Source organism: Glaciecola sp. G7-5 (assembly GCF_055808975.1).
On record NZ_CM147892.1, the window covers coordinates 3287275 to 3344945 of the forward strand.

Below are 57671 nucleotides of genomic sequence, written 5' to 3' on the forward strand. Positions count from 1 at the left end.
GATAATCGCGAAAACGAAAACTTGTCAGACACCTTAGTTAAGGTATTGGGTGCATGGTATCAAGGTCAGGATATGGAATCGGTCATCAATACGCTTGGTTTGGGGGATCATTTTAATAGCAATTCTTGGAATGCATTACTCGCCGGCTATGGGACCTTTCCTCCTTTAGCAAAACAACAACCCGGTAAAGGGGACTTATATAAAGAACAAAATATCGGCAGTTTTTTATCAAGATGTGCGATGAACTTTCCCGCCAGTTAACAAATAATTAACATTTCTACTTAATTCTATTCATTCACTTTGTATGTTGAAAACGCTTACATTCCGCGTGAAATATGAATTCTGGCTAGTTAATAGCTATGAATACGTATGCATGTGGATGTTAAAAAGTGTTGAAAAATGTAACATCTAATTAGATGGTTGAAGCTGTATGAAAAATTGTTGTTAATTTAAAGCATCACGAACAAGGCAAGTCTGTTGCTAAACAATTGCAGTTACTCAAGCACATTATTACATTCTAATTATATGAGACACACACATATGAACAAATTTAAACCCAATCTAATTACTAGTGCTTTAATCGCTAGTGGTTTGTTACTCGGGAGCACGACGTTATATGCTCAAGAGGCCGAGCAAGAAACGAACGAAGATGAGGCGGTCGAGATCATTGAAGTACGTGGTTTTTCTACGAGCTTAATCAAGTCACTCAACGCTAAGCGATTTAGCGATACAGTAACCGAGCAATTGTCGGCAGATGATTTGGGTGGCCTTCCCGATGTATCGATTGCTGATGCATTAACGCGCTTGCCTGGTATTTCAGCGGTTCGTACAGGTGGTCAAGCGGCAGAAATCAATATTCGCGGATTATCTGGTGATTTCGTATTTTCCACCTTAAATGGCCGCGAACAAGTTTCTACTAGTGGTAGTCGGTCTATAGAATTTGATCAATACCCCTCAGAGCTTATTTCTGCAGGAGCAGTATACAAATCTCCAAAAGCATCACTTATTGAAGGAGGTGTTGCAGGTTCGGTTGAGTTAAAAACTGTCGACCCGCTTTCTAATGCTGAAACACATACTTTTAATATGAACGTACGCGGTATGTTTAATGACAGGGCTGGTGAGGTGTCTGATGCCGAAGAATTTGGTCACAGAATTAGCTTTGGCTACCAAGGCAAGTTTTTTGATGAAACCTTAGGCTTTGCCGCAGGCTACGCGCGCCTATTTCAACCAAGTGTGTCAACCCAGTTTATAGGCCTATCGGCTAACCGTGAGAAAGACGTCGACAACCTTGCAGGCGATACTGAAAACATCAATCCTAATATTCCTTTAGCCGGCCAGTGTGGTGGCTGTGAAAAGATTGGTGAAGGCTTTGAAATGCAACATAAAGGCGGTGCTGAAACTCGCGACGGCTATATGCTAGCGCTTGAGTGGGCGCCAGTTGATAACTTTAAAATGAAAGCCGACGCCTTTTATTCCAAGTTCGATTCAGAAGCCTTTGCTCGCGGCTTTCGCGTCAAACTTGAAGCGCCTAATGTAGCCGTAAGCAATCCGGTGATTGTAGATAATACAGTAATAGGTGGTAGCTTTAGTCGCTCAACGGGTGGCAATACACGTGTAGAATTAGTCAATGATGATAACCAAGAATACAGTGAAATTCTAAACCTTGGTATTGGCGGTGAATGGCAAATAAGCGACAACTGGTCAATGGCATTTGATATCTCTAACTCATCAGCTGAACGTGATTTCAGAAATGGCTTATTGTGGTCATTAGTTGCAGAAGACGCGAATGCTACCAATCCACAACTAGATGAAAATATTGCAATCACCTATCAATTAAATGGCTTGGATCTTCCCGATCTTGGTTTCACTCAACAAAATGCCTTTGCTGACATTAATAGAGTGATGGTATCGAAGTACGGTATTTATCCATTCCAAAACACTGATGATTTAGACGCTTATAGACTAGATTTTACCTATGAGCTTGAAGATAACGACTACGTACGCTCTATTGAGTTTGGCATGCGTCATTCAGATAGAAAATACACTAACGATCGCTCAGTATATGAGTATGGAAGTGATTCAAACTTCTCACTATCTCAACCGCCTTTGCGTTTAACTGAAGATTTCACTGAAGTGGTAAACTGGGAAGGTAACTTTGGTTACTTCCCAAGCTATTTATCTATCGACTTAGATAAAGCCCTCAACGCTTGGTTCCCTTCAGGTATCCCGCAGCCACAGCAAACGTTTGGTCCTGGTGCGGCGCACGTGTTAAATCATGCTAATGGTGCTCCTTTAGGATCTGATACCTCTTGGTCAGTAGAGCAAAGCGGTGAAGTGTACGAAACCGTGACCTCTGCTTACGTTATGGCTAACTTGAGTTTTGAAATGGCGGATATGCCTGTTACCGGTAACGTCGGTGTACGTATGGTTGACACCAAACAAGCTTCTACTTTTCTACAACCTGTTGATGGCGACTTAGAGTTAGGTGCTGAACTGATAAGAGATGAAGCAGGATTAGTCACAGACCGTTACAGACGAGATATTTTAGAAGATACTTATACGGATTATTTACCATCGCTGAATTTGAACTTCCAAATTACAGATAATTCATATGTGCGCTTTGCAGCAGCCAAAGTAATGGGTAGAGCACCTATTAATCAGTTGTTTGCCAATACAGGTACAAATATCTTTATCCCGCAAGTTGAACGTGATATCGACACCGGTGAAATAGTTATTGGCGGTGAAGCGAAAATATCTGGACAAGCCAACAACAACCCATATTTACGTCCGTTTTATGCGAATCAATATGATATTTCTTATGAAAAATACTTCACAGAAACTGACGGAAACTTGTCTATTGCCTTTTTCTACAAGGACATTCGCTCATTTGTAGATGAAACCGATATTGACCCATATGATTTCAATGCCAATGGTATTAACGCTCCTGAAACCGTGCAAGCCCCTGTTGTTGAAGACGCAGACAGTGATATAACTACGCCATCTACGCCTGTACTTGATGCAAGTGGCAACCCTGTATTTGTTACCTTACCTTTGGTGAACGGTAACTATAGAACTGCAGTAAATAATGCCGAAGGTGGTTATATTCGCGGATTAGAAGTGTCGTATACACAAATATTTAGTTTCTTACCAGATTTTTGGTCAGGACTGGGTACGACATTAAGCTATTCACGCACCGACACTGAAATTGTGCGAGTTGCCGATCCTAACCGTGGTGTTTATTCCTCAGACTTACAAGGCTTATCGCCAACGGTTATCTCTACAACTTTGTTCTGGGATAGCGGTGATGGCTTTGAGACTCGCATTAATGCGCGATATCGCGACCCCTTTGTATCTAAACAAGTGGCGGTCAATTCACAAGTGGTTAATTTTGATGCTGAACTCGTAGTCGATTTCCAAGCGTCATATGACATTAGTGATAATTTGGGAATATTGTTCCAAGCAAATAACATCACCGACGAGCCTACCAAAAGCTACTTCGGGACTGAAGCTAACACTGGCACCATACAGTACTTCGGTACCCAGTACTACTTAGGGGTGACGTATTCATTATGAACACCTTAATTAATAAAAAGCGTGCTTTAAGGCAGGCAAATAAATCAGACAATATGACCAATAAAATAGTGGAGTTATCAACTATGGTTAATGTAAGAAAAGCGATAGGGGCTGCATTAGTTATATTCAGTGCCTTAGTACTTTCAGCTTGTGGTGGTGCTGGTTCTGAGGTTGATTCGGGTAAACTCTTAGTTGCCTGTGACATACCTTTAGTACCCAACGCAACAGGCGAATGTGTAGATCCACCACCGATTCAGTGCGACGCACCTACGGTACCAAACGCAGCAAACGACGCCTGTGTCGTTGGATTTAACTCATCTTTACCAGCGCCAGTATTTTTCCCTGGAGCTGACCAAGCGGTGCTGTATTACAACCGCATTGCGGTAGATGCTGACAACTCACCGGGTGATCCAGCGTACACCGGCTATAAGCTGCATACATGGAGTAACGATGCGTGTGATGCCTATGCAGATCCTGATACCGCTTGGGATTCAGGCCGAGTGCACGATGCCATTGACCCTGTTTACGGTGCTTATTGGATACTTGATCTAAAACCAGGTTATGCAGACACGCCGGGAGCATGTCATAATTTCATTATCCACATTGGGACAGATGATGCGGGTAAAGAAATGGGTGGCGGCGACTTCCAAGGTAGCTTGACCCAAGACGATCCTACCTTTGTACGTATGAATTTTACCTTCTCTGGTAATGATGTGATTTACGAATTCCCGATTGATTCTCTAGGAGAGCAGCCGGTATCAGTTGAAGGTGCTGCTGCACATTGGTTAGACCCTCAAACTATTTTATGGAATGTTGATGATGCGATTGTAGATACGGTTAAATTGCACTACTCACCAACAGCTGATATTGAAATTACGCTTGAAGATGGTGTATTGAACAGCACTACGGTCGAATTAACCGAAGTTGATTTGACTGACGAGCAAATTGCAATTGCACCTCATTTGAGCGGCATTACAGCGTTTGCGGGAGATTGGTCTGTTGATGATGCAAAAGCAGTATTGAAAACCCAAGCTATTTTAGGTGCTTACGATAGTGAAGGTAAATTAGTTGCTGCAACGCGCATGCAAAGTAGTAGTGTATTAGATGAGCTTTACACTAAAGGTGAAGCCGACGCAGACGAAGCAGCGCTTGGTCCGATTTATACTGATGCAGGCATTAGCGCCGCTGTTTGGGCGCCGACCGCGCAAAATGTTGCCTTAAAACTTTATAATACTGATAAAACACTGGCTACAAGCAATGCGATGACGCTCGACCCGGTGACTGGTATTTGGACTTACAACGGTAATATGAGTATGGATCGTCAGCTATATCGCTATGAAGTGACGGTTTATTCGCCAGTCAATGACGCGATAGAAGTATTAGACGTAACTGACCCTTATTCAGTTAGTTTATCGGTTAATGGTCGTTTCTCGCAGTTTGTTAACCTAAACGATGATGATTTGAAGCCTGACGGTTGGGATACGCATGATATTCCTACCATCGAGAACTTTGAAGATATGGTCATTTACGAAGGACATATTCGTAACTTTAGTATTCGCGATGAATCAACAAGTGCTGAAAATCGTGGTAAGTTCATGGCCTTTACGGAAAAAGACTCAGCGCCTATGCAGCATTTAAAAGCGTTGCAAGAGAAAGGCTTAACGCATTTCCATATGTTACCCGCTAACGACATTGCCACTATCAACGAAGATCCAGCTCGTACCATTGAATGGACCGACACTATCGCTGATTTCTGTGCCTTAGCGCCAGCAGCAGAAGTGTGTGGCGATGCTTCGCTTTTAGGAATGACCTTTGAAGAAGCCTATAACAGCTTTGATCCATTGCGTGATGCTCAAGCATTAACCAATCAAATTCGTAATTTCGATTTATATAATTGGGGTTATGATCCGAAGCACTTCAACACACCTGAAGGTAGCTATTCTTCAGACGCTGACTCGGTTGCTCGTATCAAAGAAATGCGCGCAATGAACCAATCACTGCACGAAATCGGCTTACGTGTTGCGCTTGATGTAGTGTACAACCACACGAATGCGTCAGGCCTGTTCCAAAACTCAGTGTTTGATAAAGTCGTCCCTGGTTATTACCACAGATATGCCATTGAAACCGGCGATATTATTCGTGAAACCTGCTGTGACGATACTGAGCCACGTAACCGTATGATGGAAAAGTTCATGGAAGATTCACTTCTTATGTGGGCTGAGCAATATAAGTTTGATTCCTTCCGTTTTGACATCATGAGTCAGGCATCTAAAACCACTATGGTTAATTTGTTTGAGTCGGTAAAAGCGGTAGACGAAGACACTTATTTCTATGGTGAAGGTTGGGGTAAAAACACTGCCGACTATGGGGATTTTGAAATTGCCAGTCAGTTCAATATGGCAGGCACCGAAATAGGTACCTTTAACGACCGTATTCGCGAAGCGGTTCGCCAAGGTGAAATTTTTGCTAGCGAAGCCAGTGACGCTGCGTTAAGTGCCCAAGACCGAGTGAAAATGAGTTTAGCCGGCACATTGTCAGACTATGTATTAAAAACATCTTCTGGTACCGATGCTGAAACGTCTACTTTAGGTGGTTATGCACAAGACCCAGCAGACATTATCAACTATGTGTCAAAGCATGATAATGAAACCTTATGGGATCAGTTCAACTATGTTTTACCGGCCGATATTAGCCTCGAACAACGCGTTCGCGCACAAAATATTGGTATTGGTATTCCGCTTATGTCACAAGGTATTCCATTCTTGCAAATGGGTGGAGACTTCCTTCGTTCGAAATCAATGGACAGAAATACCTATGATTCGGGTGACTGGTTTAACTACGTTGACTTCACCATGCAAACAAACAACTGGCATGTTGGGCTACCTTTAGCGCAAGACAACGAAGGCCGTTGGGACGAAATGCAGTCATTTATCTTCTCGCCAGAGCGCGCAGCTTCGATGAATGAAATTGAGTTTGCCTCTACTGTTTTCAAAGAGTTCTTAAGCATTCGTTCTACAAGTCCTTTGTTTAGACTAACAAATGCACAAGATATTAAAGACAGAATTGGCTTCCATAACTTAGGTGCTCGTCAGCAACAAGGCTTAATTGCCATGAGTATTGACGATGGTATAAATGCAGATGGTGTGGTGTTAGATGATTTAGACATGAACTATGACGCGCTTATGCTAGTTATCAACTCAGGCTACGAAGAAAAGTCAATTGAAGTACTTACTGCTGCTGGATTTGAACTTCACAATACCTTAGCAATGTCTGTTGACCCAGTTGTTCGTGGCGCAAGCTTTAGTGACACCTCTGATGAAGAAACAAGCAAAGGTACTTTTACTGTTCCTCCACTGACCATGGCCGTATTTGTGAAAAATCAAGGTACAGAGCGTGGATACGGTATGTCTGCAATAGCGACCGCCGGTGCACCAGATGTTGTGCCTTATGGCGATACAGTTGTTTACCTGCGTGGAAGTATTACAAGTTGGGATGCGATTAGCCCAATGGAATACAAAGGTAATGGCATTTATGAAATAACCACCGAAATGACAGCCGACACTGATTACTCGTTCAAGGTTGCGTCTGAAGATTGGGCGACCGTAAACTTAGGTAACTCAAGCGATGCAGTGGTGACCGAAGGCGAAGCGAAAACACTTGTTCAAGGTGACGATAACCTAAGTATTCGAGTAGCGACTAGTGCTAGCTATGTATTCTCACTTGATGCTAGTGACACCAGCAACCCAATGCTTACCGTTGTAAATGAAGAACCTTATGTAGGTAATCCTATCTTCATTCGTGGCGGCATGAATGGCTGGGGAACCGGTGATGAGTTGGTCTACCAAGGCGGTCGTATTTATACCAAGGCGATTGACTTAGATGCACAAGCTTACGAATTTAAGGTAGCTAACGACGGCTGGTCAATGCCTAATTTAGGTGGCGCGAGTGCCGACGATATAGACACAGTAGTGACGCTTGGAGAAAATCAGAACCTTGTTGAAGGCGGTGAAAACTTGAAGCTGAGCATCACCGAAGCAGGGTCGTATGTGTTTATCTTTGACACTGTTGACTTGTCGGCACCTGTTATCCGCGTTTTTGCCCAAGAGTTCTTTGGAGCAAATACGGTGTACATTCGCGGGACAATGAATGGCTGGGGCGAAGCTGACGCCCTAACTTATGACGGCAACGGCGGCTATTCGGTGAATATCACCTTAGATGGCAGTGATGTTGTATTTAAAGTTGCGACGGGCGATTGGTCTACTGTTAACTTAGGTGCCAATGGCGCTGAAAATGCCGCAGTAAACATTGGCGAAAGCAAGGTATTGTTTAAGGGAGAAAACCCCGACAACATGACAATTGCCGCACCTACAGCTGGTGACTATGAGTTCAAGGTCCTTGGGCCTGATGCAAATGCACCTACCTTAACGATTACACCTTTAGACTAATGTAGTCAGCAGAAGTATTTAGTTAATGCAAAAGCCGCTTCAAACGAAGCGGCTTTTTTAAAAAGCAAAAAGGGGGTCAGGGTCACTTAATCCTCCAAAAAGGGGGTCAGTGTCAGTTTCACTCAATCCTCTAAATCTTACTCCCGCACCAGCATCGTTAGCCCTCCCCAGTCAGATTTATCACACCCCGTCAGATTTATCACACTCCGTCATATTTGCCACCCCATGTCATATTTGCCACCCCCGTCATATTTGCGTAGGCAAATATCTCCTAAACCATCCCCTAAGTATAATGGGAGCACCTCAGACACGGCCCTTTTTTCAAACTTTAATACTGTAGACGAAAGAAAATGTTAGCCTTAATACAGCTATGGGAGATTCAGTTTGGCATACCCACCCAAACGGTTCAGATATAGGTAAATCTGATTGGTTCTTTTTGATAATGCAAAGGTCAATACAAGGATGGGTATTTTCATCTGGCAAAAAACTAGCTGCTTATGAATACTCTGGAGCATCCAATAACAAAGAATGGTATCGACAAAATTATAATTTTCGAGTGTCGGAACATTCGACTTTAAAATTTACTCGTCACGGCAACAATTATTGGACGAGCGAGACTGTTACTTTTAACAAAGGTCAATAAGGATATTTAAATGTTTCTCAACATATTTAAAAAAATAGCTCTGTTGAGTTTGTTTATGTTGTCACTATCTGTAAATAGTTCAACAACGCCATATGGAAATGATAAAAGTTCAGTTTTCAGATACCTAAACGAAGCTGAATTCATCGGCGTCGTTGTGAAAACTGGAGGGCCTTTAAATTGGAGCGAATTTGATCAAAAACTGACTGCATGGATTGACACAGAAATAAGTTACCAAGATAGAAGACGCCTTTGGTTAAAAAGCCGTAAAACACAACTTGATTCTTTTATAATACTAAAAAGTTTTACGGACAATTACAGTGTAGGTGATTTGATATATAGTCAATATCAAGGTAGCTTATCCTTTGACAAAGACATTGGAGAAACTACTGGGATTGTCTTATTTCGAGGTTTACTTAAAGATTCAAAGAAGGGTGTTTTACACGAAGAGTGCGGCTTTTTTTTCGAAGACCGTCTGTTAGCCGCGCTAAAAAATCAACCAATTAAAGATGGAGAACTTAAGCGCTATTTCTATGAGAATAAATTGCTACCTTGTATGAATGAATGAAGAATCGAAAAGCGAAAAGGGGGTCAGTGTCACTTCGAAAAGCGGTTCCCTCAGACACGTCACCCCTTTTTTGTTCGCAAATGATTTTACCAAGTAATATTTCCCAGAACTAGTGAGTGGTTATAGAGCAATGTTAAAATGAAAGGGGTAAATATAAAATATAGCGGTCGAGATTATGTGGTTTTAGCTTGGCTTATTAGCTCTATGTTTTTACTTCCATTGTTATAAGCAAAACCCAATTAAATCATAGTAGGATATAAACCTGTGGATATTCTTGATAAAACTTTTGAGTTACTTCGTGAAAACAAGAAGGCCGAAGCGTATTTTTTGTTAAAAAAAGCTGAAAAGCAAGGAGAAGTATGGGCTTTTTTGGAATTAGCATACTTGTTTGGGCAGGAGACATCGGAAGATTTTAAACAAGACTTTGAACAAGCTTATTTTTATTATTGTAAAGCAGCAGAAGAAACACAAGATGTGTATGCTTACAAAGTACTTGCGCATTATAACTATAAAGGTATTGGTATTAAAAAGAACCTGAGTAAAGCTATTGAATTTTGGAAGATAGCTAGCGCAAAAGGATGTATGGTTGCCGAACTCATGTTAGCTCGCTCTTACAGATATGGAAATGGAGCGGACAAAGATCTATTCAAAGCTAGAAATCACTACAACTTGGCTATAGCTAAAGGAAGTTATTTAGCTTTGAGAGAGCGCGGGAGTTTTGATATCAGAAATGGACGGATTATTAAAGGTACTGTCGATATCCTGAAAGGAATATATTTTATTGCTATTTTGACTTATAAAGACGTTTATAAAAATGGATGCGTTACTGATGAAAGGGTCTCAACATATTAGTCAAAACATGTGTCTAATACCATGTTCATAATAAAAGGATATGCCGAAATGAGTGATAATACGTTAGCCATAATTATTTTCCTTACATTATTAATTGTATTGAATACGTATGTGTCATTTTATATCGCGAAAATGGACGATTTAACTATGTTTCAGAAAACTGCACAGATAGTCTTAATTTGGTTGTTACCGATTTTTGGTGCATTGGGGTTATTTGCATTGAACAAAAATAACAATGCTGATACGTATTCAAGTAAACGCTCAAGTGCTGGTCATCATTTTAATGGGGGAGATGGTGGTGAATGAATAAGTGACCCTGACCCCTTTTTTGCTTTTTTTGCGCCCGCAAGCAATGCCCTGCGATAGTAGTGCCGTGCCAATGCGTTTTCGCCAATTGCTTCTAGTTGTTCTGCGGCTTGAATTGCATACAAACCGTTGTGGGGGAGGGCGTCAGCTAATATTTGTAGGCATTTCATTACCATTTTCGAGTTGTTTTGCTTGCGGTATTGGGCCAAGTTTTGTTCAATCATTTGCAACCAGTCTATGCGCTTATTAAAGTGCTGAAGTCCGAGTTCTTGAGCCTTATCACTGGGCAGGGGAAGTGTTAGGGGAATGTTTGTGCTTACAAAAGGGTATTCCGATTTTAGTTTCATGGCGTTCGCAAAACCAATATATTCTTCACTGGGCAAAACTAAGCGTTCAGGCCACGCTTTAGTAATCGGGATATTTTGCCAAGGACTAAAATACTGGCCTTTGGCAATGCCATTATAGAATGCTTCACTAATGACATAGTAGCCGCGCAAATTAGGATGCAGATGCTCTAACATGAGTTCGTTACCAATTATTTTATTGGGACTTTGCGCTTGCAAATAGGCATGCGCATCAACATAGCCTGCATCATATTGTTGCGCTAATGCCTTGATGATGTCATTCACTGCTTGAGGGGCTCTAAATTTTAATAAATCATGGGCAACTGCAAGCTCGTAATGTTTCGCGGCAAGGTCACCTGCACCGCGCTGTTCAAAGAGCTTTCCTAATTCAAAATGCAATAAGGCGGACTGACTGGTTGCTAACGTAGATGAAATTGACCCTAGCTCTTCAATTTTAAGACTTGCGGCTTTTGTACTTATTGTTTTTACCAGCGGTGCATATTTGGCTTCAACTTCAGCACTCTTAAGTGGTGCTTGGTCTTTATGATTACTCCCTATGCTTGAAATCAGCACCTTAATGCCTGCAGATTGATACTTCGCTAGTAAATCGCTCATATTCGTTTCAAATTGATATAAACCCGCATTGTAAACATCGCTATCAAAAGGAATACTCTGATTTTCGGCGACCTTGGCCATCATTGTCGTGCGCGCTGGCTTTTGTTGCTTATCTGAAGACGACCCTTGTAGTTGTGACAATGTCCATTGAAACAGCTGAAATAAGCGCATGTCTTTTAGCCATAACATGCTGCGAGTCAACCAAAAACTTGATGACGTACTGTAGTTTGAGCTGGCGCCCATAATTCCCAAAAACTCATTATGCCCTGCATAAATCAGCACCAAGTCGGGGTCTTGTGCAATGATGTCATCGGCTAAATCGAGCAAGGTGTGGCTATTGACCGCGGCCATGGCTGTATTGATTACCTCAACCTGATGGGCTGGCAGACTTTGACGCAAACGTTGCTCTAAAGTACCCGACAAAGAAGCCCCTAAACCATAAGGAAATCCAGCCGCCGTGCTACCACCTTGGATAAAAATACGAAGACCGTCGGTAGGTTTTTCGGCTAAAAAGAAATCAGTCTCCATGCTTACAGCAGGAGGATTTTTAGCAAAGGGAAAATAACGCTGCATCACATCAGGACGAGCGAGTAAATAATTTTGGTGCGCTGGGTTTTCTATAAATAGTGGCGTACTTTTACCAAAACCTGCTACCCGTAAAACAAGCTCTATTGCGACAAAAAAGAATAAGGGGATGGCAAGGGCAATAAGGTAAAAGGCAACTTTGTTGTGAGATTCTGCGCTTTTCTTATTTTTCATTTGATCAATACCCATTACCGCTTCCTAAAGTAAAAACTATTTGATTTGCTGCTTTATTTGCGCAGCTCTTGTATTGTTCGGTTCCATGGCTAGGATGGCATCTAGCCTTGCAATTGCCTCTTCCTTTTTACCTAATTTAAAATAGATTTCAGCCAAAGACAGTTGATAATTAGTATCAGCCGGAGCAAGGGCGACGGCATTGAGGCCATAGTACTGCGCTAAAGGAAGAAGATTTGCTTTTAGGTATAGTAAACTCGCCGCTCTTGCCACTTTAGGCTCTAAGGGGATGGCATCAAACAATAAGCCTGCAATATTCGCGGCTTTCGCTAATTGCTGGGTCTTTTGATAATACTCGAAAAGAGTTTGCTGAGTATTAATCCACGAATTACCGTCGATTCTATCAATAGCGATACGTGTTATCTCGTCGTTAGCGCTTGGTTTATTCACGCTTTGTTTATTATCTACAAAGGGGTAGTCAGAGGTAAGTTGTGCAATTTTGTAGTCAGCGTAAATTTCATCAACTTTTGTTAATGGGCTTAGCTGCCATGCCTGTTCGCGCGTAATTAAATATTCGCTTTTGGGTAAGGATGACTCTAGTAAGCCTTCGTAAAACGCTTCACTTAGCAGAAAATAACCACGATGATTGGGATGTAAATGTTCTAACATCAGGTTTTTACCAATCAATGGTGTGCCATTTTTATGCAGATAGGCATGTGCATCAATAAATTTTGCTTTATGTTTTGCTGCCGCGTTTTTAATAATCGTTGAAAACGCACTAGGTGCACGAAAACGCAACAAGTCATAATCTATCGCTTTTTGGTAGTAGCCATGTGCGCTAGTTACATCGCCTGATTGTTCGAACTTTTTTGCCATGGCATAAACATAGTCAGCATGGGCATGTTTGTTTGCAAGGGCAATATCGCTTGATGTAATTGCGCTTTTTTTGGCGTTGCTAATAAGCTTTTGACTTAAGACATCTAAATGCTCATTTTTAGTGGAAGAAAATGGAGCTTGGTCGCTTTCATTCGCCACTAAATTTGAAATTAAAACCGGAATTGAGGCTTTCTCAAAAATGCTTAATAGGCCATTGATGTTTTGCTCAAACTGCTCAATGCCAGCCTGATAAATTTCATCTTGATATTTAATCGCTTTATTTTTTGCTACTTGTGCCATTACTGTGCGTTGATTGTTTGTTGTGTGCCTTGTATCAGCGCTAAATATTTTGTAATAACTTACCTGAAGTAATTGAAATAAACGCAATTCTTTTATTGCTAAATAAACGATGTTCGCAAAATGACTGCCTTTACCCGCATAGACTGAGCCAACACCCATCACCCCTAAAAACTCATTATGGCCTGCATAAATAAGCACCGCATCAGGTTTAATGTCAGCGACTTCTCGGCTAATATCTAACAAGGCGTAAGTATTAATACTCGACATTGCCACCGAAATAATTTCGATGTTTTTTGAAGGGTGGCTTGCCTTTAAACGTTGTTTTAGCATGCCTGCAGGTGATGCAAATCTGCCATAAGGAAAGCCCGCCATAGTTGAGCCGCCCATGGTCACTATACGAAAAGTGTCAACAGCTTTAGCTTTTTTAAATAAATATGTGTCAGGTGCCACACTGGGCGTTTGCGCATTGGGCGCAAAGTAGCGTTTTATTAGCTTAGGATTAGGTTGCAGGTAGCCTTCGAATTGTTCTGATTTTATAAATAGCGGGTAGCTTTTGCCATAATTACCAGCGCGAAGCCCAAGTTCTAGCAACAGAAAAAGCACTATGGGGATACTAATTGCAATGATGTAAAAGATGGACTGTTTTAGTTTCATAGCGCTTTTTAATTATGTTGTAGTGGCTTTTATGACAAAACAAGGCTGTTACTACGACTTAGATTAGCATAGCTAGCAGTCGTGTGGCGACTTTGCATACCTATTCATTCGTAAAAAACACTAGAATTGGTTAACGTGCTGTTTACATGTAAAAAGTCATGTATTATTAGTGCTTTGTTATCGTCAAGTGTTTGGCCTTCGAATACGCTCGATGTTGGTATTACAGTACCAGTGGCCCTCAACGTAGTTATATTGGAATACATGGGAACTTCTTTACATCAGGCTTCTGCGCATCAGGTATCTTCACTTGAAAATAGTGACAACGCCGATGTTTATATATTAGGTATCTCAGCCTATTATCATGACAGCGCAGCCGCTATTTTAAAAAACGGCGAAATTATCGCTGCCAGCCAGCAAGAAAGGTATAGCCGCAAAAAGCACGACGCCAGTTTTCCTGAGCAGGCTATTAGCTTTTGTTTAGGCAAAGCAGGCATCGACATAGAGCAACTTAGTGCCGTCGTATTTTATGATAAACCCCTACTAAAATTTGAACGTTTGCTAGAGACTTATTTAGGCAATGCTCCTCGTGGCTATCGTTCGTTCGTAAAAGCGATGCCGGTCTGGTTGAAAGAAAAACTGTATTTAAAGAAAGTCTTAAAAGATGAATTAAAACAGCTTATCTATAATAACTATGCTTTACGTCAAAATGTTTCTAAAAGTCGCGCTAAAGACCTATTAAAAAAACAACTGACCTTGCCGCCATTGTTATTTTGCGAACACCACCAATCTCATGCCGCTGCCGCCTATTATCCTAGTCCTTTTACTGAGGCCGCTGTGGTGTGTTTAGATGGAGTAGGAGAGTGGGCCACCTCGTCTATCTGGCAGGCGAAAGACGGTGAAATCACGCTCTTAAAAGAAATTCAATTTCCACATTCTCTGGGTCTGCTTTATTCCTCTTTTACCCAGTATTGCGGCTTTAAAGTAAATTCAGGTGAATATAAATTAATGGGGCTAGCACCTTATGGTGAGCCTAAATACGTGGACCTTATTTACAAACATTTAATTCATTTACGTGATGACGGCAGCTTTACCCTTGATATGACTTACTTTGATTTTGCCAAGGGTAGTACCATGACAAACAAAGCTTTTCATCAGTTGTTTGGTGGCCCGGCTCATGAATATGATGCGCCAATGACACAAAAACAAATGGATTTAGCCAAATCCATACAAGTCGTAACCGAAGACATTGTATTGAAAATAGTAGATGTCGCGCATGAGTTAACTCAAAGTGAAAATTTGTGCTTGGCAGGTGGTGTGGCTTTAAATTGTGTGGCTAATGGTCGTATATTGCGCACAAGTAAATTCGCGCAGCTTTGGATCCAGCCGGCTGCGGGTGACGCAGGAAGTGCTTTGGGCGCAGCTTACCAAGCATGGCATCAATATTTTGAAAAGCCGAAAATCGCGCCATCAGGTCTCGGATTATCAGATTACATGCGTGGTAGCTATTTAGGAGACCGTTTTGAACAAGCGCAAGTAGAGGATGCCTGCAAGGCGCAATCGTTAACTTACCGCACGGTAAATGAAGCAAATTTGTATAACGATATCGCTGAGCTTTTGACTCAAGATAAAGTCGTAGGGTGGTTTCAAGATGCGATGGAGTTTGGCCCTAGAGCATTGGGTAATCGTTCTATTTTAGGCAACCCATGCAGTCAAACGATGCAAACGCAAATGAATTTGAAAATCAAACAACGAGAATCGTTCAGGCCCTTTGCACCAGCAGTGCTTGAAGAGGAGCTTTATGACTGGTTTGATATACGCACACCAAGCCCCTACATGCTTATTACAGCGCCGGTGCAAGAAAAGCACCGTTGCGAAGTCCCGCCTGAAAAAGGCTTGGCGCAATTGTCACAAATTCGAAGTAGACTCCCGGCTATCACCCATGTGGATTTTTCTGCGCGGGTGCAAAGTGTAAATAAGCAAGTTAACCCTAAATTTCATGCCTTAATAAGTGCCTTTAAAGCAAAAACGGAGGTAGGTGTGTTAATTAATACCTCGTTCAACGTTCGCGGCGAGCCGCCCGTGCGCACACCTGCTGATGCTATTCGTAGTTTTTTGGCAACAGAAATGGATGTATTAGTTATGCAAAATTGCGTCTTACTAAAAGAAGAGCAACCTAAGGCCGCTATCGACTTGGCTAAACAAACCCAATTTGAAAAAGACTAATGATATTACTGACTGAGATTATCTATCATGCATAAACTTAAACAATGGTTTAGTGACTTTATTATGCTTCCGCTCGTTGATATGCACGACGAAGATGCATTGAAAAGTTTTGCAATCAGCATGAGCATTGCATTTCCTGTGATTTTTATGGCTCTACTACCTTGGCTTTTTAATGCAACAATCCCTAAGTGGCCTGCTGCTTTGAGCCTTGTGTTGATGTTTTTCTATTTTCTAGCACCGCGTTTTTTATACTACCCGTATATTGTATGGATGTTGATAGCATCGGTTCTTGGTTTCATCAATACGCGCATTATTTTGGCCTTGGCCTACTATTGCTTAATTGTGCCCATCGGCCTTTTTATGCAGTGGCGCAAAGGCTTACAATACAAACATCATGTTGATGGCAAATCAGCTTGGGTCCTGCGTGATAAACAGGCAACAAAAGAGAACTTAAAGGAACCATTTTAATGATTGAATTCATACAAGACCTGTTTGCTTTTTTAAAAGTACGCAAAAAAATTTGGTTATTGCCCATTATTGTCATACTTGCCCTATTAGGCGCAGTCGTTGTTGCCACGCAGCAATCTTCATTAGCGACCTTCATTTATACTATATTTTAAGCTTTATTAGTTGGCCTATGCACTTTGCAGCATAAAGCTAAACAAGATAGCGCTACAGAATTACCACTATGAGTCTAAATAGAATAAACAAAGACAAACCTGACTTACCTATTAACACAATTGTGCCTCAACTGCTGAGCACAATAGGCGAAAACGACTGCATACTTTCTGCTCCCCCAGGCGCTGGCAAGTCAACCTATTTGCCACTTGCGTTGCTAGAATTAGCATGTTTTGCTAATAAACAAATATTGTTGTTACAACCAAGGCAAGTAGCGGTGCGTTCGATTGCGAACTTTTTGGCTTTGAGTTTAGGAGAAAAAGTAGGCCAAACTGTTGGCTATCAAATGCGCGGTGAATCGGCGATAAGTGCAAACACGCGCTTGTGCGTTATCACAGAAGGCTTGTTGATAAGCAAATTGCAAAATGATCCAATGCTTAGTGATGTGGGTCTTATCATTTTTGATGAGTTTCATGAGCGTAGTCTGCCTTCGGATATTTCACTAGGCTTGAGTTTAGAAGTACAAGGCGGCTTACGCGATGATTTGCGCATACTCGTGATGTCGGCAACCCTAAACATGCAGGCACTTAGCCAACTAATGCCCCAAGCAACACAACTGAAATGCGAAGGGCGCAGCTTTCCCATCAAATACCACTATAAGCCTGTGCCAAGTGTAGCGGTAAAGGGGGGCTTTTCTAATCCACAACTTCAGCTTATCAATACGATTGTTGATACGCTGAGCACCGCATATGAACTTGACGAGGGAAACATTCTGGTTTTTTTGCCGGGGGCCGCGATAATCAATAAAGTAAAAAGCGCAGCCGAAAGACTGCCTTTAGCAAATACCATTATTGCGCCGTTGTATGGTGCGCTTTCTCCAGCACGGCAAAAACAAGCAGTTGACGCACCGCCACCAGGACAGCGCAAAATAGTACTTGCAACTAACATAGCAGAGACTAGTTTAACCATTGATGGCGTGAATATTGTTATTGATAGCGGACGCGAAAAGGTACAACGTTTTGTGGTGCCCAGAAAACTCAATCAATTGAGTGAACAAATGATCTCAAAGGCCTCTAGTATTCAGCGAGCAGGGCGTGCTGGCCGCCAACAAGCCGGAATATGCTATAGATTATGGTCACAAGAACAACAGCAGTTTTTACAAGAAAATGCGCCCGCACAAATAACACAAGTCGATATTAGTCAAATGTTATTGACCCTATATGAGTGGGGGAGCGATTTTGAACAATTGCCCTTAATCGACAAGCCTAGTGCCGCGCAAATAGAGTATAGCGTTGAGTATTTGCGTCAATTAGACTTTATAAATGATGACAAGCAAATAACCGCACAAGGGAAGCAAGCAAGTCAATTTAATACTCATCCAAGTTTGGCAAAATTACTGTTACTAGCAAAGCAGCAGTCGAATGAAGAAGTCAAAGTGCTAAGTAGCCTAGTCGTCGCACTTATGGAAGGGAAGTCGTTGAGTTCACAAGCTAACAGCATCGATATTGTTGTTCAATGCCGTTATGCATTAGCACTACTTAGCGCAACAAAACAAACGCAAATTAGCACTCAGTTGGCAAAAGACCTCAATCGAATAACAAAACAATTAGGCCTTAAGAATAATTCTTCAGTGATATTGAACACGCTCATAAATCGAGAAGATTTAGCGGTCCTTGTTGGGGATATTTTATTGCCGGCTTTTCCCGACAAAGTTGCGTTAAAAAGAAATAACGGAGGCTATGTTTTAAGCAATGGCACCGGGGCTGAATTTTTGCAAAATGATGAAACTTTGATGCCGCAGTGGATCATTTGCACGCAAAATCAACTTAGCCGCAAAACAAATGCAGTGATACGCCAATACTGCGAGCTTTTGCCTGCGACAGTCGATGCGTATTTACAAAAAATGGCGCAAAGTTCTACTAAGCAGAGCTGGGATGAAGGTTTATCAAAAGTCGTTTGCAAACAGCTTAAGCATTTAGGAGCAATTGAGATCTCTAGTCAAGCATGTTCGTTTGAACCTGATGAAAATACAAGTGAACTCATTAAAGCGCAAATAAAGAAAAGAGGTTTATATCCTTTACTCGGTAAAGCCAATACATTGCTAGCTAGAATGGCCTTAGCAAAACAAATTGATGCTGAGTTTTTACAAGACTTTCCTGATGTTTCAGAAAATTCACTTCTTGCAAGCGCTGACACTTGGCTAGTGCCGTATTTACACAAGGTAACGACTTGGCAGCAATTGACTAAACTCAATTGGGGCGACATTGTCGCATCCACACTAAACTATCAACAGCAGCGCTACCTCAATGACTATTTTCCGACGCATTTTACTGCGCCAACAGGAAATAAACATAAACTAGACTATAGCCAGAGCGGCAAAGTCACCTTAGCAATTAGAGTGCAAGAACTCTATGGCTTAAACGAGCAAGTCACCGTGGGCAAAAACAAGCTTCCGCTTACGCTGTCACTGTTATCACCCGGCCACAAAGAAATTCAGAAAACCGCTGACCTCCCTAAGTTTTGGACCGGTAGCTATTTTGCGGTGCAAAAAGAAATGAAAGGACGCTATCCAAAACATTATTGGCCTGATGATCCTGCTTCAGCAAATGCGACGACTAAAACCAAAAAACGAATGGGAGAGAACTGAACTAGATATGTTCAAGCGGAAGTGCAGTAGAATACTTTATGCTTTCCATCGCAAAGCTTGAGGTAACATCTTGCAGGTCTATTCCGGCGATAAAACGTTTATAGAAGTGATCAAAACGGTGCATATCTGCAACCTGTACCTTTAATAAATAGTCATATTCGCCACTCATTCGATAAAACTCAGTGATCTCTGGAATAGAATCAGCATGTTTGGCAAACTTATCAAGCCATGCCTTATCATGCTTTGCTGCTTTGACTTGCACAAATACAGTCATAAATAGGCCCAGTTTTTCAGGACACAAAAGCGTAACTCGTTTTAGGATTACGCCTTTCTCTTCTAAAATTTGTATACGACGCCAGCAGGGCGACACACTTAAACCGACTTGGCTGGCAATATCCGCAACTGAGGAACTTGCGTCTTGTTGTAGGCAGCTAAGAATAGCTTTATCAGTACGATCTAATTTCATAAAAACACATAATGTTAGAAAATATTTCTAATACTTTACATTAACGTAGATTTTTTGGAAGAAAATACTGCGTTCACAATGTCATTATAAGCTCCTAACTCATCTACTTTCAGGAAACATAGGACGATGTTGTCAACAGCAAAATGCAAGACCAATAAATCAATGCTAGCGTCAAGTTCTTGCGCTAGTAACATATACGAGCTAGAGCCAAGTGACACGCAAATTGCTGGTGCCCCCACCATTTATCAGAACATTCTTGAAACCATTGGTAACACCCCCTTAGTTCAGTTGAATCGTCTAGCTAAACACTATTGTCTACAGGGAAATATACTCGCAAAGGTCGAATATTTTAATCCTGCTGGCTCCATCAAAGACAGGCCAGCAATGGCCATGATAGAATCCTTAATGGCATCAGACGTATTTAACCAGCACACTGAAATTATCGATGCCACTTCAGGTAATAATGGCGTTTCTTGCGCGTGGATTTGTGCGTACTATGATATACCCTTGACGATAGTCATCCCTGAACATATGAGTATTGAGCGTCGAAAAATGATCCATCATTTTGGTGCGAAAATCGTCACTACGCCAAAAGAGCTTGGCACTAAGGGGGCAATTGACAAAGCCAAAAAGCTTGTTACTCAACCATCCAAATGCCGTGATGCTTGATCAATTTAGTAATCACGCTAATCCGATCCAACATGCAAAAACGACCGCGCAAGAATTGCTATATGACACCCAAGGTAAAATAGATATATTAGTTGCGGGAGTAGGCACAGGTGGCACTATAACTGGCGTTGGGCGAGCTTTGAAACAATATAAATCAAGTATAGAGATAGTTGCTGTAGAACCAAGTACATGCCCAATGTTGTCTAAGGGAGTGAAAGGTCCCCATGCAATACAGGGTTTAAGCTCCGGCCATATCCCTGACATACTCGATCTTAAAATTATCGATAGAATTATTACAGTGAGTGACGAAGATGCGCTAAAACATGCTCGGCTGTTGGCGCTTAAAGAAAGCTTAGCGGTTGGTATTTCAAGTGGTGCAGCAATATGCGCAGCCATTCAACTTGCCGCTATGCCCGAAAATAGAAATAAGAATATTGTCGTTATATTGGCTGACACTGCAGAACGTTATTATAGTACTGTGCTATTCGAATATGCATCTGATTTCTAGAGACTATAAGCGGAATAAATACGCTTTTATATTTATACAATCAAAGAAAGTCTTTAATGCATACGTTTGCAACTGTTTTAACATCTCGTTAACGGTTATTCTATCCCTTAAGTTTATATAAAAACGACGATAAGGGTTAAGTTTTGAATCAACAACGTTTTCTTCGGCCAGCAAAAATTAGCTTGTGCATTTGCTTGTTCAGCGCTAGCTTACTGAGTTTATCTGCATGTGAACAAGCAACACATACCAAAGAAGAACAAGCAATCGACGCAAAACAAAAGGCGCAACACATGAGCACATCAAGCACTGCGCTGCATCATAAACAAGGGGAAGGAAAGCCGGTTATTTATCAGGTTTTTACGCGTTTGTTTGGAAATACAAACAGCACCAACAAACCTTGGGGTACTATTGAAGAAAATGGCGTTGGTAAATTTGCCGATTTTAACGACAAAGCCTTAGAGGGAATAAAAGAACTAGGTAGCTCTTATATTTGGTATACCGGTGTCGTGCACCATGCTGTGATTAATGATTATTCAAAATACGGTATTTCCTTGGATGATCCCGATGTTGTAAAAGGCCGCGCAGGCTCGCCTTATGCGGTTAAAGACTATTATGATGTTAATCCTGATCTCGCTATTGAGCCTCAAAACCGCCTCGCAGAATTTGAGGCTTTAATAGAACGCACGCACCAACACGACATGAAAGTACTAATAGACATCGTACCAAATCATGTTGCACGTAAATACGAATCTAAAAACTTACCTGAAGGGCAAAGCAACTTTGGTGCAAACGATGATACTGGCCAAGAATATGCTAAACATAATAATTTTTATTATATTCAAGGGCAGTCATTTGAAGTCCCCGACGGTGAAAATGGCTATCAACCCTTAGGCGGCGAAAATCACCCATTAGCCGATGGCAAATTTGACGAAAACCCAGCAAAGTGGACTGGCAATGGCTCGCGCGCTGCCAAACCAAATGCTAATGATTGGTATGAAACGGTTAAAGTAAACTACGGTGTTAAACCCGATGGTAGTTACGATTTCCCGCGCCTACCAGAACAGTACAATGATTTAGGTCACCAAGCCCATTATAAATTTTGGCAGCAGCATGCTGACCTACCTGACTCTTGGTATAAGTTTGAAGCCATCGCCCATTATTGGTTAGACAAAGGCGTAGATGGTTTTCGCTACGATATGGCTGAAATGGTTCCGGTGGAGTTTTGGTCATTTCTAAATTCATCGATTAAACACAAATACCCAGAAGCATTGTTGTTAGCAGAAGTCTATCAGCCTCATTTGTATAGAGATTATATTCACTTGGGCAAAATGGACTATCTGTACGATAAAGTCGAATTTTATGATGCGCTAAAACTTGTGATGCAAAACAAAGGTCCGGCATCCCCCTTAGCCAACATTCAAACTAATTTGGCCGATATTGAAGAGCATATGCTGCACTTTTTAGAAAACCATGACGAACAACGTATTGCTAGTCCTGACTTTGCTGGGGATGCAGAAAAAGGTAAACCTGCGCTGGTTGTCTCTGCCTTAATAAGTCGGTCGCCAACTATGTTGTATTTTGGTCAAGATGTAGGTGAAGATGGCAGCGAAGAAACTGGTTTTGGCGACCCAACTCGCACCACAATATTTGATTATGCAGGCGTGCCTGCCCATCAGCGATGGATGAATAACAAAGCCTTTGACGGCGGTAAGTTGAGTGAATCTGAAAAAAATCTGCGTCAATACTATATTGATGTGATGAATATTTCTGCCCATAGGCCAGAAATGCTGGGCGCTTATCAAAGCATTCATGCTGATAATTTAGGCCAACAAGGCGCATATTCTGAACAGCAATTTAGTTTTGTTCGTTATACAAATAACAGCGCTTTATTAGTTGCCAGTAATTTTAGCGACAAGCGTGTTGAGCTAGACCTTAAGATCCCCCAAGAGCTAGTTCAACAATGGCAATTAAAAGATGGCAGCTATGCGCTCACAGATTTACTAACAAAGGCTGAGAATTCGTTATTGTTAGTGCAAGGCGAAGGCAACTATTCTATTAGCTTAGCGCCAAACGAATCATCCATACTCGCACTTTCGTTTGGGCGAGGTGAATAATTGTGAAGACATTTATGCCATTTATACCGCAACGATGCTTTACACGTCTCATTAATATCATGTTTTTAGTACTGGTCTTTTCGCTACTTTTTGGCGCGAACGCCAAGGCCGAGCGCAGTTTTATTGATGCATCATTTAAAGACAATCGTGTTGAAATTCGCTTAAGCGATAGTCATTTGACTATCACCCCGCTAAACGAGGGCAGTGTGGAGGTATTTTACCAACCAACTGATCTGAAACAATTACCTTCTTTTGCATTACCCAAAGATCATGCTATCTATAAAGATGCAGAGTTAAGCAAGACTCAATCGGGCTATGCATTACGACTTGCTGACCTTATTGTTCATATAAACACTGCGCCTTTTGCACTGTCATACCATAATGACGCCGGGCTATTAACTGCTGAAGAAAGCGGCTTATTTGCTCACGAAACGATACGCGGATTTAGATTCAAACTAGCAAGTGACGAAGCGCTGCTAGGCGGCGGACAACGAGTATTGGGTATGGATAGACGCGGGCATAGAATGCCACTGTACAATCGCGCGCATTACGGTTACACCACCGAATCAAATCAAATGTATTTTTCGTTGCCAGCAGTAATGTCAAATAAACCTTATATTATTGCCTTTGATAATAGTGCAAATGGTTTTTTAGATATAGGTCATACACAGCAAGATGTTTTGCAGTTTGAAGCCGACGCAGGTCGCACATCCTACATTGTGAGTGCAGGTAAAAACCACTACGAATTAATTGAAAACTTTGTTAGTGCAACAGGTAAACAACCCCTACCACCGCGCTGGGCTTTAGGTAACTACGCTTCTCGTTTTGGTTATAAAAGCCAAGAGCAAGTTCTCAATACAATCGACATGTTCGAAAAACAAGACTTCCCTGTTGACGCTGTCGTGCTCGATTTATATTGGTTTGGTGCTGACATAAAAGGGCATATGGGGAATTTAGAATGGGACCTTGTAAATTGGCCTGAACCTGAAAAAATGATCAAGACCTTAAGTGACAAAGGCGTCAATACTATTATGATTACTGAGCCTTTCATTTTGTCATCTTCAAAGCAGTGGGATTCGGCAGTAAAGCATCAGGCCTTAGCTAAAAATCTAGCAGGTGAGCCCCGACGTTTTGACTTCTATTTTGGTAACACAGGACTTGTCGATGTATTTAACGAAAAAGCCCAAGACTGGTTTTGGCAATACTATCAAAAACTAAACGACCAAGGCGTGAGTGGTTGGTGGGGCGATTTAGGTGAACCCGAGGTACATCCCGCTGATACCATGCATCAATTTGGCAAGCAGCAAGTCACCGCCAATGAAATTCATAATGCTTATGGTCATAAATGGGCCGAAATGGTGTATAACAAACAGCGTGAAGCCTCCCCCCAAAGGCGACCTTTTATTATGATGAGAGCAGGCTTTTTGGGCTCACAACGCTACGGCATGATCCCCTGGACAGGTGATGTTGACCGTTCTTGGGGCGGCCTTAAACCGCAAGTAGAATTAGCGCTTCAAATGGGTATGTTTGGTCTTGGCTATATTCATTCAGATTTAGGTGGATTTGCTGGAGGGGAGGAATTTGACTCAGAGCTTTACATCAGATGGCTACAATACGGCGCATTTCAACCGGTATATAGACCCCACGCTCAAGATCATATTGCTCCCGAACCGGTTTTTCATGATCAACAAACCCAAGATATAACGCGAGAGTACATAAAGTTACGTTATCGATTATTGCCATACAATTATAGTTTAAGTATTAATAATTCGCTTAACGGCATTCCCATGATGCGCCCCTTGTTTTTAGACTATCCAAGTCAAGCCATTGAACGTACTGATGCTTATTTATGGGGAGATGCCTTTTTGATTGCGCCAGTTGTTGAAGCCGGACAAAGTGAAAAAACGCTCCTGTTGCCAGAGGGTGTGTGGTTTGACTATTGGCAACATACGCGCATTGACGGCGGTAAATTGCATACGCTTAAAGCGCCTCTTGAGACCTTGCCTGTACTTGTCAAAGCGGGGGCCTTTATCCCGAGTGTTGGCGATATGCAAAATACTAAAGCTTATTCTAGCAAGATTTTGCGAGTAGATTATTATGCCGATAAAAGCGTTAGTTCTGCTAAGTACACGCTTTATGAAGATGATGGCAAAGACCCTGAAAGTATCCGCAATAATCATATACAAACACTTAGCTTTACGAGTGAACATAAGCTTGTTTCAGATGGTGAAGAGCTCAATATCCTTGCTTTGGTAAATGGTGACTATGACCGAGCCCCTAAGGCTCGACAAATTAAAATGTATATTCACGGGATATCGAAAAAACCGCAACAGGTTTTTGTGGATTCAAAGCGGATTGCTTTAGTTAACGATTTAAGCGCATTTGAAAAAGGCGAGGGGGCTTATTATGACCAAGCTAATATGCGATTGATGGTAAATGGCACTTTGGTCAAAAAGTTGAGTATTAGCCTAAAATAAACAAGGCAAGGGCAAGCTAACAGATAGCCCCTTGCTTATTGCTTAACAAGTAAATCTGTGTGCTTTTCAAATTGCGTTGCTGTTTGCTTTATAAAGGCTTGTAGGCGGGCAAAGTCATTCTGGCTAATCCCGCCTTGAGGCGCTTTGCCACCTAACTTTCCAAGATCCACATGAGGATAATGTCCATAACCCGCTAATAGGCAATACCATGATATTGCCGGATAGAAGCTCTGCATGCCGCGTTCTTGCAAAATAGGCGTAATGTCTTTTTTCTGTTCCCACGCATCAAGTACGGCCTGTAAGTTCGCTGAAATATCGCTGATTTGCCGGCAATCTTGCCAGTACTGGCTAGAGGTTTTTCTATTCACTTTATAGTGACACACAATATAGTCACGAATACCTTCGTAACGTTGGCTTACCGCGTTATTGAAAGCGTGTTGGTCCTGGTCTTGATAATCGCCTTTTTTAAAGCAAGTTAAAAATAGTCCAATGGAATCCATGACTAAGTGAAGTGCAGTAGCTTCTAAAGGTTCTATAAAGCCTTGCGCGAGTCCAATCGCCATCACGTTATTTTTCCAAGCTTGTTTGACCTGGCCCACCTTCATCTTAATGTGGCGGGCTTTTACCCCTTCTGCTGGTGGTGTTTTGTTTTTGCATAAATGTTCACGCAGTTCATGCTCAGCAGCTTCAAAACTGGTGTATTGACTGCTAAATACGTAGCCATTACCGCTACGATGAGTTAGCGGGATATGCCAGGCCCACCCATATTTAAGCGCGGTGGCTTTGGTCTGCGCCAATAAGGGACTAGCTTCCTCACTTGGAATAGCCACCGCACTATCGTTAAACAGGTTGCCGGCAAAAGAAGTAAAGCCAACTTGTTGGTGTTGCTGCAACAAATAACTAGCAAAGCCAGAGGCGTCAATAAAAAAATCAGCTTCTATAACGCGCTTGTCTTCTAGTTGCATTTTTGTGACATTGCCATATTCATCGTCAACAGCGCTTATAAACTTTCCTTGAATATGTTCAATCCCAAGCTGCCGGCCTTTTTCTGCCAAAAATTGACCTAACTTGTTAGCGTCAAAATGATAAGCATAGTTAATAGGAATGTGTGCTTTGCCTTTGAGCGTTTTAGGTCCAAGACCTTGGCTACTAAGAAGATAGGCCAGAAAAAAATGATCAGGGTTCACTTCGACCTTGGCTCCAAAATGTTTAGCCATACAGTTTGCTAAAAATGGACCTGCAGTTTGACGATCAATAATTGAAGGAAAAGGGTGAAAATAACGGTTGTTATCAAGGTGCTCCGTCCAATCTACAAAACTAATGCCATTTTTATAGGTTGCATTACATTGTGGCATCCATTCACTTTCGGCAATATTAAGATTCTCAAAAAATCGCTTAAGATGAGGAGTTGAGCCCTCACCCACGCCAATGGTTCCAATAGTTGGACTTTCAACCAAGGTGATCGAAAAACCATCATTTTTAAGGGCATGTTGTAGTGCCGCCGCGGTCATCCAGCCCGCAGTGCCACCACCTAATATTGCAATCTTTTTCATAAACTACTTATAAGCCAATCATTTTGTTTAAGGCAATATACTTATTATTCGTCATTGTCTTGAGCACCACATGAGCGCCTAACGATGAGTTCTGGTTGCATCAAAATATCATCAACACTCTCATTTTTGATGAGTTTTAATAAGTTGCTCACTAATAATTTCCCCGCCAATACCGTATTTTGCTGAACCGTGGTAATAGTGGGTGTTGAATATCCACTTACTTGGATATTGTCATAGCCAACAACAGCAATGTCTTCGGGCACCCTTAACTCTTTTTCTCGAATTGCTCGAATAGCGCCAATAGCCATAAGATCTGATGCACAAACAATTGCATCGGGCTGTTTATCCTTGCTTAATGTATCAAGTATTTTGATAGCGGCTAAATAGCCGTCGGTCTCTGTCGAAATTGCATCAACTTGCATCAACATGGCGTCTTTCAAACCAACGTACTCAATGGCGCTGACGCAACCCAGATACCTTGCCTGTAGTTCAGGTGCACTGTCACCTGCTTCGCCAATAAAGGCAAAACTTCGATGGCCCAGAGTAAGTAAATGTTGAGTGATCATATAGCCACCCTGATAATTATCTGAACCAATAGAAATGCCCGGATGATTTTTGTCAGGCGCCCCCAGCGCAAGAAATGAGTCTCTTGGTCCTCGAGCTGTGAAAGTTTATATTCGTAATCAGTGTAGTTACCGTAACCTAATAATATGAGCCCATCGGCTTTGTTACTATCTTCGTATACGGCATGCCAGTCATCATTAAGGTTTTGAAAGGATACAAGCAAGTCATAGCCCGCGGCGGCGGTCGCTTTTGTGATACTGCCTAACATACTTATAAAAAACGGGTTTATTGAGCTGTCGTCAGAGGTTGGGTCATCAAACAATAATAGGGCGAGTGTTTTACTCTGTTGCTTGCGTAAGTTACTCGCGTTTTTGTCTACTTTGTAGTTTATTTCCTTGGCGATTTTTTTTATACGTTCACGGGTTTCAGGATTTACTAAAGGACTATCGCTCAATGCTCGAGACACTGTAGACTGGGAAACACCGGCCATATGGGCGATATCAAATGATGTTGCTTTACTTTTCATTGGCGTCTATATGTGGGTATTTATGCATGTTTTATACACTAGTGCGACTCGGTTGTTCAAGTCTTATGTTTTTCAGTAACATTTGCGAATAAGCTATTATGCTCATAGCAAGGGAGTGATATACTCAACGTTTATGCATAACATTACGAAAATAAGGAATGCCGATTTATGGCCGAGACAGACAGTCGTCCGACCAACTTTATTCGCCAAATAATTGAAAAAGATTTAGCCTCGGGTAAACATTCTCAAGTGGCAACACGTTTCCCACCTGAACCAAATGGCTACCTTCATATTGGCCACGCAAAATCTATTTGCTTAAATTTTGGCATTGCCGAAGATTATCAAGGCACCTGCAATTTACGTTTCGACGATACCAATCCTGAAAAAGAGAATATTGATTATGTAAACTCAATAAAAAATGACGTTTCATGGTTGGGTTTTTCGTGGAATAAAGACATTCGTTTTTCTTCAGACTACTTTGAACAACTGCACGGCTTTGCCGTAGAGCTAATCGAAAAGGGTTTAGCCTATGTTGACTTTAGTGACCACGAAGCAGTCAGAGAGATGCGCGGGACCTTAAAGCAACCAGGGACAAATAGCCCATACAGAGACACCAGCGTAGCAGAAAATCTACAACACTTCGAAAAAATGCGCTTAGGTGAATATCAAGAAGGGCAGTGCAGCTTGCGGGCAAAAATCGATATGGCATCGCCTTTTATGTGCATGCGCGATCCCATTATCTACCGTGTTAAATTTGCCCACCATCACCAAACCGGTGATAGTTGGTGCATTTATCCGATGTATGATTTTACACATTGCATTTCAGATGCTATTGAAGGCATCACGCATTCCTTATGTACTTTAGAGTTTCAAGATAATCGTCGTCTTTACGACTGGGTTATTGACAATATCACAATTGATTGCACACCCCATCAATATGAGTTTAGTCGCTTAAATCTAGAATATACCGTTTTAAGTAAACGTCGTTTAATTCAGTTGGTGAGCGAGAACTATGTTTCTGGTTGGGACGATCCGAGAATGCCAACCATTGCCGGTCTGCGACGTCGCGGTTATACCCCCGCGGCATTGCGTGAATTTTGTAAACGCATTGGTGTGACTAAAATGGACAACATGGTCGAAATGAGCATGTTAGAAGCCTGTATTCGTGAAGAATTAAATGAAAGTGCGCCTCGGCGCATGGCTGTGCTTGATCCAATAAAAGTGATTATCGAGAATTATCCTGAAGATAAGCTAGAAATGTTGACAGCGCCCAACCATCCGAATCATCCCGAGATGGGCATACGAGAGGTACCCTTCACGCGTGAGTTGTATATTGAAGCCGAAGATTTTAGAGAATCGGCCAATAAAAAATTCAAGCGTTTAGTGATTGGTAAAGAAGTGCGTTTGAGAAACGCCTACTTCCTAAAGGCTGAGCGTTTCGACGCAGACGAAAACGGGAAGGTAACTTGCGTTTATTGTTCTTATGACGATAGCACATTGGGCAAAGATCCAGAAGATGGACGCAAAGCCAAAGGTGTTATTCATTGGGTTAGTGTTAGCAAAGGCGTCGCCGCAGAAGTGCGTTTATATGACCGTTTGTTTAACGTGGCCAATCCTGGAGGAAGTGAAGAGTTTACCCAAAGTATTAATCCCAATTCGTTGGTAAAGAAACAAGGCTTTGTTGAACCGTCGCTTACTGAGGGTGAGCATGGTCAAGGGTTTCAGTTTGAACGAACTGGTTATTTTAGTGTTGATAGTGACAGTAGTCGTGATAATTTAATATTTAATCGCACTGTAGAGCTGCGTGATACGTGGGCCAAAATAGAGCATAAATAGCCACTAGATGAATTTAAGGCATAGATAAAAATGGTCACCTTGAAGGTGACCATTTTTGTTAGTGTGCTTTTTTGGGTTGGCAGTCTAAGGACTTACCAGTAATACCGCGGCTAATGTCAGACATTAAATAAACATAGCTGGGCATAATGTCTGCAGGTGTTTTCAGAGATTTTGGGTCTTCTGCTGGGTAGGCTTTGGAACGCATGTCTGTACGTGTTGCACCAGGATTAATACAATTAAAACGCACAAGGCTGTTTTTGTGTTCATCGGCAAGGACCTGCATCATTCCTTCTGTAGCAAATTTAGAGATTGCGTAAGTCCCCCAAAATGCTCGGCCTTCTCGCCCTACAGAAGAGCTTGTAAAGACAACTGAAGCCAATTTCGTACGCTTAAGAAGTGGCAACATGGCTTGAACTATTAGAAAATGACTTTTTACATTTGTTTGCATTACATCATCATATTCACTTTCTTTAATTTGACCAAAGGGACATAAACTACCCAATATACTTGCATTCAATAAGATGCCATCGAGCTTCTTATATTGGTCCTCGATTGTACTGGCTAGACCCTGATAGTCAGATGCCCGGGCCCCTTTTAAATCTAAGGGCACGATGGCTGGTTGTTGTATATTTATATCGCTTGTCTGCAAAGCCATTATCTCGTCATAAACAGCTTCGAGTTTTGCTACTGTTCTGCCCAACAAAATAACTTGTGCACCCGCTTTTGCGTAGGTCAGCGCCGCTTGTCTGCCAATTCCGGCACCTGCACCGGTAACTAAAATTGTTTTGTTTGCTAAACTTTTTTCGTGAATTTGAAATGCCAAATGTGGATATTGTTCAACCATGCTCACTTCTTCATTTATTAAACCGCTCGAATAGTACATCAGAATTTCGGTGAGCTAAAGTATTACAGCGTTTTACGGCGTTTGCGTCACAAATTTGCAAAACTTTATCACATTAGATTTACAAACACTTTGCAAAGTGGACACAAAGTCAATAATATAGACATAATATTAACTGGTCGTACAAGTTGTTTGGTACAAAAGCCTTCTTTCAACGTATGAAGTATCACTTTTACGACACAAATATCTACAAGCGATGTAGGGAGTTAGAATGAAAAAACTGTTAGTTAGTACAAGTATTTTAGCGGCACTAGGTTTATCTGGCTGTGGTGGCGAAACGATTGAAGATCTCCAAAGCGAAACGCAACAGCAAACAGCCGTTTCAAGAATTGTATTCGACCCAGCTAATGGCAATTTGAATATACCCAACGATTTACTTATGCTACCTGGAGACGACGGCTTTTTTGATTATACATTAAACATTCCGGTTGACGATCCAAGTGACTTTTCTGACCCACAAAACGCACTTAACGTGTTAGACGGTTGGTCAACGAACCATCCTTTTCAATTAAATGTTGAAGTCGCCACTGGCGTAAGTCTAGACGCTTCTACTTTATCTGCTGGTATTAGCATTTATGAAGCCACTCTCGGATTAGATTTGGCTGATGCAGATTGTAGAGCTGTTGCGATACCCAGTGCCGGCTGCAAGATGGGCGATAGGCTCACCTTTGGCGTTGATTATGTATTATCTTTAGCTGACGATGATTCAATTAACGTTGTACCGCTTAAACCATTAAAAGCGGCTCAAGGTTATATGCTGGTAATGACTGATAAACTGAAGGATTCTTCTGGGAAGAGTGTTCAAGGTTCTACAACTTGGGATTTAGTAAAACAGGATATTGCTACAAACCCATTGTCTTCTGCGTCGCAATTGCAACTACAGGGTCTGGTCAATACCTATATTGATAGCTTGGCAACTGTTGGTTTTACGCGTGAAGAAATAAGCTACGTTCAAGTCTTTACAACTCAATCAACCGACACGGTTTTATCTACAATTAAACAATTACAAATCGGTGAGTTTGCACAACGAATGGCGCTAGCGCCAGCTACTGCGCCCGCGGCGCTGCCAGCAATTAGTATTACAGCAATGGCTGACAGTGGCAATGCAATGGAGAAGCTTGGGGTTATCTCTAGTGCCGCTATCACTGAGGCAATTGCAGATGCGGTTGAAGATAGCGATGCACTCCAAGCAATTGAAAGCGCGATTAATGCTACGAACTTTGATTCGTTGACAACATGTAACGGGCTATTAGTTGCTGCTAGCGGTTCGTTTATGGCGTCAACAGGGCAAACCTTTGGCTCGCCTGCAGTAGATGGCGGCATTGATGCCTTAGCGCAAGGCGTAGGCCAAGGAGCATTACAGCAAGCAGGCCCACTATGTGCCGCAACCTTGTTTGAAGGCAATGTTTCTTTACCTTATTATTCGCCCGTACCTAGGCAAGACAACCCACTTGCTCCGGTTAACGAGTTTTGGGAATCAGCCTGTACTTCGGGCATTATTTTAGCCAACGCAGGCGATGCATTACAAGTAGCCACGCCAGGTCCAAATGCCGAAATGTGTCAGTTAGGTGGTTTGAATGATGTTCGTATCAATGATCAAAAAATAGACCCCGCGCGCAACTTAACTAAGTTTTCACCGATTCCACAAATGAAGGGTAGAGTAGATGGCGCCGAAACCTTAGATGTGCAAATGACGATTCCAAATCCGACAGTAGCAGGCGCATTAGGATTTCAAATTAGTATGCCTGATGGTGGCTGGCCAGTGGTTATGCTAGTCCATGGCATTACCTCTAAAAAAGAAGATATGTTGTCTATCTCAGGCAGCTTGGCCTTAGCTGGATTTGCCACGGTAGCCATTGACCAACCGATTCACGGTAGTCGCGGATTCGACCTTACTGGCAATGGGATCGACGATTTAAACGCTTCTTCGGTCAGTGCCACGCATTTCTTAAATCTTGGTAGTTTGCCAACAGCTCGTGATAATACCCGACAAGCGGTCGCTGATTTACTTGGGGTTCGTTTAGGCTTAAATGCGGTAATTGATATGACCGAAACGGGCATGGTAAATGTGAATAGTGGTGATGTTTCGGTTATGGGGGTGTCTTTAGGCGCCATTACTGGTGGAATGTTCGCGTCAGTAGCAAACACGCCATTTACAGGTGACCTCGCTCCGCTTTCACCAATGTACAGCGTACAAGCTGCTTCATTAGAATCTCCTGGTGGTGGCTTAGCAACATTTTTACTTGAATCGGCTAGCTTTGGTCCATTGGTGAAAGGCTCCTTATTGTCGCAAGCCTCACCTGAGTTTCAAGCAGCAATCATGGCCACGTATGGCACAACCGACATTACAGAAGCACAGTTAGTTGCACTAACCCAAGGCTTTTTAGCTGAGTTGAGCGCTGAACAAACAGCACAAATAAATGCTATTTTTGCTCAGTTTGCTTTTGCTGCGCAAACAGTGACCGATTCGTCAGATCCTGTAAACTATTTCACTACCCTTGGCCAAAACACGCCGGTTCATATGATGACGGTAGTAGGAGACGGTACTGATGCAAACAAGTCTGACCAGGTTATTCCGATTACCACTAGTTTGCCGCTGTCGGGTCAATTACCATTAGCGCAATTGATGCAACTTGAAGAAATCGTTGCAACTAAAATGCTAGAAAGTGGCATTAGCGGGATCGTTAAGTTTAATCAAGGTGTTCATGGTAGTAGTTTAAACCCTGTGCCAAACTCAGACGTAACGGTTGAAATGCAAACCCAAGTGGCAGGCTATTTGAAGTCGAAAGCGACGGTATTGCCAATTACTAACACAGATGTTATTCAATAATACTAAGCTACACGAAGAAACCCGTCTTTGAGGCGGGTTTTTTTGTGACTTTTTATTGATAAATGGAAGCGAGAAGGGCTTAAGGATTGGTCTAGCATGTATTGACGTAAAATTCCGGAACCTTAAACCCTTATAATTACCAGTCCCCAAAAATGCCTTCTTCATATATACTGTCGACCGCGTGCAGGAAATGAGAGAAAATGAAATCATTTTCTAGGTCTTTAATAAAGTCACCCCATATTTGTGGGTAGTAACATAAAATTATGGAGTATTTGTTTGAATTTTTTATTTGAATACGGTTTGTTTTTTGCCAAGGCAATCACAATTGTCGTCGCAATAATCGCTGTCTTGGTAGTGATTGTTTCATTAGCGGCCAAGCAGAAACCAGGAGGGAGCGGTAATCTAGAATTGGAATCTTTATCTGAAAGCTTTGACGAGCTCGAAACAATGGGTAAAGAAGCCTTGCTCAACAAAGATGAGTTAAAGCAATTTCACAAAGATGAAAAGAAGAAAAAAAGAAAAAAGATAAAGCTAGCGATAAAGACAAGGCTGATAAAACAAAACAAAATAACCTATTCGTGGTTGATTTTAATGGCTCTTCGATGGCCAAAGAAGTCGACACACTAAGAAAGGAAATCACTGCCATACTATGCATCGCTAAAGAAGGTGATGAAGTCTTAGTGAAAGTTGAAAGCGGCGGTGGAGTTGTGCATGGATACGGGCTTGCTGCATCGCAATTGAAACGTATTCGCGATAAAGGCATTAAACTGACCATTAGCATCGACAAAATTGCGGCAAGTGGAGGCTATATGATGGCCTGCGTTGCTGATAGAGTCATTGCAGCTCCATTTGCCATTGTAGGATCAATTGGTGTCATTGCGCAGTTACCCAACTTTAATAAGTTGCTGAAAAAGAATGATATTGATTTTGAACTACATACCGCAGGTCAGTTTAAAAGAACGCTTACCTTATTTGGGGAGAACTCAGATGAAGGACGTGAGAAGTTTCAAGCTGAACTTGAAGACGTGCATCAAATGTTTAAAACTTTCGTTGCCGAAAACAGACCAGATATCAATATTGATACTGTTGCAACCGGCGAATATTGGTATGGAACAAAAGCAAAAGAGTTAAACCTAGTCGACGATATTCAAACTTCTGATGACTTTTTAATGCAGGCGAATGAAGCGTTCAAAATGTTCACACTTAAATACGCAGCAAAGAAAACCTTTGCGCAGAAATTAGGGCTCGCTGTATCCCAAGGAATTGAGAATGGGTTATCTGCGGTCTTGACGAATGTGCGTAGTTGGCGCGTATAAGTAAAAACTTAAGATAAAGAAAAGCCGCTTGTAAAAGAAGCGGCTTTTTCGTTTACTGCATAACACTACAAAAGCGAAGGAGCTAAGCTATCGTGGGGCTTTGGCACCAGGATTTGCAGCTTGTATTTGTTGGGTATAAAAATCTTTCACTGAAAAACCTTTGTTGCTAGGTTTTTTGGCAGCTTTCTTAGCCGCTTTCTTTTCAGGTGCTTTAGTTGCTGTGGCTTTTTTGGCTGGCGCGGGTTTCGCTGGTGCAGACTCTGGTTTACTGTTAGCTAATTCAGCGGTCATTTCTTCCAATTGTGCTAAACGAACGTTTTTACCGCCATCAACGCTATACCAGCCGCCTTTTGATTCAATAGTCGGCGCTTTGCCATGTGCTTTGGTAAACGCTTGGGTAAAATTATCTATTACGGTATCTTTGTCTAGTTTGCTCATTGGTAAATATGCACCTTTACTTGTTTAAATAATGTTAATATTTAACAAGTTATACCTAAAATATATGAATTTGTCTAATTTCTTACTTAAAGGAGTGAAAATTGTTACTGAATGACCTCATCAATATCCTAGATACAGAACTAGGAAGTGCGAATATAAGTGATTATTGCCCCAATGGATTGCAGGTCGAAGGGCGCCAACAAGTAAATAAAATAGTGACCGGTGTGACTGCAAATTTGGCTTTGATAAAAAAAGCGATAGCAGTAAACGCAGATGCCATTTTAGTTCATCACGGTTATTTTTGGAAAGGTGAAAATCAAGCTATTGTGGGAATGAAAAAAAATCGTATTGCACATCTGCTGGCGAACGATATTAGTTTGCTTGCCTATCATTTGCCTCTCGATGTTCACCCTCATTTCGGCAACAACGCGCAACTAGGCTCCGTACTTAAAGTGAAAAATATTGAAGCGCTTGAAACAACTAAGCCTTATGGGATTATAATGGCCGGCCATTTAGAAAGCCCCATGACCCACAATGAGCTTAGTTTGTTACTAGAATCAAAGTTGCATCGGGCAAGCCTTAGTATAGGCAATAAGCAAGACATATCAACGATTGCATGGTGTACAGGAGGTGGTCAAAACTTTATCGATGATGTCGCAGGCAGACAACTCAATGGTAAAGCAATTGATGCATTTATTTCGGGCGAAATATCGGAACAAACAACACACAGTGCAATTGAGCAAAATATTGACTACTTTGCGGCGGGACATCATGCAACCGAGCGTTATGGCGTAAAAGCGTTGGGCGAATGGTTACAGCAAAATCAGTCAATAGATGTCGAATTTGTCGATATAGACAACCCAGCGTAAAAATATATGACTACACTATTAAAATGAATACTCCTCGTAGCAGTTTCGACGGTATTGTCGATAAATTTGACCAAAACATTTATGGCACCAGTAAAGGGCGCTTGCGGCATGAATTATTACTGCATTTTTTGTCATCAGCTATTGAATCTGCGCCAATGGATGTACTTGATTTAGGTGGAGGCAGCGGCGTCATGGCGCTTGAGTTTGCGAAAAGAGGTCATAGGGTAACCATTTTTGATATATCCAATGACATATTAACGACTGCAAGACAGCGTTTACATGAATACCCAAACACCCAGTTTGTGTTAGGCGACGTAAATGACATACAGGCGAGTATCAAAACTAAGTTTGACTTTGTCATTTGTCACGCGGTACTAGAATGGTTAAATGAACCCTTCGACGCATTAGATAAAATACCGCTATTGCTCGCACGGTCAGGGCGAGCTTCGTTGTCATTTTTCAATCATGATGCAAAAGTGTTTTCGAACTTGCTGTATGCAAATTTTGATTATGTAGAGAAAGGTTTGCCAGCAAAAAATACCGTCAGGTTGAATCCTCACAATGCGCAAAAGCCAACAGAGGTATTGGCGTATTTAGCGCAAAAAGAAGAAGTGGATATCTTACAAAGTAGGGGAATTAGGTGTTTTCACGATTACATTATGGATAAATCAAAGATTGAAACACAGTATCAGCAACTCTTAGAAATGGAAATTAAGTATAGCGATGCCGAGCCATACAAATGGCTCGGTAAATATTTTCATATTATGCTTCAAGCGCGTTGATTATGTCATTTTCAATTGCTTCGGGTTTCGTTGCTGTTGCATAACGTTTTTGCACACTACCGTCTTTAGCAACTAAAAATTTAGTGAAATTCCACTTAATTCTTTTACTTCCTAATATGCCAGGTGCACTCTTTTTTAAACTTACAAATATAGGATGTGTATTGTCGCCATTGACGTCGACTTTTGTCGATAAATCAAAGCTTACGCCAAAATTTAACTCGCAAAACTGTTCTATATCGGCGTCGCTACCAGGCTCTTGTCCACCAAATTGGTCACAAGGGAACGCTATAATTTCAAAACCTTTGTCTTTATGTTTCTGATAGAGCTCCTCTAAACCTTTGTATTGAGGCGTAAATCCGCATTTGCTAGCAGTATTGACAATGAGCACTACCTTTCCTGCATAGTCCCCTAAAGAAACGGTTTCGCCTTTGTTGTTGGTATAAGATAGGTTGTGTATTGAGTTAGTCATAGGCGCCAGATAAGCTATTTATATGTGCCACTAGAATAGCATTATAGAAAAACGCATGCATTAGCTGTTTGTCATAACGAACAAGTTTTGTAATTTACTGAAATCCAAATTGTGTCTTAATATGATCAAGTTTTATTTGGTTTTTCGGTGACAAAGAGACACTCGTGAGTTCTTTATATAAGGCATCAGCATGCAAGCCTTTAAATTCTTGTTTATGGGTTTGGGCCATGCATTGTAATAAGTTCAAGGAAAATGCTGGGATTCCGGGAAACAACTTATAAGACTTGAAAAAATAATTAATTGCTTCAAGAAACTCACCTTTCTTATAAAGCTTATTACCTTTGTCATTGCTTTGCAGTGCACGGTCTTTTTGTAGGTGATGGTTTTCTTCTATCGTGCTAATCATCTCTGCGCATATGTGCTTTTCTACGTGATTACTCTTGTGCATCAAGTAATCGTCGCATTCTTGCAATATTACGTTAGCTTTGTCGCTTTGACCAATGCCAAACCATACTTTGACAGCATCTATCATGGTACCCACTTGCAAATTAGTTTGAAGCGCAAATTCTCCAGATTTTTCCATCATTTTCTTGGCTCGGTCTTTATCGCCTTCAACGGTATATGCTAAGGCAAGCATATAATCCTTCTGCAATTGGGACTGACGGTCGTTTACCGTGCGCGCAGCTTTTCCGATAAGCTTACGGGCAGTCGACAAGTTTTCCTCCTTCTCTAGTCCTTTTGGCTCTGTATTATGTTTGTTGTGAGCGCTGTCTTCCTCTACCAGTGTTTCTGCCATTTGGATATGAAATCTCGCAAGTTCAAGTGCATATTCACTCATTCTGTCTTTTACACTTAGATTATTCTGGATCTTTTTTTCGAGTAGTACCTTTGCTTCGTCATTCTTTTTCTGCATCGTAAGTGCAAGCACTTTTAATCGTGTTGCTTGAATAGTTAATTCACTTTCTTTTATGTTATCAAGAATAATTTCTGCATCGTTGTATTGGGCTTTACCGATAGATACACTAGCTAACCACTCATAGGCTTTATCTTTAGTTAGGCTACGAGAGATTAGGTCGTTTAGCATCTTTTGGCACTGTTCCCATTGGCCAGTAAAAAATTCGCTTTTGATAAGCCCCCAATGTGCCCACAGTACATTCGACGATTTTTCCAGTATGCTAGAGTAGAGTGCAATGGCTTTAGGATACTGTTTTTCGATAAGCAGTAAACGCCCCTTGAGTTTTAGCAGATCGTTTGCAAAGCGTTTATTTGTATTTTGTTCAATCAATCTTGAAATGAGCTTAAGTGCTTCAGCGTTATTGTCTTGATTCATGTGTTGAAGAACCGGAAGTACCACTTTACGCAATTTGAGATAGTGCACTAAATTTACGCTGAAGCTTTTAATTGTGTAAGGCTTTATGAGAATAAAGTCAGGATGTAAGTCTAGGATCTGTCCTATCGTTTGAGGCGTGCCGTCAGAAGTGATAAAAACCAAACCGGTTGACGGTTTAAATAAATTACGATCGAGTAGGGTCGTGATCCATTCAACACCATTTTTACTTTGCCCTAGATGGTAATCCATCAATACAAGATCAAAATTATTGACGCGTAGTCCATTCTTTAATTCATTGCCATTGCTATAACTTGCGACATCAAAATGGTCTATGCCCATTAAATGACTGCGTAAATTAGTACGTGCGGTTGCGTTATCTTCTACAATGGCAACGCGCAAGGGTTTTACGAGTTGACCAGTATAGTGAGGGGCTGCAAGCATATTAATGAGAACCTTTAGCTAAAATAACGTCGGCGCTCGACTAAAAAAGCGCATGCGAAGAATATGAATCTATAAGGGTGTATCGGAAAATTACGATGATTTGTTAGGCAAAAATGCAATTATTGTTTTTCGCCATACTTTACAATAAACGTTAAAAACACTAACAGAAGATTTACAAGTCACCCCATCTTCATTTATAGTTTACGTTAACGTAAAGGTGAATGGTTGTCGATCAGGTCACTTAACCCAATAATTAACGTTTACTAACCAAGAGTGTTTACATGAATACAGTCGCCCAATTAATAAATGGCCATTTTGTAACATCGAAATCTTCTCAAGTTATCATGGTACAAAACCCAGCCACTAACGAAGATATTTCTAAAATCCCAGTCTCAACCCATAGTGATATGGACGCCGCCATTCAAAGCGCACAAATGGCGTTCACGACATGGAAGAAAGTACCTGTCTCAGAACGCGCAAGAGTGATGCTACGCTATCAGCATTTATTAAAAGAGCATCATGATGAAATTGCGACTATTTTATCAAAAGAAACCGGGAAAACTTTTGAAGATGCTAAAGGCGATGTGTGGCGGGGAATAGAAGTAGTAGAACAAGCCGCCAATGTGGCGTCGATGATGATGGGTGAAACGGTTGAAAATGTCGCCAAAAATATCGACACATATAGCATTATCCAACCTCTAGGAGTGTGTCTAGGTATCACGCCATTTAATTTCCCTGCGATGATTCCATTGTGGATGTTCCCGATGGCGATCGCTTGTGGCAATACATTTGTGTTGAAGCCTTCTGAGCAAGACCCTAATACGCCGATGAAATTAGCAGAGTTATTTATTGAAGCCGGCGCGCCAGCGGGTGTATTAAATATAGTGCATGGTGGCAAAGATGAGGTGAATTATTTGCTTGAACAAGAAGCAATAAAAGCGGTTTCTTTTGTTGGTAGTGTACCGGTTGGGCAACATATATACAGAACTGCAACGCAAAATATGAAAAGAGCACAGTGCTTTGCTGGTGCAAAAAACCATTCTGTCATTATGCCCGACGCCAACAAAGAGCAAGTCATTAATAATCTAGTTGGTGCCAGCGTAGGCGCAGCAGGACAAAGATGTATGGCCATTTCAGTAGCTGTATTTGTTGGCGAGAGTAAACAATGGATTGACGAGCTTGCAGAAAAAATTGGCGAAGTAAAGCCTGGTTTATGGAATGACGAGAAGGCGGGTTTTGGACCGCTAATTTCACCTCAAGCAAAAGCACGAGTTTTGTCACTCATCGACACTGGAAAACAAGAAGGGGCCACCTGTCTAGTTGATGGTTCTTCATTTAGCTTGGCCGGCTATGAGCAAGGTAATTGGGTTGGTCCTACTGTATTTAGCGATGTGACCACCGATATGCAAATTTACCAGCAAGAAATTTTTGGGCCTGTGTTATGTTGTATAAGCGTAGATACCTTGGCTGATGCTATAAAGCTAGTGAATGAAAATCCTTTCGGAAACGGTACATCGATATTCACCGCCAGTGGCGCTGCAGCAAGAAACTATCAAAGCAATGTTGAGGTAGGACAAGTGGGAATTAACGTGCCTATTCCGGTGCCGCTGCCGTTTTTCTCGTTTACAGGGTGGAAAAACTCTTTCTATGGTGATCTTCATGCCTATGGAAAACAGGCTGTCCGTTTTTATACTGAGACGAAAACAGTAACCGCTAGATGGTTTGATGATGAGAGTGTTCTTGGGCCAAACATGTCGATTAATTTACGTTAATTAATCTGATAATCAACAAAGTAAGGGTAAGCAATGAATTTTGAATTGACTGATGATCAAATTGCGTTTAGCCAGACCGCTAAGCAGTTTTCAGACCAAGAGTTAGCACCATATGCGGCAAAGTGGGATCGCGAACATTATTTTCCTGTGGAGGTGATTAGAAAAGCGGGAGAACTTGGTTTTTGTGGATTATACACACCACAAGACTCAGGTGGTTTGGGCTTATCTAGGTTAGATTCGTCGATTATATTTGAGCAACTTTCAATGGGATGCACTACGACCACCGCCATGCTCACTATACATAATATGGCTACATGGATGATTGCGAAATGGGGAAGCGTTGAGCTTAAAGCACAATGGATGGACGCGCTTGTGTCAGGCGAAAAATTAGCTAGTTATTGTTTAACAGAGCCCGGCAATGGGTCTGATGCAGCTAATATGAAAAGCAGTGCAAAACAGCAAGGGGATAATTTTGTATTAAATGGGGCTAAAGTCTTTATTTCAGGCGCAGGTGCTACTCAAGCACTTGTGGTTATGGCACGTACTGGCGGTGATGGTGCTGGTGGTGTTTCTGCTTTTTTTGTACCTGCAGACAGCAAAGGAATTGAATACGGAAAAGCTGAAGAGAAAATGGGCTGGAACGCACAGCCCACGCGCATGGTGAGTTTTGATAATGTCATTATTCCGAAGCATTTTCTATTAGGTGAGCTTGGTCAGGGCTTTAAGTTTGCTATGCAAGGACTTGATGGCGGGCGGATTAATATTGCTACATGTTCGATTGGTACCGCGCAACAAGCATTGAATACCGCCGCTGCCTATATGCAAGAGCGCGAGCAGTTTGGTAAGCCACTAAGTGCATTTCAAGCACTGCAGTTTAAACTTGCCGACATGGCGACAGAACTCGTAGCAGCAAGGCAGCTAGTGCGTTTGGCGGCAAGTAAACTGGATAATAATAATACTGACAAAAGCACCTATTGCGCGATGGCAAAACGCTTTGCTACTGATGTCGGCTTTGAGGTCTGTAACCAAGCGCTACAAATACATGGGGGTTATGGTTATATTAAAGAATATCCACTAGAGAGGCATGTACGAGATGTCCGAGTGCATCAAATTCTAGAAGGTACGAATGAAATCATGAGAGTGATTATCGCGCGTCGATTGCTTAGCGATTTACGTGAAGTCCTATAGGAGTGAAACGCGGGTGACAGATAAAATACGCACAACGATTCATGCTACGCAAGGTGAGTTCTCTATAGGCTGTATTAGCTTGCATAAGCCAAAAGCGCTAAATGCGCTTGACTTGGATATGGTGCAGGCGATTCAAAAACAATTGAAAAAATGGCGCAACGACCAAAACATTGGTGCCGTTTTTATTGACAGCGAGGGCGATAAAGCATTTTGTGCAGGAGGCGATATTGTGTCGATGTATCAAGCGATGCTTGAGCAAAAACAACAAGATCCTAATGCTTTACCGCCATTTATGGCACAATTTTTTGAACAAGAATACAGACTTGACTTTAGCATTCACAGTTTCCCTAAGCCCGTTATATGCTGGGGAAATGGCATTATTATGGGCGGAGGTTTGGGTATTTTTGCTGGCGCAAGCCATCGTATAGTTACTGAGTCTGCGCGGGTGGCTATGCCTGAAATTACGATAGGCTTGTTTCCTGATGTCGGCGCAAGTTACTTCCTGAATAAGATGCCTGCAGGTGTGGGTAAATTTTTGGGTCTAACGGGCGCGAGTATTAATGCTATAGACTGTGTTCGCATTGGACTGGCAAATGCCCATATTGCGCATGCCAAGAAAGCTTCTTTTCTTGATGCATTGCAATTGTTAACAAACATTAGTGAACAATCAATTAATGCGCTTATTCTTGATTTCCATAAAGCTGAATTGACATGTGAACCTTTCGTTAGTCTTGAAGGGAAGTTGAGTTCGATTATGGAAGCACTCGCTCCTTTGCAAACTATTGATGATGTATCACAGATAAATCAATTTCTAATTGCATTGCAGGCGCAATTCCCTGATGAAAAAATCGTCAGTAAAGCTATAGCAAGTTACAGCGAAGGGAGTCCAATAACAGCGCTGTTATTAATCGAGCAATTAAAGCGAGGGCATAACTTAAGTTTAGCTGAGTGTCTACAAATGGAGCTTAGCATGGCGTTTCAATGCAGTGTAGGGCGGGAGTTTCAAGAAGGCGTCAGAGCGCTTTTGATTGAAAAAGATAAGCTAGCAAAATGGACCTATAGAACGCACGAAGAAGTTCCGCCAGCGCTTATAAATGCGCATTTTACTTTCTTTGATGAACACGAAAGACCAAACCCACTACAATCATTAACCACCGAGTAAGGAGAAGACCGTGTCTAAAATCGCCTTTTATGGATTAGGAAACATGGGACTTGCGATGGCGAGTAATCTACTGAAAACTGAATATGATATACATGTTTACGATCTTGTTGCGAGTCAAATGGACAAAGCTGCTGAGCAAGGTGCAACAGCCGCTAAATCAGCAACTGACGCAGTTCGTAACGCAGATGTTGTGATTAGTATGTTGCCTGCCGGTAAGCACGTAAAGCAGTTGTATTCAGATATCATTAATGACGCCAAGCCAAATACGCTTTTTATTGACTGCAGTACTATAGATGCTAGCGATGCGAGAAGCCTACATAGGATGTTGGAAGAACAAGGTCATCGCTTTGTTGACGCGCCTGTTTCTGGTGGTGTTGCTGGCGCAAAGGCAGCGACACTTACCTTTATAATTGGTGGTCATGATAATGTGGTAAACCAAGCAATCGAGGTATTGCAGCATATGGGCAGCAATTGTTTTCACGCAGGTGAAGCAGGGGCAGGGCAAGTCGCAAAAATATGCAATAATATGTTACTGGCTATTTTAATGGCGGGCACTAGCGAAGCATTAAAATTGGCTATAGACAACGGGCTTGACCCTAAGGTAATGTCACAAATTATGCGCCAAAGCTCTGGCAATAATTGGACCTTAGAAAAGTATAATCCTGTGCCCAATGTAATGGAAAATGTCCCTTCTTCAAATGCCTACCAAGGTGGCTTTATGGTTGATTTGATGAACAAGGATTTGCATTTGGCGATGAGTGCCGCAGCAGCTAATCAGTCAGTGGTACCAATGGGTGCTATGGCAAAGTCGTTGTATCAATTGCATGCTCTTAAAGGAAATGGCGCTAAGGATTTTTCGTCCATTTATGAAGCGTACCTACAACAAGAATAGGTGTTTTTTAGCCCTATAAAATACTAGGATAATTTATTAATAAGGCCCTGTTTTTAGACCGCGATGGCATAATCAATGAGAATTATGGCTATGTTCACTCAATAGACAAGTTTAGCTTTGTTGAGGGGATATTCGATTTGGTAAAGCGTGCCAAGCAATTGCAGTACAAAGTGATTGTCGTAACGAATCAATCAGGCATCGGGCGCGGTTATTATACTGAAGAATGCTTTTTCAAATTAAATGAGTGGATGCTTAACTACTTTAGGCAGAAAAAAGCCGATATTGATAAGGTCTACTTTTGCCCTCATCACCCCAGCGAAGCGATTGGGTCATATAAGAAAGCATGCAATTGTCGTAAACCTTCTCCAGGCATGGCTTTGCGTGCGCAAAAAGAATTTGCGCTCGATCTCAAACAGTCAATCATGGTAGGTGACAAACCCTCAGATATGGCCTTTGCAGTCAATGCAAAAATCGCATATGCATTTTTGCTTGGCCAAAGTGTCTCTAAATTGCCGACTATTCAGTCACAAACGCATATTGAAAAAATCGATTCTTTAGATCAAGTTACTTTTCTTGAGTAATTTGTTTACTCTGCATTAAATCTTAAACAATTAAGTTTTTTATTCTACATTCAGATCTACTACATATATTATATTGAATATTTCTTAAGTGATTGAAATATATTGTTAATATTTTATTTCAGCAGCTAATTAAAAAACAATGGATAATTTGATTGTCTCGCGTTGATAACTTTTTCTTAATTAGATGTTGAACGATTAAGAAAAGTATTACATACTCTGTCGCATGTTGTTTACAAATAATTCACAAAATATCGCTGATGCAGTATCAACGGTATTTTCGGTTTCCCACTTCACAAGTTGATATACTATGAACACTACTTTAAAAAAGCCTACCTTGTCATTTTGGCAAATTTGGAACATGTGCTTTGGATTTTTGGGCATCCAGTATGGCTTTGGTCTACAGCAAGCAAATTTAAGTCCTATATTTACTTATCATGGCGCATCTTATGATGAACTGCCCATGCTTTGGCTAGCCGGTCCGGTAACCGGGCTACTTATACAACCCTTGATTGGTGCGCTAAGCGACCGTACATGGACTCGTTTTGGACGTCGCAAGCCCTTTTTCATGTGGGGTGCGTTAATAGGTAGTGCAGCCGTTATGTTCATGCCTTATGTTCCTGAACTATGGATGGTAGTAGGTTTGTTCTGGATTTTAGATGCGGCTATGAATACCGCGATGGAACCCTACCGTGCGATGGTTGGGGATATGGTAAATCGTCCTCAGCGTCCGTTTGCTTTTGCCTTACAAACATTCATGATTTCTACTGGACAAATATTAGCCAGCTTAATGCCCGTTATTATGTTAGCCGTGGGTGTATCGGCGGTAACTGATGGTACGCAAATCCCTGATATTGTTAAATTTTCTTTTGTCATTGGAGTTGTGGTTATTATTATCACGGCAATTTGGTCTTTTACAAAAACGCAAGAATACCCGCCTGAAAATATCGAAGCTTTCCAAGCTGAAAATAAAGGAAAGGTATTATCAAGCGTACTCCCTGATTTACTTTCTGCATTCAAAGAGATGCCTAAATCATTACGGCAATTGTGGTGGGTAAAATTAGTAACGTGGTTTGGGTTGCCGCTAATGTGGCAGTATTTATCATTATCTATTGCTTATCATGTGTATAACGCGCCTACACCTGATTCACCTGGATTTGCAGAAGGTACTGCCCAAGGCGGTACTGCTTTTGCGGTCATGCATATATCCACCCTTGTGATGTCGTTTTTTATTGCTAAAACAGTACACAGGTTTGGCGATAATCGCGTGTATGCCTTTTGTTTATTAGTGGGTGGCTTAGGCTTTTTGTCTATGCAACTGACCACAGATCTATATATGACGCTAGCATGTATGGCTTTAGTGGGTGTTGGTTGGGCTGGGGTCATTACTGTGCCATTTATTATGTGTGCGAATGTTGCACCAGCTTTAAGAATTGGGGTTTACATGGGGCTTTTAAATGCCATGATTTGCCTCCCTCAAATTATGGAAATGTTAAGTATTGGGTTAATTTATGACTCAGTATTGGGCGGTGATCCTCGCAATGCACTTGCTTTTTGTGGCCTATTATTCTTATTAGGTAGCGCCCTAGCACTTAGAATAAATACTAGTGCAGATAGCCTTGCCGGCGAAGCACGAGAAAATAAATCTGAGCAGGGAAAATAAAGAAATTATGAAATTAGCCAATATTGAAAGAAAGTGGTGGAAAGAAGCGGTTGTTTATCAAATTTATCCGCGCAGTTTTCAAGACTCAAACGGCGATGGTGTTGGGGATTTGCGTGGCATCATTAATCGGCTTGATTACATCAAGAGTTTGGGCATAGACGTTGTTTGGTTAAATCCATGCTATCGCTCTCCAAATGACGACAACGGCTATGACATTTCGGATTATCGTGAAATTATGGCCGAGTTTGGCACTATGGCTGATTTTGACGAATTGCTCGAAGGGATGCATCAACGTGGCATTAAGCTTGTTATGGATTTAGTGGTAAATCATTCAAGTGATGAGCACCAGTGGTTTAAGCAGTCGCGTTCTTCAAGAGACAATCCATACCGTGACTACTATCATTGGTGGCCTGCCGAAAAAGGCACACCTCCTGCTCGCTGGAGTTACTTTGATGTAAATGGTGATGCATGGAAGTATGATGAACAAACAGATGCTTATTATTTACATTACTTTTCCCAGAAACAGCCTGATTTAAATTGGGAAAACCCTAAAGTCAGAGAAGAAATTTATGACATGATGCACTTTTGGTTTGCAAAGGGTATTGATGGATTTCGAATGGATGTTATTACCTTTATTTCAAAGCACGAAAACTATCCAGAGTTTGAAGCCGTATATCAAGGTCAGAAAATGATTGATAAGTATGCACAAGGGCCTCGCTTACATGAATACTTGCACGAGATGAATCGTGAAGTGTTGAGTAAATACGACATTATGACCGTAGCCGAAGGTCCTGGTACGCACACCGATAACGTCTTAGATTTAGTTGATGAGTCACGCCAAGAACTGAATATGAATTATCACTTTGACCACGTTTCGATAGGTGTTTCAGACCGTGGTATTCTCAACGAAGACTTCCAGAATGTGGTGAAACTAAAAGAAGTGATGTCAGCATGGGATGCGGCATTGAGTACGAAAGGATGGAACACGGTATATTTTGGTAATCATGATTTTCCGCGCATGGTTTCTCGTTTCGCCAGTGATTTACCCGAATATAGAGCAAGCGCATCTAAAATGCTCAGTACTTATTTACTATCAATGCGTGGTACACCTTATTACTACATGGGTGATGAAATTGGCATGTCAAACATCAAGTTTGATAGGATTGACGACTATAATGACCTGATGACAATCAATTGGTATCATTTAACAGAACAAGAAGGTGGTGACACTGAAGCCCTGTTGGCTTCCCATAAAATAACAGGTAGAGATAATGCGCGTACACCAATGCAATGGGACGATACCACGAACGCTGGCTTTAGTTCTAATGCGCCATGGTTAAAAGTTAACCCTAATTATACAAAGGTAAATGTTGCCGAGCAGCAAAATAGGCCAGATTCGGAGCTTAATTATTTTCGTAAGTTGGTAGCGCTTCGCAAAGAGAATTTGACCCTAGTTTATGGTAGCTATGAGTTGCTTTATCCAGAGCATACCCAATTGTACGCTTATACCAGAAGCTTAGATGATAATAAATTATTAGTCTTACTTAACTTTTCTGACCAAGCACTAGAACAAAGCTTGTCAGATAATATTTGTTTAGGGGACGTACTAATAAATAATCTATCTACTTTTAGCTGTGAGGATAATAAAATTAGATTAGAGCCTTATCAAGCGATAATCTTTGATATCTCGGCGCAGTAAGTAACCTGAAGAGAATAGTGAAAATGGTAAAAACGTTTCTAGCACAGGCGGGTGTAATATGTCGGTAAGCCGAAAGCGAAATCTTACTTTAAAGGATGTAGCTTTTGCTCTAAATACATCTACAGCGACAATATCTAATGCCTTTAATCGTCCGGACCAGTTGTCAGTCAATAAACGAACGAAGATACTCGCTGCTTGTAAGGAACTGGGCTATGCTGGCCCCAACAAGGCTGCGCAAATTTTACGTAAGGGCAAGTCTAATATTATAGCTTTAGTGCTCGCCGATAATATTGAGTATATGGTGACAGATCCTGTTGCGAGCTCTTTTATTCAAGGTGTTACACGAGTCCTTAAGAAAAATGGCAAGCATTTATTGTTATATGCTGGTGATTCACAAAATATTCGTGACGTGATTGACTTTGTTGATTGTTTCATCTGTTACGGCTCGCCACGCAATGCCTCGTTAATTAGTCAAGTTAGTATACAAAGCAAGCCAGTTGTTACCGTTGATTTTAATCTAAAAGGCTCGCCGTCGGTGAATATTGACAACGATACCGCAGCCTATGAAATAGCAAAATCAGCCATAAAAAAGACAGACAGAGTCGCCATTATTGGCTTACGACTAATAGATGCGAATCACACTTGTCGCATATACGATGCTCCATTATTGGATATAGAACACTGCGTGACCCACAGACGTCTTGAAGGTTACTTTAAAGCGATTGAAGAGCTAGGTGTCGACTTAATAAGTGGCGCCATTTGGCATACGCCCGAGAATAAACATATGTATGCTAAACAAGCCGCACTAGAGGTACTTAATTCCCATCCCAAACCCACGGTAGTACTTTGTATGAGCGATTTAATTGCTATTGAAGTGTTGCAGTGTGCTAAGGATTTGAATATTAAAGTGCCTGAGGAATTACGCATTACCGGTTTCGACGGTATAGGCGAAGTAAAACGAGTAAGTCCTCATATCTCGACAGTGAGTCAATCAAGTGTAGAAAAAGGAGTTGTTGCGGCCACCATGTTAATCAATGGTGACACTAATAGTGTTGTACTCCCTTATGAGCTTCAAGCTGGAGGCACTATATAGGTGCCTCGATTAGTTACTTAAGATACTGCGTCTTGTGGCTAGTGACTTGTTGCAGCCGTTAGTTTTAGCAAATAGTCATCGTGCGGCATAAATTGGGCTAAAGGCTGATTCTTTGCATCGCGTATTTGTTCAAAGATGCGCAATAACTCTTCCTTTTTCAAGACCTTGGCGGCAGGGTGGTAGTCTTTAGGATAACTGCCTTGTCCCATCATGACTTGTAGCCACGAAGCGTCTCTGAAAATATCGTTATTATCATTGAACACCGCCGCAGTATCAGCAAAGGTTGCCATTTTGCTTGCCAATCGCTGCGGAATCTTCATATTACGCATATCGTTCCAGAAATCAGAATCATCACGTTCGGTTAAATGGTAATGCAATACAATAAAGTCTCTGATGGTTTCAAACTCTTGCTTAGACTCAGCGTTGTAAGCGTCAACGGTAGAGTCGTAAATGCCTTCATTTGGGAACATTTTGAGTAAACGAACTAAGCCCGACTGAATAAGGTGAATACTTGTTGATTCTAAGGGCTCTAAAAAGCCGCTAGATAGCCCTAAAGAAACCACGTTTTTATGCCATTGTTGCTCGGTTCTGCCGGTGCAAAAGCGTATTTTTCTAGGTTCATCTAATGCGGGTGAATCTAGATTAGACATCAAGGTTTCTTCAGCTTTACTCTCAGTCATATATTGGTCGCTGTAGACGATTCCATTGCCGTTTCTGGTCGTCAGTGGAATACGCCATTGCCAACCAACAGAGTGCGCAATACTGCGAGTGTAGGGAAGTGTTTTTTCAAAACGTTTGGTCGGCACTGCAAGGGCTGTATTGGCCGTTAAATAATGTGACCAGTCTTCATAGGCAACGCCCATTATTTGTTTGATCAGTAGCCCTCTAAATCCGGTGCAATCTATAAATAAATCGGCAAAAAGCTCGCTACCGTTATGTAACTTAAGCTTAGTGATAAAGCCGCTGGTGTCATCTATTGCTACTTTATCGATAATCCCTTCATGGCGAGTAACGCCCATTTTTTCAGCGAGCTTTCTTAAGTATTGGCCATATAAGGCGGAGTCGAAATGATAAGCATATTGCATTTCAAATATTGGGTTGGGGTTTTTTATTTTACCGACTTTGCCCGCTTTACAAGCAAGGTAATTTAAGTCGTAATCCCATAGAGAATAGGGTAGGCCTAATTCTTTGGCGCGTAGCCAATAATGTTGAAAATTACAAAAGCCCATATTGGTACCTGGGGCACCAAAAGTATGTAAATAGCTCTCTCCTTTTACACGCCAGTTTTCAAATTGAATTGCAAGCTTAATTGTGCCATTTGTTTCACGTAAAAAATCCTTTTCATCAATGCCCAAATATTTATTAAATACCTGTATGGGCGGGATAGTAGCTTCTCCAACACCAACAATACCAATATCTTCAGATTCGACGAGGGCAACATCAACTTCATTTCCTAATACTTTCTTTAACAGCGCCGCAGCCATCCAGCCCGCAGTACCGCCGCCAGCAATAAGCACTTTTCTAACTGCACTAGGGTGCTTACTATTAGCGTTTTCTTTTGTTTTCATTGTTGTATATCCCTGAAGTAATTGAGCTATTTAGGCAATATTCATATGTCAAATAATATCACTTTTGAAGACCCGAGTGTATCTTCGAAGTCTTAGCGTACTCATTAAAAAAGCCCCTTCAGTAAGTGCCGAAGGGGCTTGGTGTTAGCCTTACTTTACAACAACTCGATTTTAATAAAACGAGTAGTTAAAGTTAAGAATATAAGACGGTCCAAATTGACGACGCGTCGTTACGATCCCGTCAGCATTAATTGTTTCTTCGTCTTCGTCAGTTAGGTTAGTACCTTGTAGAGAAACACGTAGACCTTTTAAGTAATCATTGCTTGAATCAGCAAAATCATAGCTTATTTGAGCATCTACTAAGGTTACGCCATCTCTAGTTGCCCCAGCGATTTTGTTAGACCCACCGCGCTCATAGGTAGCAAACTCAGAACGGTCAGTAGCCGCGACTCTAAATTCAAAACCATTCATTTCGTAATATGCAGTCAGTGAGATAACCTCATCAGATTGGCCTGGAATCGCAGAGCCATCGTCAAGTGACGCGTTAATGCGTGTTGCAGATGCGGCAATACCAAACCCTTCAAGTGCATCAACATACATACCTAGCGGTAAATTAGCCGTTACTTCAAGACCACTTACTTTACCTTTGTTGCCATCTTCAAAGGAGTTGAAGATACCAAAGTCTGGTGGCGTAATTAGGTCACCAATTGCATAAGCATCACCCGTTGAACCATTGTAGGTACCGGCTTCATCAGCGATACGGTCATGGAAACCAGGGATGAAGTAGTTTGCACCACCGGCAGTCTCATCATTTGTGAAATCAATGAAACGAGCATTGTCACGAGTCCAGTTGGTTAGGTCTTTGTAGAACGCAGCGACAGAGATATAACCTTCACCATCAAAATAATGTTCGAAAGATAAATCGTAGTTATTCGATTCAAGCGGTTGTAGATGTGGGTTACCGGCTACTTTACTCCAAGGACTGTTGCCGCCATTAGGGTCAAGAATAAAATCGTTTGTCGCGGCGATCAAATCGATGTTTTGATCGAATTTAACAAAACCAGACACTTGCATTTGGTCAACACGCGCGCGGCTTATTGTTTTATGTGCTGCTGCGCGAACAAATGTGTTCTCTGCAACTTCAAGGCTTAGGTTTACGCTAGGAAGTATATGATTATAGTCTGCACCGTCAGTTAAAATACAATCTTGGTCGATTTGGCCGTTGTTATCATCATCACATACCGCGAAGTTTGCACCAACGATGCCGTTATAACCCGTTGAAGATTGGTCAGTTTGTACGTACTGAACACCAATATTACCGGTAAGTAACATGTCATTAATTTCGCTTTCAAAGTCACCTTTTACGTAAAGTGTAAGTACTTCTTCTTCAACAACATAAGTATCACCTAAACGGTCTGGTTCTAATAGACCTGCATCGTTCAAAGTATAGGTACCATCGTTATACGGTGCGAAGCCGTCATAAGCAACAACTTGACCCATGCCAGCCCAAGTTAAATCAGCTAAACCGTATACATAAGCAGAAGGAATGCTTGTAGAGAAAGGGTATGCACTAGATGTTGCAAAAAAGCCTTTATTGTCTTTGTCTTTATAACGGTCAGAATAATTTACACCAAAGGTAATATCGGTAAATAACTCACCGTCTAGAATACCGCGTGCTTCAAAACGTACGGTGGTTAGTTCTTCTGAGAAATCAGCGTAGTTTAAGAAACCATCTTGCGCGTTGTTATAATCAAAAGGAGTACCATTTGTTGTTAGTACGCCAGTGGTGAATTGATCCGCTAAGTTAGCTAAGCCGCCACCCCAGGTTTGTGGGCCAGTAAGTTGTAGCGCATTAGGATCTGCAAAAGCATCAAGGCCTGAACTATCGGTAAAGAAAACGCCTTCTCGACTCATTTGGAAGGTACGAGAACCTAACTGATCAGAAGTTAACGTACCTGAACGTGCTAAACCAGCATAAGATTCGCCACGAAGATCGCGTTTTGTGGATTCACTGCGAGCAGCATCAAGTTCTACCGTCCAGTTATCATTTACTGCGTATTCGATATTAAGACCAAATACCTGTAAATCACCGTCTTTCTGTAGAGGGTCAGTACGTAGAACTGGGTTGGCGCCTACTTGTGTTCCTGAGTTATTTACGCCGTCACCTGTAACATTAACTGCGTTAAAAGGTTCGATAAATCCGCGTAAAACACCTGAATCAGAATAGTCGATATTTAGCGCGTCAACAACGATATCTAAATCGTCTGTTGGACGAAATTGTAGGATTGCTGAGACTGTTTCGCGTTCAAGCTTTGTACTTATCGCTTGGGTGTCCAAACCAGAAGGGGTAACCAAGCCTGTATCAGGGTCAGTGTTGTAGCCCCAAACACCATATTTACGCTGATTATTAGGAGACTCTGTTGACGCAAGAGCAACCGCTAAACCAATGGTGTCATCAGCAAATTTCTCAACAAAAGAAAGAGAAAAACGCTTACCTTTATTATCAAACTCGGGGTTGTCAGCATCAGAACCACTTGATTCAAAACTACCATTGAAAGTTAAGGTTTCTTTCGCACTGAGTGGACGCACGGTCTGCAAATCTACAGTACCACCAATACCTTGAATGAGTAAGGTTGCATCAGAGGTTTTATAAATTGTTGCGCCGGTCATAATTTCCGACGGATACAAATCATATTCGACGCCACGGTTGTCACCGATACCAATTAATTCACGACCATTTAATGAGGTGCCGGTAAAATCTTCTTTAAAACCACGAACAGAAATCCCCGACGTTCTTCCGCCTACACGTTCGCCAGCTAGACCCGGTAAACGAGACAAAGATTCAGCTATTGAAGAGTCAGGCAGCTTACCAATATCTTCTGCCGAAATGGCTTCTACAATATTGCTGTTGTCTTGTTTGATGGCTTGAGCGCGTATCAGTGAACCGCGAATACCGCTTACCGCAATGACTTCTACATCTGCTTCTGCTTCGTTATTGTTAGGTGTTTGTGCAAAAACAGCTGTCGTGGTGAGTGCAGATGCTACCGCCAATGACAGCAAAGCAGGTTTAAAGAGTTGATTTTTTTTCATTTGTATAGCCTTTCTGTGTGCGTGGTTATAAAAAGTATGTTGCATTGTTGTTAATAATATTGAATCTAAAATTATTTGCAAGCATTTTCTTAAATGATTAAGAAATATTTAGTAAAACGTAGTTAACAGTATATTACATATAAGATTACGCACCTTAATTGATTTAGAGTGTATCGGCTGGCTTTGTTATTATGAAGAGGCTAAACGTAAATACGCTTAACTTTCGAGGTTCACGTTTTTTTAACAACAAAAGTGCAAGCAAGTAGGCAAGAGCAACAAGCTCGCACAAACAAAAGCCCGCACAAACAAAAGCCCGAGCTAAGTCACGGCTGATGCTAGGCTTTTGTAGATATGGAATTGGCCGCTCGTTAAGAGTAAAACAAAGCGGCCGGTTTATAGCGAATTTACTGACGAGAAGTTTATAGTAAGGAAGCTGTTTATTTGTCGCTAAAATCCTTCAAGTGCTTAATCGAACGGCTGAGTAAGTTAGTGTCTAAATCCACTAAAACTTTCGTTTGTGTCTCTATATTAGTCACTTCATAACTACCGTCTTTAGCTACTTTTGTCATAAGCGGGTACTTGACTACAATGACACTGTTGTCTTGCGTCGTCACCATCCATTGGCGGCTAGGGTTTTGTAATGCCTGGCCGGTTGAAAAGCGAATAGAGGGTGCTAAGCAACCAAACTCGCTTAATACTGTAGGAATAATGTCTTCATTACTAGAGACTTGTGTGGCGTCTACAAAGTTACTCCACAGCCTGAATGGAGCCATTTCATTTTCATTTTTACTCCGACCAATAACAAGCATATTAGTCGTGGGCACTAGGTTTTCGAGTTCAAGCGCATTGAGTTGTTCAGAACTAAGCACTGCTAGAAAGAAGCCACTATCGCTCGTTTTAAGTGTTTCCGTAAAATCAGCAAAATCTGCGGGACTATTTTGCGTTTCTGTATAATAGGCTGTGGTGGTGTCAAAGGCATGCAACAGTTCGCTTACAACCGGCGGAGAAGTTGTCATCGACATTAAATTGCTTGGAATACCGTACAGTAACTGACGTTCAAATTGTGCAGGATCATTTTCCAAGTTTAAATGAAAGGGGTTGGCTTCTAAGCCCGTTAATAAACCGGTATCGATTGCTTCTAAACTCGCTAAAACCAATAGCTTCTTAGTTTTGTCTACACTGCAATAGACTTGCTTTGGCGGGTAATTAAATCGACTTGCTTCACTGTTGTATTGCAATTCTTCTTGCTGTAAACGTTCTTGTAGGTCAATAAAACCATAGCGCGCCATTAAGGTTTTGGCCGTTGCAGGGTAGGAAAGGGGAAACATATTGTCTTGTTTTAGCACAGGTGTATACAAGCGGGCATCAGCCCAAACATGAATTGCATGACTGCTTACAAAACATAACACAAAGCCAACAATAACAAAGGGCGCAAACTTTATGCGCTGAAAACGGTTAATCCGCTTAAAAATAGCATTTGCGATAACAAGTTGAAACATCAGCCAAATAATAAACAGCAAAATTAAATAAAACCACTGCAACCATCCAAAAGCACTCATATGTCCTTGGGCTTCATTGCGCAGCAATTCGGCAGAACTAAAACTGATATGAAACCCAGTCTTGTTGTATAAAAGCGCATCAAAAGCTAACAAGGCCAAGCCCAACGCCGCAATAATTGACGCTGTTGCTTTTAATACATTTAGGTTGGTGACTTTGTAGCAAAGCGGTAAAATTAAAATGATAAAACCAAGAAAGGTAATAAAACTGGTATGTCCTAGCCAAGTGCTAATTAAATAGATAAAGCTTATTAAGGTATCGGGTATAGGTGATGAGAAAAGATATACCGAAGATATTGTCGTCGCCAAGACAATATTAGCCAATGCGAACCAATGTCCCCAACTAACCTGTTGGGTGATCTGTTTTCTACGTGGGGATTCATTGTAAATCATGATGCTGGACTATTTGCACTTTTTTCAAGGCGTCACAAAATTGATCTATCATTTTTGCTCGTATGTCTTCTCTTACTTGATGTTGGAAAATATTAGCTAATACATTGCCTAACACCATTATGGATAAATCACCTTTTGCTTTGTGGGTTTCTAAGGCTAAAAACACTTCTTGTGTTAGGGCGTCAAATTCTTCATTACTGTAACGCGATTGGATTGGCATTAATTTGTCCTATGATTTTTTATGAAAAACTCGTTACAATTACCGTATACAAAATATAAGTACAGTAATTCGAGTTATTGCAAAGTATAATGCTTGCATTAATTTTCACCAACTTTTTGTTTTCCCAGTGTATTTATTAAGCATTTAAGGGAAACTATCACTGTAAGGTTATCACATCATATATGAGTGCAAACGTAAATGAGTTTGTTGTCCATCAAATTAGTTTATCTGAAGAAGGTAAACTCATCTTTATTCCAAGACCAAGTTGTTTTGAGCTTTCTAGCCCAATAGTTGATCTTGCCACCGAATTGCATAGCAACTTTAACGCTAAGCCGAGTAAAGGTGTGGGCGGCTTTGCCAACGAACTAGACCCGACCATGCGCGAATTGATAGAGCAAATGATTAATAAGTCGATTGCTTTTCATGACTTTAGTGTACAAGCGAGTCAACACCTGATTAAAACGATAACTGACGAAGCAATGCTAGAGACTGGCTACGTCGTATTTAGTTTGTATAATTATTTAGCTACTGACTATTTACTTATTGCCATGCTCGATACAAAAGAATCTATGTCAGTGAATCAAGATCTGGATTTAGCTTCTAATAAGTTTTTAGAATTAAGCAAAATGCAAATCGCTGTGCGCATAGACCTCACACAATTAGATGTTAATCCTGGTGACGACCGGTATATCAGTTTCATCAAGGGTAGAATGGGACGCAAGGTCTCAGATTTTTTCATGAGCTTTATTGGTTGTGAAGAAAAAGTGGATACCAAAGCACAGAACAAACAATTTGTGCAGCATTTAGACAGCTATTTAGCAACCCAAGCACTTGATGCAAACGAAAAGCATGAACATCGTCAAAGCGTATCAAAATATTATAAAGAGAAAGCTGATTTAGGCGAAGATGTCGCTATTAAGGAACTCGATAGCATCTTACCTGCAATGTCAGAAGGCGAACACAGTTTCGCGCAGTACAATGCTGGTTTAGAGCAACCTCTTGAACCTAGCTTTCAAGCTGACAAATCTATGATCAACATCATGAATAAATTTTCAGGCGCGGGTGGCGGAATAAGCCTGAGTTTTGAACGTAAGCTACTCGGTCAGCGTGTGCATTATGATGTCAACACCGATACCTTAACGATAATGGGATTGCCACCAAATTTAAAAGATCAATTAACGAAAACAGCAAAAGGCGACAATAATTAATGAAGTTATTTGTCAACGACCTCACGGTAATGGACTTTTCTTACTTATGCCCGGAGCGGGGAATGGTTGGAGAAAGCTGGATT

40 protein-coding genes and 2 pseudogenes (2 of these 42 only partly in view) are annotated in these 57671 nt (G+C 41.4%); 29 read left to right on the plus strand and 13 right to left on the minus strand.

All coding sequences use genetic code 11. The annotated features are described in order from the left end of the window. From AC0L6H_RS14430 to AC0L6H_RS14455, 6 genes are all read left to right on the plus strand, one after another. Positions 1-261 carry the 3' end of a tryptophan halogenase family protein gene (locus AC0L6H_RS14430; RefSeq protein ID WP_473389787.1) on the plus strand. It extends 1236 nt beyond the left edge of the window, so only the last 261 of its 1497 coding nucleotides appear in the window; the start codon falls outside the window, past its left edge; its stop codon occupies positions 259-261. A gap of 279 nt (positions 262-540) precedes the next feature. Beyond that, a complete protein-coding gene (locus AC0L6H_RS14435; RefSeq protein ID WP_473389789.1) occupies positions 541-3573 on the plus strand; it encodes a TonB-dependent receptor in 3033 nt (1010 codons plus the stop codon). An 83-nt stretch (positions 3574-3656) separates the two neighbouring features. Continuing rightward, positions 3657-8018: an alpha-1,6-glucosidase domain-containing protein gene (locus AC0L6H_RS14440; RefSeq protein ID WP_473394545.1), complete on the plus strand. Its 4362-nt coding sequence runs from the start codon at positions 3657-3659 to the stop codon at positions 8016-8018. A gap of 653 nt (positions 8019-8671) precedes the next feature. Next, positions 8672-9226, plus strand: a complete 555-nt coding sequence (locus AC0L6H_RS14445; RefSeq protein WP_473389790.1) for a hypothetical protein — start codon at positions 8672-8674, stop codon at positions 9224-9226. 264 nt (positions 9227-9490) lie between these two features. After that, on the plus strand, positions 9491-10078 hold the full coding sequence (locus AC0L6H_RS14450) for a tetratricopeptide repeat protein (RefSeq protein ID WP_473389791.1): 588 nt from the start codon (positions 9491-9493) through the stop codon (positions 10076-10078). Positions 10079-10126: 48 nt separating this feature from the next. Then, a complete protein-coding gene (locus AC0L6H_RS14455; protein WP_473389792.1) occupies positions 10127-10384 on the plus strand; it encodes a hypothetical protein in 258 nt (85 codons plus the stop codon). Here the strand turns inward: AC0L6H_RS14455 and AC0L6H_RS14460 are convergent. Together AC0L6H_RS14460 and AC0L6H_RS14465 are read right to left on the minus strand one after the other, a co-directional pair. After that, positions 10354-12117: an SGNH/GDSL hydrolase family protein gene (locus AC0L6H_RS14460; protein ID WP_473389793.1), complete on the minus strand. Its 1764-nt coding sequence runs from the start codon at positions 12115-12117 to the stop codon at positions 10354-10356. The genes AC0L6H_RS14455 and AC0L6H_RS14460 overlap by 31 nt on opposite strands. A 21-nt stretch (positions 12118-12138) precedes the next feature. Beyond that, positions 12139-13929: an SGNH/GDSL hydrolase family protein gene (locus AC0L6H_RS14465; RefSeq protein ID WP_473389795.1), complete on the minus strand. Its 1791-nt coding sequence runs from the start codon at positions 13927-13929 to the stop codon at positions 12139-12141. A 261-nt stretch (positions 13930-14190) separates the two neighbouring features. On the opposite strand from AC0L6H_RS14465, the gene AC0L6H_RS14470 reads away from it, so the two are divergent. From AC0L6H_RS14470 to hrpB, 4 genes are all read left to right on the plus strand, one after another. Then, positions 14191-16152 carry a carbamoyltransferase family protein gene (locus tag AC0L6H_RS14470; protein ID WP_473389796.1) on the plus strand — a complete coding sequence of 654 codons (1962 nt, stop codon included), beginning with the start codon at positions 14191-14193 and terminating at the stop codon, positions 16150-16152. Positions 16153-16179: 27 nt separating this feature from the next. Next, entirely contained in the window at positions 16180-16620 is a 441-nt protein-coding gene (locus AC0L6H_RS14475) for an SxtJ family membrane protein (protein WP_473389797.1), read from the plus strand. After that, positions 16620-16772 (plus strand): DUF5989 family protein, encoded by a 153-nt coding sequence (locus AC0L6H_RS14480; protein ID WP_473389799.1) that lies wholly within the window; start codon positions 16620-16622, stop codon positions 16770-16772. Before AC0L6H_RS14475 ends, AC0L6H_RS14480 begins: the two co-directional genes overlap by 1 nt. Positions 16773-16840: 68 nt before the next feature. Continuing rightward, positions 16841-19417: an ATP-dependent helicase HrpB gene (gene hrpB / locus AC0L6H_RS14485; protein WP_473389800.1), complete on the plus strand. Its 2577-nt coding sequence runs from the start codon at positions 16841-16843 to the stop codon at positions 19415-19417. Position 19418: 1 nt separating this feature from the next. Here the strand turns inward: hrpB and AC0L6H_RS14490 are convergent, their stop codons facing one another. Next, a complete protein-coding gene (locus AC0L6H_RS14490) occupies positions 19419-19883 on the minus strand; it encodes an Lrp/AsnC family transcriptional regulator (RefSeq protein WP_473389801.1) in 465 nt (154 codons plus the stop codon). A 126-nt stretch (positions 19884-20009) separates the two neighbouring features. Here AC0L6H_RS14490 and AC0L6H_RS14495 point away from each other — a divergent pair, with 126 nt between their 5' ends. The 4 genes from AC0L6H_RS14495 (at position 20010) to AC0L6H_RS14510 (ending at position 25651) form a co-directional block, all read left to right on the plus strand. Then, positions 20010-20552, plus strand: coding sequence for a pyridoxal-phosphate dependent enzyme (locus AC0L6H_RS14495; protein WP_473389802.1), 543 nt, complete (start codon positions 20010-20012; stop codon positions 20550-20552). Next, complete coding sequence (locus AC0L6H_RS14500) at positions 20500-21060, plus strand: pyridoxal-phosphate dependent enzyme (protein ID WP_473389803.1); 561 nt, start codon at positions 20500-20502, stop codon at positions 21058-21060. Before AC0L6H_RS14495 ends, AC0L6H_RS14500 begins: the two co-directional genes overlap by 53 nt. Before the next feature lie 143 nt (positions 21061-21203). Continuing rightward, complete coding sequence (locus tag AC0L6H_RS14505; RefSeq protein WP_473389805.1) at positions 21204-23174, plus strand: alpha-amylase family glycosyl hydrolase; 1971 nt, start codon at positions 21204-21206, stop codon at positions 23172-23174. Positions 23175-23176: 2 nt separating this feature from the next. Next, positions 23177-25651, plus strand: a complete 2475-nt coding sequence (locus AC0L6H_RS14510) for a glycoside hydrolase family 31 protein (RefSeq protein ID WP_473389806.1) — start codon at positions 23177-23179, stop codon at positions 25649-25651. 35 nt (positions 25652-25686) lie between these two features. Here AC0L6H_RS14510 and AC0L6H_RS14515 read toward each other — a convergent pair whose 3' ends face one another. Continuing rightward, positions 25687-27204: a tryptophan halogenase family protein gene (locus AC0L6H_RS14515; protein ID WP_473389808.1), complete on the minus strand. Its 1518-nt coding sequence runs from the start codon at positions 27202-27204 to the stop codon at positions 25687-25689. A 44-nt stretch (positions 27205-27248) separates the two neighbouring features. Next, positions 27249-28294, minus strand: a pseudogene (locus tag AC0L6H_RS14520) (LacI family DNA-binding transcriptional regulator). Positions 28295-28462: 168 nt separating this feature from the next. On the opposite strand from AC0L6H_RS14520, the gene glnS reads away from it, so the two are divergent. Next, positions 28463-30130, plus strand: a complete 1668-nt coding sequence (gene glnS, locus AC0L6H_RS14525; RefSeq protein WP_473389809.1) for a glutamine--tRNA ligase — start codon at positions 28463-28465, stop codon at positions 30128-30130. A 58-nt stretch (positions 30131-30188) separates the two neighbouring features. On the opposite strand, the gene AC0L6H_RS14530 is transcribed toward glnS, so the two are convergent. After that, positions 30189-30974 carry a YciK family oxidoreductase gene (locus tag AC0L6H_RS14530; RefSeq protein WP_473389810.1) on the minus strand — a complete coding sequence of 262 codons (786 nt, stop codon included), beginning with the start codon at positions 30972-30974 and terminating at the stop codon, positions 30189-30191. 268 nt (positions 30975-31242) lie between these two features. Here AC0L6H_RS14530 and AC0L6H_RS14535 point away from each other — a divergent pair, with 268 nt between their 5' ends. Together AC0L6H_RS14535 and sohB are read left to right on the plus strand one after the other, a co-directional pair. Beyond that, complete coding sequence (locus AC0L6H_RS14535; protein ID WP_473389812.1) at positions 31243-33861, plus strand: VolA/Pla-1 family phospholipase; 2619 nt, start codon at positions 31243-31245, stop codon at positions 33859-33861. Positions 33862-34137: 276 nt separating this feature from the next. Further along, positions 34138-35177: pseudogene (sohB, locus tag AC0L6H_RS14540) on the plus strand (protease SohB). Positions 35178-35264: 87 nt separating this feature from the next. Here the strand turns inward: sohB and AC0L6H_RS14545 are convergent. Then, positions 35265-35615: a hypothetical protein gene (locus AC0L6H_RS14545; protein ID WP_473389813.1), complete on the minus strand. Its 351-nt coding sequence runs from the start codon at positions 35613-35615 to the stop codon at positions 35265-35267. Positions 35616-35716: 101 nt separating this feature from the next. Between AC0L6H_RS14545 and AC0L6H_RS14550 the strand changes: the two genes are divergently transcribed. Together AC0L6H_RS14550 and AC0L6H_RS14555 are read left to right on the plus strand one after the other, a co-directional pair. Beyond that, positions 35717-36484 carry a Nif3-like dinuclear metal center hexameric protein gene (locus AC0L6H_RS14550; RefSeq protein WP_473389814.1) on the plus strand — a complete coding sequence of 256 codons (768 nt, stop codon included), beginning with the start codon at positions 35717-35719 and terminating at the stop codon, positions 36482-36484. 23 nt (positions 36485-36507) lie between these two features. After that, positions 36508-37266 carry a methyltransferase domain-containing protein gene (locus AC0L6H_RS14555; protein ID WP_473389816.1) on the plus strand — a complete coding sequence of 253 codons (759 nt, stop codon included), beginning with the start codon at positions 36508-36510 and terminating at the stop codon, positions 37264-37266. Here AC0L6H_RS14555 and AC0L6H_RS14560 read toward each other — a convergent pair. Further along, positions 37247-37735: a glutathione peroxidase gene (locus AC0L6H_RS14560; RefSeq protein WP_473389818.1), complete on the minus strand. Its 489-nt coding sequence runs from the start codon at positions 37733-37735 to the stop codon at positions 37247-37249. The two genes, AC0L6H_RS14555 and AC0L6H_RS14560, sit on opposite strands and share 20 nt — an antisense overlap. Positions 37736-37829: 94 nt before the next feature. Then, entirely contained in the window at positions 37830-39506 is a 1677-nt protein-coding gene (locus tag AC0L6H_RS14565) for a response regulator (protein WP_473389819.1), read from the minus strand. A gap of 281 nt (positions 39507-39787) precedes the next feature. Here AC0L6H_RS14565 and AC0L6H_RS14570 point away from each other — a divergent pair, with 281 nt between their 5' ends. From AC0L6H_RS14570 to AC0L6H_RS14605, 8 genes are all read left to right on the plus strand, one after another. After that, positions 39788-41278 carry a CoA-acylating methylmalonate-semialdehyde dehydrogenase gene (locus AC0L6H_RS14570; RefSeq protein ID WP_473389820.1) on the plus strand — a complete coding sequence of 497 codons (1491 nt, stop codon included), beginning with the start codon at positions 39788-39790 and terminating at the stop codon, positions 41276-41278. Positions 41279-41311: 33 nt separating this feature from the next. Next, on the plus strand, positions 41312-42466 hold the full coding sequence (locus tag AC0L6H_RS14575; protein WP_473389822.1) for an acyl-CoA dehydrogenase family protein: 1155 nt from the start codon (positions 41312-41314) through the stop codon (positions 42464-42466). A 13-nt stretch (positions 42467-42479) separates the two neighbouring features. Then, positions 42480-43628 (plus strand): enoyl-CoA hydratase/isomerase family protein, encoded by a 1149-nt coding sequence (locus tag AC0L6H_RS14580; protein ID WP_473389823.1) that lies wholly within the window; start codon positions 42480-42482, stop codon positions 43626-43628. Positions 43629-43638: 10 nt separating this feature from the next. Continuing rightward, positions 43639-44520, plus strand: a complete 882-nt coding sequence (gene mmsB, locus AC0L6H_RS14585; protein ID WP_473389824.1) for a 3-hydroxyisobutyrate dehydrogenase — start codon at positions 43639-43641, stop codon at positions 44518-44520. A gap of 47 nt (positions 44521-44567) precedes the next feature. Next, positions 44568-45101 carry a D-glycero-alpha-D-manno-heptose-1,7-bisphosphate 7-phosphatase gene (locus AC0L6H_RS14590; protein WP_473394548.1) on the plus strand — a complete coding sequence of 178 codons (534 nt, stop codon included), beginning with the start codon at positions 44568-44570 and terminating at the stop codon, positions 45099-45101. Between the two features lie 307 nt (positions 45102-45408). Then, complete coding sequence (locus AC0L6H_RS14595; RefSeq protein ID WP_473389825.1) at positions 45409-46761, plus strand: MFS transporter; 1353 nt, start codon at positions 45409-45411, stop codon at positions 46759-46761. 7 nt (positions 46762-46768) lie between these two features. After that, positions 46769-48460, plus strand: a complete 1692-nt coding sequence (locus tag AC0L6H_RS14600; protein WP_473389827.1) for a glycoside hydrolase family 13 protein — start codon at positions 46769-46771, stop codon at positions 48458-48460. 58 nt (positions 48461-48518) lie between these two features. Next, positions 48519-49553 carry a LacI family DNA-binding transcriptional regulator gene (locus AC0L6H_RS14605; RefSeq protein ID WP_473389828.1) on the plus strand — a complete coding sequence of 345 codons (1035 nt, stop codon included), beginning with the start codon at positions 48519-48521 and terminating at the stop codon, positions 49551-49553. A 38-nt stretch (positions 49554-49591) separates the two neighbouring features. Here AC0L6H_RS14605 and AC0L6H_RS14610 read toward each other — a convergent pair whose 3' ends face one another. The 4 genes from AC0L6H_RS14610 to AC0L6H_RS14625 form a co-directional block, all read right to left on the minus strand. After that, positions 49592-51121, minus strand: a complete 1530-nt coding sequence (locus AC0L6H_RS14610) for a tryptophan halogenase family protein (RefSeq protein ID WP_473389830.1) — start codon at positions 51119-51121, stop codon at positions 49592-49594. Between the two features lie 171 nt (positions 51122-51292). Further along, a complete protein-coding gene (locus AC0L6H_RS14615; RefSeq protein ID WP_473389831.1) occupies positions 51293-54211 on the minus strand; it encodes a TonB-dependent receptor in 2919 nt (972 codons plus the stop codon). Positions 54212-54648: 437 nt separating this feature from the next. Then, positions 54649-56160, minus strand: a complete 1512-nt coding sequence (locus AC0L6H_RS14620; protein WP_473389833.1) for a DUF3413 domain-containing protein — start codon at positions 56158-56160, stop codon at positions 54649-54651. Then, positions 56147-56380, minus strand: coding sequence for a YejL family protein (locus AC0L6H_RS14625; protein WP_473389834.1), 234 nt, complete (start codon positions 56378-56380; stop codon positions 56147-56149). The genes AC0L6H_RS14620 and AC0L6H_RS14625 overlap by 14 nt, the downstream gene beginning before the upstream one ends. Before the next feature lie 182 nt (positions 56381-56562). Here AC0L6H_RS14625 and yejK point away from each other — a divergent pair, with 182 nt between their 5' ends. Next, positions 56563-57588 carry a nucleoid-associated protein YejK gene (yejK, locus tag AC0L6H_RS14630; RefSeq protein ID WP_473389835.1) on the plus strand — a complete coding sequence of 342 codons (1026 nt, stop codon included), beginning with the start codon at positions 56563-56565 and terminating at the stop codon, positions 57586-57588. Then, positions 57588-57671 carry the start of a 6-carboxytetrahydropterin synthase gene (locus AC0L6H_RS14635; protein ID WP_473389837.1) on the plus strand. 798 nt of this gene lie beyond the right edge of the window, so the window shows 84 of its 882 coding nt (coding positions 1-84); it begins with the start codon at positions 57588-57590; its stop codon lies off the right edge, out of view. The genes yejK and AC0L6H_RS14635 overlap by 1 nt, the downstream gene beginning before the upstream one ends.

Bases quoted from the DNA above. Each gene is read 5' to 3' on its own strand.
- AC0L6H_RS14620 (WP_473389833.1), bottom strand. From the start codon at position 56,160: ATGATTTACAATGAATCCCCACGTAGAAAACAGATCACCCAACAGGTT.
- AC0L6H_RS14440 (WP_473394545.1), top strand. From the start codon at position 3,657: ATGGTTAATGTAAGAAAAGCGATAGGGGCTGCATTAGTTATATTCAGT.
- AC0L6H_RS14535 (WP_473389812.1), top strand. From the start codon at position 31,243: ATGAAAAAACTGTTAGTTAGTACAAGTATTTTAGCGGCACTAGGTTTA.
- hrpB (WP_473389800.1), top strand. From the start codon at position 16,841: ATGAGTCTAAATAGAATAAACAAAGACAAACCTGACTTACCTATTAAC.
- AC0L6H_RS14545 (WP_473389813.1), bottom strand. From the start codon at position 35,615: ATGAGCAAACTAGACAAAGATACCGTAATAGATAATTTTACCCAAGCG.
- AC0L6H_RS14475 (WP_473389797.1), top strand. From the start codon at position 16,180: ATGCATAAACTTAAACAATGGTTTAGTGACTTTATTATGCTTCCGCTC.
- AC0L6H_RS14465 (WP_473389795.1), bottom strand. From the start codon at position 13,929: ATGAAACTAAAACAGTCCATCTTTTACATCATTGCAATTAGTATCCCC.
- glnS (WP_473389809.1), top strand. From the start codon at position 28,463: ATGGCCGAGACAGACAGTCGTCCGACCAACTTTATTCGCCAAATAATT.
- AC0L6H_RS14600 (WP_473389827.1), top strand. From the start codon at position 46,769: ATGAAATTAGCCAATATTGAAAGAAAGTGGTGGAAAGAAGCGGTTGTT.
- AC0L6H_RS14445 (WP_473389790.1), top strand. From the start codon at position 8,672: ATGTTTCTCAACATATTTAAAAAAATAGCTCTGTTGAGTTTGTTTATG.
- AC0L6H_RS14570 (WP_473389820.1), top strand. From the start codon at position 39,788: ATGAATACAGTCGCCCAATTAATAAATGGCCATTTTGTAACATCGAAA.
- AC0L6H_RS14490 (WP_473389801.1), bottom strand. From the start codon at position 19,883: ATGAAATTAGATCGTACTGATAAAGCTATTCTTAGCTGCCTACAACAA.
- AC0L6H_RS14555 (WP_473389816.1), top strand. From the start codon at position 36,508: ATGAATACTCCTCGTAGCAGTTTCGACGGTATTGTCGATAAATTTGAC.
- AC0L6H_RS14530 (WP_473389810.1), bottom strand. From the start codon at position 30,974: ATGGTTGAACAATATCCACATTTGGCATTTCAAATTCACGAAAAAAGT.
- AC0L6H_RS14470 (WP_473389796.1), top strand. From the start codon at position 14,191: ATGGGAACTTCTTTACATCAGGCTTCTGCGCATCAGGTATCTTCACTT.
- AC0L6H_RS14495 (WP_473389802.1), top strand. From the start codon at position 20,010: ATGTTGTCAACAGCAAAATGCAAGACCAATAAATCAATGCTAGCGTCA.
- AC0L6H_RS14565 (WP_473389819.1), bottom strand. From the start codon at position 39,506: ATGCTTGCAGCCCCTCACTATACTGGTCAACTCGTAAAACCCTTGCGC.
- AC0L6H_RS14460 (WP_473389793.1), bottom strand. From the start codon at position 12,117: ATGGGTATTGATCAAATGAAAAATAAGAAAAGCGCAGAATCTCACAAC.
- AC0L6H_RS14575 (WP_473389822.1), top strand. From the start codon at position 41,312: ATGAATTTTGAATTGACTGATGATCAAATTGCGTTTAGCCAGACCGCT.
- AC0L6H_RS14435 (WP_473389789.1), top strand. From the start codon at position 541: ATGAACAAATTTAAACCCAATCTAATTACTAGTGCTTTAATCGCTAGT.
- AC0L6H_RS14595 (WP_473389825.1), top strand. From the start codon at position 45,409: ATGAACACTACTTTAAAAAAGCCTACCTTGTCATTTTGGCAAATTTGG.
- AC0L6H_RS14515 (WP_473389808.1), bottom strand. From the start codon at position 27,204: ATGAAAAAGATTGCAATATTAGGTGGTGGCACTGCGGGCTGGATGACC.
- AC0L6H_RS14455 (WP_473389792.1), top strand. From the start codon at position 10,127: ATGAGTGATAATACGTTAGCCATAATTATTTTCCTTACATTATTAATT.
- yejK (WP_473389835.1), top strand. From the start codon at position 56,563: ATGAGTGCAAACGTAAATGAGTTTGTTGTCCATCAAATTAGTTTATCT.
- AC0L6H_RS14610 (WP_473389830.1), bottom strand. From the start codon at position 51,121: ATGAAAACAAAAGAAAACGCTAATAGTAAGCACCCTAGTGCAGTTAGA.
- AC0L6H_RS14560 (WP_473389818.1), bottom strand. From the start codon at position 37,735: ATGACTAACTCAATACACAACCTATCTTATACCAACAACAAAGGCGAA.
- AC0L6H_RS14480 (WP_473389799.1), top strand. From the start codon at position 16,620: ATGATTGAATTCATACAAGACCTGTTTGCTTTTTTAAAAGTACGCAAA.
- AC0L6H_RS14605 (WP_473389828.1), top strand. From the start codon at position 48,519: ATGTCGGTAAGCCGAAAGCGAAATCTTACTTTAAAGGATGTAGCTTTT.
- AC0L6H_RS14625 (WP_473389834.1), bottom strand. From the start codon at position 56,380: ATGCCAATCCAATCGCGTTACAGTAATGAAGAATTTGACGCCCTAACA.
- AC0L6H_RS14615 (WP_473389831.1), bottom strand. From the start codon at position 54,211: ATGAAAAAAAATCAACTCTTTAAACCTGCTTTGCTGTCATTGGCGGTA.